Source organism: Ferrimonas pelagia, assembly GCF_039543565.1.
GTDB classification, from domain to species: domain Bacteria; phylum Pseudomonadota; class Gammaproteobacteria; order Enterobacterales; family Shewanellaceae; genus Ferrimonas; species Ferrimonas pelagia.
This window is the reverse complement of sequence record NZ_BAABJZ010000100.1, coordinates 55,758-105,062: the sequence shown is the minus strand read 5'-3', so window position 1 is coordinate 105,062 and position 49,305 is coordinate 55,758. Positions and strand designations below refer to the sequence as shown.

Annotated in this window: 42 protein-coding genes; 23 read left to right on the top strand and 19 right to left on the bottom strand. The window is 58.8% G+C overall.

Features of this window, described 5'->3' with window-relative positions; translation table 11 throughout:
- Positions 1 to 198: 198 nt before the first annotated feature.
- Complete coding sequence (gene metH / locus ABEA08_RS18225) at positions 199 to 3,894, bottom strand: methionine synthase (RefSeq protein ID WP_345336820.1); 3,696 nt, start codon at positions 3,892 to 3,894, stop codon at positions 199 to 201.
- A 258-nt stretch (positions 3,895 to 4,152) separates the two neighbouring features.
- Here metH and ABEA08_RS18220 point away from each other — a divergent pair, with 258 nt between their 5' ends.
- The 7 genes from ABEA08_RS18220 (at position 4,153) to ABEA08_RS18190 (ending at position 10,810) form a co-directional block, all read left to right on the top strand.
- Entirely contained in the window at positions 4,153 to 5,139 is a 987-nt protein-coding gene (locus tag ABEA08_RS18220) for a hypothetical protein (protein ID WP_345336819.1), read from the top strand.
- Positions 5,129 to 5,674, top strand: coding sequence for a DUF6942 family protein (locus ABEA08_RS18215; protein ID WP_345336817.1), 546 nt, complete (start codon positions 5,129 to 5,131; stop codon positions 5,672 to 5,674). Before ABEA08_RS18220 ends, ABEA08_RS18215 begins: the two co-directional genes overlap by 11 nt.
- Positions 5,675 to 5,779: 105 nt before the next feature.
- Positions 5,780 to 6,061 carry a hypothetical protein gene (locus tag ABEA08_RS18210; RefSeq protein WP_345336816.1) on the top strand — a complete coding sequence of 94 codons (282 nt, stop codon included), beginning with the start codon at positions 5,780 to 5,782 and terminating at the stop codon, positions 6,059 to 6,061.
- Positions 6,062 to 6,735: 674 nt separating this feature from the next.
- Complete coding sequence (locus ABEA08_RS18205) at positions 6,736 to 8,094, top strand: S41 family peptidase (protein WP_345336815.1); 1,359 nt, start codon at positions 6,736 to 6,738, stop codon at positions 8,092 to 8,094.
- A 12-nt stretch (positions 8,095 to 8,106) separates the two neighbouring features.
- Positions 8,107 to 8,523 (top strand): hypothetical protein, encoded by a 417-nt coding sequence (locus tag ABEA08_RS18200; protein WP_345336814.1) that lies wholly within the window; start codon positions 8,107 to 8,109, stop codon positions 8,521 to 8,523.
- Between the two features lie 366 nt (positions 8,524 to 8,889).
- Positions 8,890 to 9,549, top strand: a complete 660-nt coding sequence (locus ABEA08_RS18195) for an HAD family hydrolase (protein ID WP_345336813.1) — start codon at positions 8,890 to 8,892, stop codon at positions 9,547 to 9,549.
- Between the two features lie 271 nt (positions 9,550 to 9,820).
- Positions 9,821 to 10,810, top strand: coding sequence for a hypothetical protein (locus ABEA08_RS18190; protein ID WP_345336812.1), 990 nt, complete (start codon positions 9,821 to 9,823; stop codon positions 10,808 to 10,810).
- A gap of 248 nt (positions 10,811 to 11,058) precedes the next feature.
- Here ABEA08_RS18190 and ABEA08_RS18185 read toward each other — a convergent pair whose 3' ends face one another.
- The gene (locus tag ABEA08_RS18185; RefSeq protein WP_345336810.1) at positions 11,059 to 11,949 is read right to left on the bottom strand and encodes a LysR family transcriptional regulator; all 891 of its coding nucleotides are present in this window, start codon (positions 11,947 to 11,949) and stop codon (positions 11,059 to 11,061) included.
- Between the two features lie 106 nt (positions 11,950 to 12,055).
- On the opposite strand from ABEA08_RS18185, the gene ABEA08_RS18180 reads away from it, so the two are divergent.
- Complete coding sequence (locus tag ABEA08_RS18180; protein ID WP_345336809.1) at positions 12,056 to 13,351, top strand: serine hydrolase domain-containing protein; 1,296 nt, start codon at positions 12,056 to 12,058, stop codon at positions 13,349 to 13,351.
- Between the two features lie 167 nt (positions 13,352 to 13,518).
- On the top strand, positions 13,519 to 16,161 hold the full coding sequence (locus ABEA08_RS18175) for a glycoside hydrolase family 3 C-terminal domain-containing protein (protein WP_345336808.1): 2,643 nt from the start codon (positions 13,519 to 13,521) through the stop codon (positions 16,159 to 16,161).
- A 205-nt stretch (positions 16,162 to 16,366) separates the two neighbouring features.
- Here the strand turns inward: ABEA08_RS18175 and ABEA08_RS18170 are convergent, their stop codons facing one another.
- The gene (locus ABEA08_RS18170; RefSeq protein ID WP_345336807.1) at positions 16,367 to 17,161 is read right to left on the bottom strand and encodes an ABC transporter permease; all 795 of its coding nucleotides are present in this window, start codon (positions 17,159 to 17,161) and stop codon (positions 16,367 to 16,369) included.
- Between the two features lie 129 nt (positions 17,162 to 17,290).
- Between ABEA08_RS18170 and cobO the strand changes: the two genes are divergently transcribed.
- The 4 genes from cobO to ABEA08_RS18150 all read left to right on the top strand — a co-directional run bounded on the left by cobO (position 17,291) and on the right by ABEA08_RS18150 (position 20,515).
- The gene (gene cobO / locus ABEA08_RS18165; protein ID WP_345336806.1) at positions 17,291 to 17,890 is read left to right on the top strand and encodes a cob(I)yrinic acid a,c-diamide adenosyltransferase; all 600 of its coding nucleotides are present in this window, start codon (positions 17,291 to 17,293) and stop codon (positions 17,888 to 17,890) included.
- 106 nt (positions 17,891 to 17,996) lie between these two features.
- Positions 17,997 to 18,383, top strand: coding sequence for a MarR family winged helix-turn-helix transcriptional regulator (locus tag ABEA08_RS18160; RefSeq protein ID WP_345336805.1), 387 nt, complete (start codon positions 17,997 to 17,999; stop codon positions 18,381 to 18,383).
- A 271-nt stretch (positions 18,384 to 18,654) separates the two neighbouring features.
- Positions 18,655 to 19,077, top strand: coding sequence for a MarR family winged helix-turn-helix transcriptional regulator (locus ABEA08_RS18155; RefSeq protein WP_345336804.1), 423 nt, complete (start codon positions 18,655 to 18,657; stop codon positions 19,075 to 19,077).
- 76 nt (positions 19,078 to 19,153) lie between these two features.
- Positions 19,154 to 20,515, top strand: a complete 1,362-nt coding sequence (locus tag ABEA08_RS18150) for an MATE family efflux transporter (protein ID WP_345336803.1) — start codon at positions 19,154 to 19,156, stop codon at positions 20,513 to 20,515.
- A 55-nt stretch (positions 20,516 to 20,570) separates the two neighbouring features.
- Here ABEA08_RS18150 and ABEA08_RS18145 read toward each other — a convergent pair whose 3' ends face one another.
- Together ABEA08_RS18145 and ABEA08_RS18140 are read right to left on the bottom strand one after the other, a co-directional pair.
- On the bottom strand, positions 20,571 to 21,200 hold the full coding sequence (locus tag ABEA08_RS18145) for a YceH family protein (protein WP_345336802.1): 630 nt from the start codon (positions 21,198 to 21,200) through the stop codon (positions 20,571 to 20,573).
- A 108-nt stretch (positions 21,201 to 21,308) separates the two neighbouring features.
- Positions 21,309 to 21,650, bottom strand: coding sequence for a 5-carboxymethyl-2-hydroxymuconate Delta-isomerase (locus tag ABEA08_RS18140; protein WP_345336801.1), 342 nt, complete (start codon positions 21,648 to 21,650; stop codon positions 21,309 to 21,311).
- A 179-nt stretch (positions 21,651 to 21,829) separates the two neighbouring features.
- Between ABEA08_RS18140 and ABEA08_RS18135 the strand changes: the two genes are divergently transcribed.
- From ABEA08_RS18135 to ABEA08_RS18120, 4 genes are all read left to right on the top strand, one after another.
- Positions 21,830 to 22,336, top strand: coding sequence for a DUF6580 family putative transport protein (locus tag ABEA08_RS18135; protein WP_345336800.1), 507 nt, complete (start codon positions 21,830 to 21,832; stop codon positions 22,334 to 22,336).
- A gap of 9 nt (positions 22,337 to 22,345) precedes the next feature.
- Positions 22,346 to 22,885: an ATP--cob(I)alamin adenosyltransferase gene (locus ABEA08_RS18130; protein ID WP_345336799.1), complete on the top strand. Its 540-nt coding sequence runs from the start codon at positions 22,346 to 22,348 to the stop codon at positions 22,883 to 22,885.
- Between the two features lie 195 nt (positions 22,886 to 23,080).
- Positions 23,081 to 24,982: a TonB-dependent receptor domain-containing protein gene (locus ABEA08_RS18125; RefSeq protein WP_345336798.1), complete on the top strand. Its 1,902-nt coding sequence runs from the start codon at positions 23,081 to 23,083 to the stop codon at positions 24,980 to 24,982.
- A gap of 183 nt (positions 24,983 to 25,165) precedes the next feature.
- On the top strand, positions 25,166 to 26,698 hold the full coding sequence (locus ABEA08_RS18120; protein WP_345336797.1) for a GGDEF domain-containing protein: 1,533 nt from the start codon (positions 25,166 to 25,168) through the stop codon (positions 26,696 to 26,698).
- Here ABEA08_RS18120 and ABEA08_RS18115 read toward each other — a convergent pair whose 3' ends face one another.
- On the bottom strand, positions 26,699 to 27,628 hold the full coding sequence (locus ABEA08_RS18115; protein WP_345336796.1) for an adenosylmethionine decarboxylase: 930 nt from the start codon (positions 27,626 to 27,628) through the stop codon (positions 26,699 to 26,701). It lies immediately after the preceding gene.
- A gap of 291 nt (positions 27,629 to 27,919) precedes the next feature.
- Between ABEA08_RS18115 and ABEA08_RS18110 the strand changes: the two genes are divergently transcribed.
- Positions 27,920 to 28,207 carry a hypothetical protein gene (locus tag ABEA08_RS18110; RefSeq protein WP_345336795.1) on the top strand — a complete coding sequence of 96 codons (288 nt, stop codon included), beginning with the start codon at positions 27,920 to 27,922 and terminating at the stop codon, positions 28,205 to 28,207.
- Here ABEA08_RS18110 and ABEA08_RS18105 read toward each other — a convergent pair.
- A complete protein-coding gene (locus ABEA08_RS18105; RefSeq protein ID WP_345336794.1) occupies positions 28,174 to 29,436 on the bottom strand; it encodes a DUF4056 domain-containing protein in 1,263 nt (420 codons plus the stop codon). The two genes, ABEA08_RS18110 and ABEA08_RS18105, sit on opposite strands and share 34 nt — an antisense overlap.
- A 307-nt stretch (positions 29,437 to 29,743) precedes the next feature.
- Between ABEA08_RS18105 and ABEA08_RS18100 the strand changes: the two genes are divergently transcribed.
- A complete protein-coding gene (locus ABEA08_RS18100; RefSeq protein WP_345336793.1) occupies positions 29,744 to 30,676 on the top strand; it encodes a hypothetical protein in 933 nt (310 codons plus the stop codon).
- 10 nt (positions 30,677 to 30,686) lie between these two features.
- Complete coding sequence (locus tag ABEA08_RS18095) at positions 30,687 to 31,862, top strand: BamA/TamA family outer membrane protein (RefSeq protein ID WP_345336792.1); 1,176 nt, start codon at positions 30,687 to 30,689, stop codon at positions 31,860 to 31,862.
- A gap of 155 nt (positions 31,863 to 32,017) precedes the next feature.
- Here ABEA08_RS18095 and ABEA08_RS18090 read toward each other — a convergent pair whose 3' ends face one another.
- Complete coding sequence (locus ABEA08_RS18090; protein WP_345336791.1) at positions 32,018 to 32,992, bottom strand: LysR family transcriptional regulator; 975 nt, start codon at positions 32,990 to 32,992, stop codon at positions 32,018 to 32,020.
- Positions 32,993 to 33,105: 113 nt separating this feature from the next.
- Between ABEA08_RS18090 and ABEA08_RS18085 the strand changes: the two genes are divergently transcribed.
- Entirely contained in the window at positions 33,106 to 34,293 is a 1,188-nt protein-coding gene (locus tag ABEA08_RS18085; RefSeq protein ID WP_345336790.1) for a multidrug effflux MFS transporter, read from the top strand.
- Here the strand turns inward: ABEA08_RS18085 and ABEA08_RS18080 are convergent, their stop codons facing one another.
- Positions 34,294 to 34,692 (bottom strand): hypothetical protein, encoded by a 399-nt coding sequence (locus tag ABEA08_RS18080; RefSeq protein WP_345336789.1) that lies wholly within the window; start codon positions 34,690 to 34,692, stop codon positions 34,294 to 34,296. It lies immediately after the preceding gene.
- A gap of 226 nt (positions 34,693 to 34,918) precedes the next feature.
- On the opposite strand from ABEA08_RS18080, the gene ABEA08_RS18075 reads away from it, so the two are divergent.
- Positions 34,919 to 35,653, top strand: coding sequence for a thiol:disulfide interchange protein DsbA/DsbL (locus tag ABEA08_RS18075; RefSeq protein WP_345336788.1), 735 nt, complete (start codon positions 34,919 to 34,921; stop codon positions 35,651 to 35,653).
- Between the two features lie 52 nt (positions 35,654 to 35,705).
- Here ABEA08_RS18075 and ABEA08_RS18070 read toward each other — a convergent pair whose 3' ends face one another.
- From ABEA08_RS18070 to fkpA, 4 genes are all read right to left on the bottom strand, one after another.
- Positions 35,706 to 36,386 (bottom strand): ChrR family anti-sigma-E factor, encoded by a 681-nt coding sequence (locus tag ABEA08_RS18070; protein ID WP_345336787.1) that lies wholly within the window; start codon positions 36,384 to 36,386, stop codon positions 35,706 to 35,708.
- Positions 36,373 to 36,948, bottom strand: coding sequence for a sigma-70 family RNA polymerase sigma factor (locus ABEA08_RS18065; protein ID WP_345336786.1), 576 nt, complete (start codon positions 36,946 to 36,948; stop codon positions 36,373 to 36,375). The genes ABEA08_RS18070 and ABEA08_RS18065 overlap by 14 nt, the downstream gene beginning before the upstream one ends.
- A 94-nt stretch (positions 36,949 to 37,042) precedes the next feature.
- A complete protein-coding gene (locus ABEA08_RS18060; protein ID WP_345336785.1) occupies positions 37,043 to 37,624 on the bottom strand; it encodes an LON peptidase substrate-binding domain-containing protein in 582 nt (193 codons plus the stop codon).
- A gap of 174 nt (positions 37,625 to 37,798) precedes the next feature.
- Positions 37,799 to 38,569 (bottom strand): FKBP-type peptidyl-prolyl cis-trans isomerase, encoded by a 771-nt coding sequence (gene fkpA / locus ABEA08_RS18055; RefSeq protein WP_345336784.1) that lies wholly within the window; start codon positions 38,567 to 38,569, stop codon positions 37,799 to 37,801.
- A 233-nt stretch (positions 38,570 to 38,802) separates the two neighbouring features.
- Between fkpA and ABEA08_RS18050 the strand changes: the two genes are divergently transcribed.
- Positions 38,803 to 39,348: a YaeQ family protein gene (locus ABEA08_RS18050; protein WP_345336783.1), complete on the top strand. Its 546-nt coding sequence runs from the start codon at positions 38,803 to 38,805 to the stop codon at positions 39,346 to 39,348.
- A 74-nt stretch (positions 39,349 to 39,422) separates the two neighbouring features.
- On the opposite strand, the gene ABEA08_RS18045 is transcribed toward ABEA08_RS18050, so the two are convergent.
- The 6 genes from ABEA08_RS18045 to ABEA08_RS18020 all read right to left on the bottom strand — a co-directional run bounded on the left by ABEA08_RS18045 (position 39,423) and on the right by ABEA08_RS18020 (position 49,163).
- Positions 39,423 to 39,854 carry an HIT domain-containing protein gene (locus ABEA08_RS18045; RefSeq protein WP_345336782.1) on the bottom strand — a complete coding sequence of 144 codons (432 nt, stop codon included), beginning with the start codon at positions 39,852 to 39,854 and terminating at the stop codon, positions 39,423 to 39,425.
- 52 nt (positions 39,855 to 39,906) lie between these two features.
- Positions 39,907 to 40,953 (bottom strand): HD-GYP domain-containing protein, encoded by a 1,047-nt coding sequence (locus ABEA08_RS18040; protein ID WP_425557384.1) that lies wholly within the window; start codon positions 40,951 to 40,953, stop codon positions 39,907 to 39,909.
- Positions 40,940 to 45,793: a PAS domain S-box protein gene (locus ABEA08_RS18035; RefSeq protein WP_345336781.1), complete on the bottom strand. Its 4,854-nt coding sequence runs from the start codon at positions 45,791 to 45,793 to the stop codon at positions 40,940 to 40,942. Before ABEA08_RS18035 ends, ABEA08_RS18040 begins: the two co-directional genes overlap by 14 nt.
- Positions 45,794 to 45,920: 127 nt before the next feature.
- A complete protein-coding gene (locus tag ABEA08_RS18030) occupies positions 45,921 to 46,448 on the bottom strand; it encodes a phosphatase PAP2 family protein (RefSeq protein ID WP_345336780.1) in 528 nt (175 codons plus the stop codon).
- 99 nt (positions 46,449 to 46,547) lie between these two features.
- The gene (locus tag ABEA08_RS18025) at positions 46,548 to 47,054 is read right to left on the bottom strand and encodes a hypothetical protein (protein WP_345336779.1); all 507 of its coding nucleotides are present in this window, start codon (positions 47,052 to 47,054) and stop codon (positions 46,548 to 46,550) included.
- Between the two features lie 231 nt (positions 47,055 to 47,285).
- Positions 47,286 to 49,163, bottom strand: a complete 1,878-nt coding sequence (locus tag ABEA08_RS18020; protein ID WP_345336778.1) for a DEAD/DEAH box helicase — start codon at positions 49,161 to 49,163, stop codon at positions 47,286 to 47,288.
- Positions 49,164 to 49,305 lie beyond the last annotated feature (142 nt).

Sequence of the window (49,305 nt, the reverse complement as noted above, 5' to 3'; positions counted from 1 at the left end):
TTGTTTGTTTTCATGCCATCAGATTGACGGTATTGCGAGATCGTTCAAGCCTAAATTGAGCAAAATTTGTCGATCATCAATCGATCGCTGATCTCGCTGTCAACAGCGCGCGGGTGAACGGTTACGAATGTGGCTAGGCGCAAGAAGCCCGCCGAGGAGGCGGGCTTTGTTGTGTTGGTTACAAGGGGCCGGGGAAGCTTACCCCAGCAGCGGCGCCAGCCACTTCTGGGTTTCTTCCACGCTCATGCTGGTGCGCGCTGCGTAATCTTCCACCTGATCCTGCTCGATGTCGGTGACACCAAAGTAGCGGGACTCGGGGTGGGCGAAATACCAGCCGGAGACCGCCGCCGTGGGGTACATGGCGAAGTTTTCGGTGATGTTCAAACCGATGTTCTCGGTCGGTTTGAGCAGATCCCACAACAGGCCCTTCTCGGTGTGATCCGGACAGGCGGGGTAGCCCGGCGCTGGACGAATGCCCTTGTATTTCTCTCGGATCATCGCCTCATTATCCAATTGCTCATCGGCCGCGTAGCCCCAGAACTCCTTGCGCACCCGCTCGTGCATCCGCTCGGCAAAGGCCTCCGCTAAGCGGTCGGCCAGGGCCTTGAGCATGATGGCGCTGTAATCATCGCCATCGGCCTCGAAACGCTCGACGTGCTCGTCGATGCCAATGCCGGCGGTGACGGCGAAGGCGCCCATGTAGTCGGCCTTGCCGGACGATTTGGGGGCGACAAAGTCGGACAGGGCGAAGTTGTCGTTGTCTATCCGCTCCACCTGCTGGCGCAGCATGTGCAGTTGAGTCAACTCTTCGCTACGAGACTCATCCTGGTAAATGGCGATGTCGTCATGGTTGTCCAGAGTATTGGCGGGAAATAAGCCGATCACCGCTCGGGCGGTGAGCCACTTCTCCTCAATGATGGATTTAAGCATCCGTTGGGCGTTGTCATACAGCTCTTGGGCTTCTTCGCCGACCGTGGTGTTTTTAAAGATCTGCGGGTATTTGCCCATTAGGCCCCAGCTGCGGAAAAACGGGGTCCAGTCGATGCGCTCCAGCAGATCGGTCAGCGGGTAATCATCAAACACCTGCACACCCAATTGGTTGGGGACTGCCGGGGTGTAATTGGCCCAGTCGATCTCGTTGCGGTTGGCGCGGGCTTTTTCCAACGGAATAAGGGTCTTGCGACGTCCCTGCTTTTCCCGCTTCTCTTTGAGGGCGGCGTACTCGTCGTAGTGTTGCTGGATAAAGGCATCACGCTCATCACTGAGCAGCTTGGCGACGACGGGCACGGTACGGGAGGCATCGGCCACATACAGGGCGCCGTGCTCGTAGTGCTCGAAGATCTTCACCGCGGTGTGGATCTTAGACGTTGTCGCACCACCGATGATGCAAGGGATCTCTAGCCCCGCTTTCTTGAACGCTTTGACGTTGTGGATCATCTCATCCAGTGATGGGGTAATGAGGCCGGACATGCCGATCACATCCACCTTCTCGGCCTTGGCGACTTCGATGATCTGTTCCACCGTGACCATGACGCCTAAATCGATCACCTCATAGCCGTTGCACTGCAGCACTACGCCGACGATGTTCTTGCCGATGTCGTGCACGTCGCCTTTGACCGTGGCCATCAGCACCTTGCCGTTGGAGCTGCCGACCACCTTTTCCGCTTCGATGTAGGGGTTGAGATAGGCCACTGCCTTCTTCATCACCCGGGCGGATTTCACCACCTGGGGCAGGAACATCTTACCGGCACCAAAGAGATCGCCGACGATGTTCATGCCGTCCATCAGTGGCCCTTCAATCACATTGAGGGGGCGATCGGCGGCCTGGCGGGCTTCCTCGGTGTCTTCCTCGATAAAGTCGGTAATGCCCTTGACCAGGGCGTGGGCCAGACGCTCGTTGACCGGCAGGCTGCGCCACTGGGCGTCTTTGGGATCCGCCTGAACCTTGCCACCACCGCGGTGATCTTCGGCAATTTCCAGCAAACGTTCGGTGCCATCGGATCGGCGATTGAGTACCACATCCTCGACCCGTTCCAGCAAGTCCTTGGGAATATCGTCGTAGATCGCCATCTGGCCAGCGTTGACGATCCCCATGGTCAGGCCGTTTTTAATGGCGTGATAGAGGAATACGGTGTGAATGGCTTCACGCACCGGGTTGTTGCCGCGGAAGGAAAACGAGACGTTGGAGACGCCGCCGGAGAGGCGGGCGTGGGGCAGGGTATCGCGGATGGTGCGACAGGCTTCGATAAAGTCCACCGCGTAGTTGTCGTGTTCTTCAATGCCGGTGGCGATGGCGAAGATATTGGGATCGAAGATGATGTCTTCCGGCGGGAAGCCACACTTCTCGGTCAGCACCTGGTAGGCACGGGTACAGATCTCCACCTTACGGGCGTAGGTGTCGGCTTGGCCCACTTCGTCGAAGGCCATCACCACGGCGGCGGCACCGTAACGGCGAATGAGTTTGCCCTGCTCGATGAAGATCTCTTCCCCTTCCTTCATCGAGATGGAGTTGACCACGCCCTTGCCCTGGATGCATTTCAGGCCCGCTTCGATCGCCTCCCACTTGGAGGAGTCGATCATGATCGGCACCTTGGAGATCTCCGGCTCCGACGCACACAGGTTGAGGAACTTCACCATGGAGGCCTTGGCATCCAGCATCCCCTCATCCATGTTGATGTCGATGATCTGGGCGCCGTTCTCCACCTGTTGGCGGGCCACTTCCAAGGCGGTATCGAAGTCCCCCTCTTTAATGAGGCGCAGGAATCGGGCGGAGCCGGTGACGTTGGTGCGCTCACCGACATTCAAAAATAGGCTGTCGGCGTCAAAGTTGCACGGCTCCAGGCCGGATAAGCGGGTCGCCACCGGAATGTCCGGGGTGGCGCGGGGCGGGTGGATCTCCACCGCGGCTTTGATCGCGGTGATGTGCTTGGGCGTGGTACCGCAGCAGCCACCGACCACGTTGAGCCAGCCATCTTTGGCCCACGTGCCTATGATCTCGGCCATCTCTTCGGGGGTCTCATCGTAGCCACCAAATTCGTTGGGCAGGCCGGCGTTGGGGTGGGCGGAGACGCCGCACTCACAGATCCGGTTAAGCTCGGCCATGTAGGGCACCAGCTCTTTAGGCCCCAGGGCACAGTTGAGGCCGATGGACACCGGCTGGATATGGCGCAGCGAGTTGTAGAAGGCCTCAGTGGTCTGGCCGGTCAGGGTGCGGCCGGAGGCATCGGTGATGGTGCCGGAGATCATCACCGGCCACTGTTGCCCGCGCTGATCAAACACCTGCATGATGGCAAACAGCGCCGCCTTGGCGTTGAGCGTATCAAACACCGTCTCCACCAGGATGATGTCTGAGCCGCCATCGAGCAGAGCCTCGACCGACTCGACATAGGCATCCTTGAGCTCATCAAAATAGATATTACGGAAGCCGGGATCGTTCACATCCGGTGAGATGGAGCAGGTGCGGTTGGTGGGCCCAAGAACACCGGCGACATAACGGGGAATGCCAGTTTTGGCGGCCACCTCATCACAGGCGGCACGGGCCAGTTTGGCGGACTCGAAGTTGATCTCTTTGGACAGAGATTGCATGTCGTAGTCGGCCATCGCCACCGTGGTGCTGTTGAAGGTGTTGGTTTCGACGATGTCGGCACCCGCTTCAAGATACTGGGTGTGGATGGTCTTGATGATCTCGGGCTGGGTCAAGGAGAGCAGATCGTTGTTGCCCTTGAGTGGCGACGGCCAATCGGCAAAGCGCTCGCCCCGGTAGTCTTCCTCTTCCAGCTTATAGGCCTGGATCATGGTGCCCATGGCGCCGTCGAGGATCAGAATGCGCTGTGCCAGCGCGTCGATCACGGCTTGCTTGACGGGGTGTGCTTGGGGGATCGAGGGGGTCGACATACTGCCACTTCCTTTCTTCTTGTGCTTACTTTGATGCTTCTGACGCCGGTGATTGCGGCGGAGTATCAAATGGCCTTTTATCCGTATAGACGGCCATACTACCTAAGCCAAACTGTGCTGCCAACCGCAAAAATGGCATAGATGGATAACGGGTACGGGGAGCCACAGTTTCGATGTGGTGAGGCTTCTTGCTAGTCTGCCAAACTTGAGCGCGCAATGATGCGGCGCCGCGACTGATGGAAAAATAAAGAAAACACTATGGAACGCCTTCTCTTTTCCACTCTGCTGCTGAGCGTGGCAGCGGCCCCGACGCTGGCCGTTGATGCCAGCCCCTACCCCCAAGTGAGGTTGCAGAATGAGCAGCTTCGATTGCAGGTGCATCTACCGGATCCCGAGCGCGGCGCCTACCGGGCGACCCGATTTGATCATGCCGGCTTGATCCACTCCCTGCGGTATCAGGGCGTCGAATATTTTGGTCCCTGGCAAGACGGGCCGCATGATCCCTACGCCCACGGCGCGGTGAACGGTCCGGTGGAATCGTTTTCTCCCTTGGGGCTGGAGGAGGGAGCAAGTTATGTGAAGATCGGGATCGGCGTGATCGCCCACCCAGAGGGGCCCTATCGATTCCGGGATACCCATGAGATCCTCGATGCCGGCGACTGGCAGGTGCGTCAGGGCGAGGATTGGATCACCATGGAGCAGTCGGTGCAGCAGCCCAGGTTTGCCAGCAAGGAAGGCAGCTACAGCGGCGGTTTTGGCTATCGCTATCGTAAGACGGTCCGCCTGACCGAACAGGGGTTTGTGTTAGAGCGGCAGTTGGAAAACACCGGCCTGCGCGGCATGGATACCGAGATGTTTAACCACAATTTCTTTGCCTTGGCCTCCACTGAGTTGGGGACGGCTTGGGTGGATGCACAATATCAACTGCAACTGGCGTTTGAGCCGCAAGTGGAAAAGGCCGAGCCGCGCTTGGCGCTGGAGGGCAAACAGGTGCAACTGCTCCAAGCCATCAGCAACGAACAGCGTCTGTTTGTGCCACTGGCGGGCCATGCTGGGGTGGCCGATCATCAGTTTACCGTCCACCACACGGGTTTGAACCGGGGGATCTCGGTGCAAGGCTCATTGCCTTTGTCCAAGTTGGTACTCTGGGCCAACGACAAAGCCATTTCGCCGGAGAATTTCGTGCGCATTCAATTGGCGGCGGGGGAGTCGCTAAGCTGGCACAATGAGTACCGTGTCTATTGATCCTGCGCTGCACTGTGATGTGCCGCTGGGGCTGGGCGATCCCCAGGCTCGATTGCGGGTGCACATCGGCAACCAGCCAGCGCTGCCGCCATTTGATCTGCCTGATGGCGTCATGCCACTGCTGCCCGGTGACATCGATGCGATAAACCGGGCCTGTGGTAACGGTTGGCGCAAGGTGTTTTCTGTCTACGCCAAGTTGCTCTATCAGCTGGAGCCGCAGCAATTTCCTCATCAAGCCAGTGCGCCCACCTGGCAGCAGTATCGGGATCAACACTTGTTGCAGCCCGGCAGCGACACCGCCTTGCTCTACTCCTTGCCAGATCTCAACGTAGAAGCGTCCCAATGGCAGATCGTCATGGGCCGCACCTATGGCAAGCACTGCGCCGAACGACTGGGCATTGCGCTGGATTGGCTCGATCCGGATTTTGCTGTGAATACGCGCCATCGGATCCTGGTTTGCCCCTATTTCGATTACCGCCAGCTGTCCAACATCAAGATCGAGCGACTGGCTCAATGGATGATGGATCTCGATTGAGCGTGGTGCTCGCCTCGTTGATGTGGATGACTAAGCCTGCTAGCGTGCACTCTCTGTGTACGACGCTTTCTGCATTGTGAGAGCGCGCCTTGTTTGTGGGATCATATGAATATCGATAAAGCGAAAAAACGGATTGCTAAGCAGGTTAAGAGGGGGTTCAAAGGCTACCCTCAGCTCACTTTGTCGTACTTTGGCAAAACCCCTGAGTGCGCCACCGAAGTGGTGGTTGAGTTGGTCCTCAGTGAGGGGGGGGACGCATTTGAGGAGCGCTTTGCGAGCGAAACGGACGCCAGAGAAAGCGAGGTGATTCAATCGACGCTGGTGAAGATCATCGAGCGAACCAATGCGAGTTCTGTTATCGAGGTGGCAGGCGTCGCGACGCGTTGAACGACCTCCTAAGGGGGGCTTGTGTTCAACCAACACGGCATGCCACCGCCCCTGCCTAGGGAGAGAGCGTAACCTCCTAGCCGGACATTGAAGGTGCAGTGAACGACGACTTCTCTGCACGGAGCCTGACGGTGGGTGCATTGCTCGATCCCTTTGTCTCCTTATTCACCGACCATCCACGTGGCACCTTCGTTCGCTGCCCTCTTCCTCCGAGGGTGCGTTGCTGTCGTTATGTGGTGGTCTAATGAAACCCGAAGAAAGAAGTATTGGCCCGCTTGATGGCCGAGACAGGGGGAGGTAATCGGGCGTGAAGTAGCGCGATGAGGGCGCTGTGGGCTTTTATTGCCGCGGTGTTTGATCTGGATAAGCCTGCGTGGTTGATTTTATAAATCCCCTTTAACATGCTGTAACGAATGAGTTTTGTAGCTGTAGCTGTAGCTGTAGCTGTAGCGGCGCATGAGGCGGCGCAGGTAAATAAGGGAATATTTATGCTCTCCACTCCGACAAAGACAATCTTTCCTCTGTTGCTTTTCGCCAGTGTGGGCCTGACGGCGTGCGGTGGCTCAGACTCGAGCGGACCGAGTTGGGTGAAAGGTGAGTTTACCGATCACGCCGAACTGGCAGATCAATGCGCGAGCGACGGTTCGGGCTCGGCCTTAACGGAAAAGCTATGGATGCGCTCCTACAGTGATGATACCTACCTTTGGTACAGCGAGATCTTCGACCGCGATCCGGGGCCTTACGAGGTTATCGAGTATTTTGAATTGTTGAAAACGACCGCTTTGACACCAAGCGGCGCCCCGAAAGACCAGTTCCATTTCTCCATGTCAACTGAAGAATGGGACCAGCTGAGCCAGTCCGGCGCTTCCTATGGTTATGGTATGAACATCACCATCGCGCAGGGGCAGGGCATAACCCGCACAGTCACCATCACTTTCAGCGAGCCGGACTCGCCGGCCGCCGATGCTGATATTGCACGAGGCGCGCGTCTTATCAGCATTGACGGCGTTAATATCGCCAATGCCAACGATCAGGGCAGCATTGATATCCTCAATGCCGGGCTGTTCCCCTCTAAGGCGGGCAAGCAGACCGAGTTCGTCGTGCGGGATCTGGGCGCAGTGGCAGACCGAACCGTCACCTTGACGGCAACGACAGTGGTGGCTACGCCGGTCCAAAACACCCAGGTGCTGGACACTGACAGCGGTCGGGTCGGTTACCTGCAGTTTAACTCGTTCAACTCTCCGGCTGAGCGGGGTCTGTTTGATGCCTTCACCGAGTTGAGCGACGCACAGGTGGACGATCTGGTGATCGATCTGCGTTACAACGGCGGCGGGCTGGTCTGGCTGTCGAGTCAGTTGGCGTACATGATCGCCGGGCCGGAAGCGACCGAGGACAAAACCTACGAGCGAATGAGTTTTAACGACAAGTACCCCACTACCAACCCACTGACCGGTAAGATGCTGTCGCCAACGCCATTCTGGCCGACCACTATCGGGTTCGCACCTGAGATGCTGGTCAAAGGGCTGGATCTGCCAACCCTGTCACTGGAACGGGTCTTTATCCTGACCACGGCGGGCACCTGTTCTGCCAGCGAGGCGTTGATCAACGGGTTACGCGGTATCGATGTGGAAGTGATCCTGATCGGCGGCACGACGTGTGGCAAGCCCTATGGCTACAATCCGACCCCCAACTGTGACACCACCTACTTCACCATCCAGTTTGAAGGGATGAACCACAAAGGCTTTGGTGCCTACTCTGACGGCTTTGCCCCCAGTCCTAACCCGATGCTGCCTACCGATGTTCAAGGCTGCCGTGCCGGCGATGATCTGGGCCACGCACTGGGTGATGTGAATGAGGGAATGTTCAGCGCGGCACTGGCCTATCGTCAAACCGGAACCTGCCCGTTGGCGGTATCGGGCAAGGTGGCATCGCCAGCGGCTGCGGCTGTGCCCTTTGTTGACGAGGGCTTTATGCTGGAGGACACACGTCCGCAAAGCCAGGCTCGTGGCAACCGGATCCTCACCCGACCATAAAGGGGAAATGACATGCTAAAGCGCTGGTTATGTACCGCGACTCTCTGGGTGTGTTTGGCCGGGTGTGGCATTGGTAACGTGCCCGCTGATCCCGCGTCACCGGGAAACGGCCGGAGTGTCAGTGCTCAAGGGCAGCCGGCGCTCTTGTTGACCCCGGATGCGACGGCCTACGCCGAGCTTTCTGAAGCGATCGCTAGGCTTATGGAGATGAACCAGGTGATGCTGGCGGAAGACGCCTTTACCGAGACCAGTGTCCTGACGCTTGAGCGTAAGGCCCATACCGATCCTCAGGGGCGTCCGCTGATGGGACGCAGCCTGGAGAAGCCGGTGACGGTTGAGCTGCAGCGGCTGGCGGGGGAGTGCGTGATTGTCCATCTGGCGACCGGGCAACGGATCGCACTGCCGTCGGTTCGCTGCCAGGCACGGTGAGTTGTTGCACATAAAGCGGTTTAGAAGCCGGAGTCGGTCACGGTGCTGGCTCCTGTTTTTGCTCCTGTTTTGGCCGCTGTCATGACGAGGGCAATCATCGGCTCAGCGCCCTATATGGCGATCTAGATCTGTCCTACCTCGATGAAGGCACTTTGCCTTTTGTGGAAGGGGATGGTCATGGCTGCTTCGCTTATGCAACATGAGTGAGTGCTGCGTCTGGTGCATCATGACGATCCCACAATCGATTTTATGGCACCGTGTGAGTCGACACTCTGCAACACCCTTCAAATCGTGTGACACTGGCGACTCGATGAAAGAGAAAGTCCGGTACGGCCTGTCGACCGGGCTTTGTTGTGCTGGAGTGTTATGAGCTTTTCTGCTGCGATCTTTGATATGGATGGCCTGCTGCTGGATACCGAGCGGGTGTGCATGGGCATTTTTAAACAAGCCTGTGCGGCACAAGGGGTGCCTTTTTTGGAGTCGGTGTATTTGTCCATCATCGGTCGAAACGCGCAGGGGATAGAGCAGACCCTTCGTGCCGGTTATGGGCCCGAGTTGGATTATCCTGCCCTACATGAAGAGTGGCGCCAGCGCTATCATGCGGTCGTTGCGCATCAGGCCATTCCGGTTAAGGCAGGGGTGATCGAGTTGTTGTCATGGCTAAAGCAAAACGGCATTCCGACCGCCGTGGCGACCTCGACCGGCCGTGAGCTGGCGCTGCGTAAGCTGGCGCTGGCGGGGTTGGATGGCTATTTCGATCACGTCACCACGGGCTGCGAGGTGCGACAGGGCAAGCCGCACCCGGAGATCTACCTGCTGGCGGCCCAGCGTTTAGGGGTCGAGCCCAGTCGCTGTCTGGCGTTTGAAGATTCCAATAATGGCACCAAGGCGGCGGTGGCGGCGGGGATGATCACCTATCAGATCCCGGACTTGGTTGCGCCGTGCGCCGACACCCGGGCGCTGGGGCATTCGATCCTGCCCTCCATGCATCAGGTCAAAAGCCAGCTGGAGGCCTTGTCCGCTTAGTCTGTACAGGCCCACCTTCAATGCCCGATCAGCGTAGCGCTGGCCGGGCGTTTTTTTAACGTGGATAAACGGTTGATTGGAGTCAATGGTGAGCGGGCGTCGTTACTGCCTGATATTCTCAGCTATGACTTGCCTGTCCTAACGCTGCTCGGGCGCACGCGACTGTGGGTTTGCGAGTCGTCTTGCGCGATGGATCCCCCCTTTGCATATGGGTCTTTGTTACTCTTGCCAAAATAGCATCCGTTTCCCTATAAAAATTAGAGATTAAGACATGAAACTTGGCACTATTATGGCCGCTTCGGCGCTGCTCACGCTGCCTGCGTTGGCGGACGATTATCCCGGGGTGATCTTGAGCAATGACAGCGTCACCTTAGGCGTTCACCTGCCGGATCGGGAGCGGGGCGCCTACCGGGCAACACGTTTTGACCACGCCGGTTTGATCCACTCTGTCCGCTATCAAGGCCTGGAGTACTTCGGCCCCTGGCGCAATGCCGAGGACGATCCCAACAGCCATGAGTTTGTGAATGGCCCAGCCGATACCTTCAATGTGATGGGCTATGGCGAGAGCGATTCTTTTGTCCGTTTGGGCGTCGGTGTGCTGAACAAGCCGGCGGGTGAGACGGAATTTCGCTGGGATCACACCTATGAGATCGCCGACTTTGGCCAATGGCATCACCTGCAAAGCGAGGATGCGATCAGCTTCGAGCAGGTGCTGAATGGGCCTGATGGTTGGGCCTGGACCTATCGCAAGACGGTGCGTTTGCTCGAAGACGGTTTCCGCCTGGAGTACGAGCTGAACAACCGGGGCCAGCAGGCTATCGATCTGAGTCCGGAGTCCTACAATCACAACTTCTATGTGTTTGGCGATCACAGTGTCGATGACCAATACCGGGTGGAGATCCCGTACCCCATCCAACTGTCTGCCGAGCGCTGGGGCCAGCCTCAGGAACTGGATCCCCGGGTTCACCTAAGCAACGGCCCGGATGGCGGTCGGGTGACGCTCAGTGGGGCGATCGACGGCGATACTGCGATCTACCAGATCTTTGAAGGCAGCGAGTCGGTGTCCGATCATCAGATCACCGTGCGTCATATCAGCAAGGAAACCGGCGAGGAGCGTGGCATTCATCTGAGCATGGATCTGCCGATGAAGCAGTTGGTGGTGTGGACCAATGGCACGGCGCTGTCACCGGAGAATTTCATTAGCCTGGTGGTGCCGGCGGGCGAGCGTCGCCAATGGCAGGCGCAGTACCGCTTGTTTTAGCTCGGAGGCCCGGAGGATCGCCTCCGGGCATTTAGCTAATACATGGGCAACCGGGGAGCGCGGTGGTTGGCTAAAGCGCTTGACGGAACCAAGCGACGCCCCGCGCGGGCAGGGTGATGCCCAGGCTCATCTGCGGGTATACATCGCCAGCGGGCCAGTACTGCCGCCATATGAGCAGCCACACCGCATTGCTTGCCTCCTTGCCGACTCTTTCTCGGAGGAGGGGGCCCCCGGTAAAGCCCCAAGGGCTACTTCAGCAGTCGACGCCCTAACTGAGCCGCGATCTTCAATAACTGCTGGATCTGCGGGTTGTCCGACAAACTGAGATCATAAAACAGCGCCACATTGGCATGGTAGGAGCGGGCCATCTGCTCCAACTGCAGCTCCTGAAGTCGCCCCTGCTCCACGTAGACAGCGGCGTCCTGGCTGTTGAGCAAGGCCCAGCCGCGATGCGCAAGCATCCCCACCAAAAGATCGATATTGCTGATCACCTGTTGCTTACTCGAGATGTTCAGCAACTGCAGTGCCGTTTGCATCGAGTTCTCCACCACCCACTGCAATTCACTGCTTAAGGTGTTCAGCGACAGAAATTCTTGCTGGCACAGGGCCGAGTTTGGGTGAGCGTAGGCGCGAAAGTCGACCCCGCCTAGGTTGAGCATGCCCACGTGTTCCGAGGTGTAGCTGCCGCCTTTGGTGATCACCAGGGCCATCTGCGCCTGGTGCTGCTCCAGCGCCGCTGTGCTCTCATCCCGGTTGCGATGCAGATAGTGCACATTGAGGTAGGGCGCCTCATGGGCGATGGCTTGATCGAAGGCGAGCAGCAGCGCTTGCGGGGCCTGTGTGTCGTAGCAGAGGGTCAGCTCCGTTAGCTGGTGCTGCTGCGCCGAAATGGCGGCGCGCATGAATTCATGCGCCTGTTTGTACATCAGGTTGGCGCGCGGGTACAGATAGTGCGCCAACTCGGTGGCGACGGCTTTTTTGCCCTCGACAACAAACACCGGCGCGTTGAGCAGATCCTCCAGCGCCAGAATATGTTCTCTGACCGTGGTTCTGTCTTTGTTTAACTGGCGACCGGCACTGCTGTAGCTACCGCATTGGTATACCGCTTGGAAACAGGTGATTTGGTCCAGGGTGATCATAAGGGCAACGACTAATGAACGTGATACCCCATCATAATGCATGTGAATGAAAGTCGGGGTGGCGATAGTCTCAGCTTGAACCTTTTTTAATCGATGAGAGATCCCCATGAAACGTACTTTGATTGCCGTACTGCTTGGTTTTAGCTCAGGATCCGCACTGGCGGCCATGGACACTATTCCGGCGGCCGCTGAGGCGCAGGCCACCAAAGCCAACTGGACCTTACAACCCTACAATTACTGGACTTTTCGCAACGTCGGTATGCATCCGAGCGTGATGGTGCCCCGTGGTGGTGACATTGTGGCCATCCCAGAAGCGCTGGATCCGAAGATCGCCGAGCTGAAGTTTGACTACCAGGGCCAAAGCTACAGCGTTCGTGATGCCATGATCGGCGACGATACTGACGGCTACATCGTGATCCACAACGGTAAGATCCTGCACGAAGAGTACTTCGGTGACTTCACCGAAAAAGATCACCACCTGTGGGCCTCCAGCACTAAGTCCTTGGTCGGTCAGGCCTTGGGGATCCTGGTGGAGAAGGGCAAGGTGGATTTGAACGCCAAGGTGGAGACCTACATCGACGAGCTGAAAGATACCCATTTTGGTCAGCGTACCGTGCGCGAGGTGCTGAATATGGTCACCGCGCTGAACTACTCCGAAGACTACGTCAATATGACGCCGGGTGAGGTCAGCACCGAGTACTTCCGTCGTCTGGGCTTTATCCCGGCCTGGGATCTCAACGCCATCGATCCCACCAAGGACGATACCCCCCGCGGCTTGCTGGAGTTTGCCGGCAAGTTCACCCAGAACCCGGATCTGCAACCGTCGTACCAGTACGAGTATCACTCCCCCAATGTGGACGTGATCGGTTGGCTTATCAGCCGCGTCTCCGGCCAGCCACTACAGACCTTCATCGCGGACAACATTTGGAACAAGCTGGGTGTGGAACACGACGCCTTTATGATGGCGGACATGACCTATGTTGCTATCGCGACCGGTGGCATGAACACCACCTTGCGTGACTTTGCCCGTGTCGGCATGGCGATGGCCAACAACGGCAAGTACAACGGCGAGCAGGTTTTCTCCGAGGCTTGGGTGAAAGACACCTTTGCTCTGACCGATGAGGAAAAACTGCACACCGCTCGCAGCATCTACCGCAGTGATGAAAACAGCCCGGTGTTTGATGAGTGGCTGGAAGGTTACAAGAACTACCTTTGGGTGCACGACAGCGAAAAAGGCATCGGCACCTTCCGTGGTGTGTTCGGCCAGAACCTCTACATCAACCAGGACAAGAACCTGGTGATCGCCACCTTCTCCTCGGCCGCCAGCGCGTCCAACGCCGCACGGGTCACCAACCGTCCCCGCATGGCCTCCTATGAAGCCATCGCCGATAGCCTGAAGTAAGTCGACAGCGATCTGCCCACGCCGGAAGTGAATAACCTCCGGCTGTTCTTTGACCTAACAACAAGACACTTATCATGAAGCAACTGTGTATTCCGGTCTTGGCGGCCGTTTTTGCTGTGCCTGAGCCGCCGCAATGCGCTTCAATACTTCGAGGATATCTGCGTCCAATGACTGCACGACGATGGAACCACATCGGCAAGGCGATCTCCCTGTGCATCTTCAGTCCGATGGCCTTGGCGGCCATGAGTGGCGAGGCGATCGCACGTTATCCGATCCCGTTTTACGACCACTCTCTGTCCATTGAGGAACGCCTCGACGACATCAGCGCCCGTCTGAGTCCGGCGGAAAAGGGCCAGATGATCTCGATGAACAGCCGTGGGGTGCCACGGTTAGGATTGAAAAGCTTGGAGCCAGGCGTGGCCCAGCATGGCCTGAGCACCCCGCGCAGCAATGCAACGACTGTATTTCCTACCTCCATCGCCTGGGCGGCGACCTGGGAACCGAGGCTGATCCGCCAGGCTGGCGATGCCGTGTCCGATGAGATCCGTGCCCAGTATCACAACGGGCCGATGCAACGCAGTGGCCATCGTGGTCCGCTGCTGATGTACTCGCCCACCATCAATATGGCCCGGGATCCCCGCTGGGGGCGGACCCAGGAGGCCTACGGTGAGGATCCTGTGCTGGCGGGGGAGATCGTCACCGCCTATGTCCAGGGCCTGCAGGGGGAGCACCCCACTTATCTGAAATCCGCCACCGGGCCGAAACACTTCGTCGCCAACAACGAGGAGCACAACCGCTTTCATGGCGATGCGGTGATCTCTGAAAAACAGCTGCGTGAGTACTACTTCCCGGCCTATAAGCAGGCCGTGGAAGAGGGCAACGCCAAGATCGTCATGACCGCCTACAACGCCCTTAACGGCGAGCCGGCGGTGACCAACACGTGGCTGGTGCGCGATGTGCTGCGCGGCGAATGGGGCTTTGATGGCTTTGTGATCGGCGACTATGGCTCGGTAAGAATGCTGACCCATGGCTGGCAAGAGCGGGGCTTTAGCGGTCATGGGATCTACCCGGATGACGTGGCCTCCACCGCTGCGGTAATGAACGCCGACACCCTGGATTACGACAATACCCGGCTGTTTCGTAGCGAACTGATGACCGCCATCGAGCAGGAACAGGTGGCACAGGACAAGCTGGACCGGGCGTTTCGTAATGTAATGCGGGTGGCGCTGCAACTGGGGATCTACGATCCCGAGACGCTCTCGCCCTGGAAGGATCTGCCCTTCGAGACGCTGACCAGCTTCAAACCCCTGGCGTTGGAACTGGCGGAAAAGTCGATGGTGCTGCTGCAAAACGAGCCGGTGGAGGAGGCTCTGCTGTTGCCGCTGGATAAGAGCAAGCTCAAGAGCGTGGCGGTGATCGGCCCCAATGCCGATGTGCTCAACTACGGCACCTATTCAGGCACGGCCACCGAGCCGGTGACCGCTTTGCAGGGGATCCGTGACTATTTGGGGGAGGACGTTGAGGTGCTGTACGTGCCCTGGAGCCAAAATACGCAGACCCTGTCCTCCATCCCCATGGACAACATCATCCAGCTGGATGAGCAGGGGTTAGGGATCTGGCAAGCAAGCTACCATGACAACCGCTTTGCCATAGGCGAGCCGGTAGCCGAAAGCACGGTTGTCGATATTGATTTCCATTGGCGGCGCAATACGCCGGATCCGGTGCTGGACTCGCTGCGCTACTCGGTGACCTACCGCACCACCATCGTGCCGCCACAAAGCGGCACCTATACCCTGGGCGTCGATAACCTGGGGGCCGACGTCTCGCTGCTGGTGAATGGCGGCCCGGTACTGCGGGATCACGGCAGTCGTACCGAGCTGCGCAGCAGCCGCACCGAGGTCTACCTGGATGCGACGAAAAGCTACGAGATCAGCCTGGTGGCGATGCGCAGGGACAACACCCGGGAGCACACCCTGCGGTTCGGTTGGCAGTTGCCGCAACATGCGGACCAGTACGAGGGCAGCGAAGTGGCGGCCGCCAAGCAGGCCGATGCAGTGATCGCCCTGATGGGTCTGTCGGTGCACTATGAGCGCGAGTCCATTGACCGTAGCTTTGAGGGGCTGCCGGCGGAGCAGACCGAGATGCTGCAAGGCGTGCTTAAGGCCAATCCCAATACTGTGGTGGTTCTGCAGTCCGGCTCCTCCATTGAAAGCCCCTGGCTCAAGGACAACGCCCCGGCGATCCTGCAGTCTTGGTATCCTGGCGAGCAGGGGGGCAATGCCATCGCCCGTACCCTGTTTGGCGACAATAACCCGGGCGGCAAGCTGCCGCTGACCTATGTGCGTAGCTGGGACGATCTGCCGCCCTTTGGGGATTATGACCTCAGTAAAGGCCGCACCTACATGTATTTGGACAAAACACCCCTATGGGCATTCGGTCACGGTTTAAGTTACACCCAGTTCGACTTCGATAACCTGAAGCTTGGGAAATCGATTGTCAGTGCCGATGGCACCATTGAGCTGTCAGTGCGCGTCAGCAACAGCGGTGATCTCGATGGGGATGAGGTAGTGCAGGTGTATGTGGCGGACCGCTTTGAACGCAGCGAGCGACCCAAACAGCGACTCAAGGCGTTCGAGCGCATCAGTCTGGCTGCTGGAGCCAGCAAGACCTTGCGCTTTGCCATCGATGTTCAGGATCTTGCGTATTGGGATGAGGAAGCGGAGGGCTGGGCCTTAGGGGATCGCTATGAGATCCGGGTGGGCAATGCCTCGGATAAGATTCTGCTGACCGACACCCTTGAGATCGATTGATGCTTTCGGCCACCGGCGTAAGTCGGCGGCGGTGATCTGGCGGGAACACAGGCGATCGTCGCAATGGGTTCTGCCAGCGAGCTTAAGGGCGGCGCTTAGTGCGTTCGCCCTTTGCTGCTTATTGAGCCGAATCCGCTCCTGGCATTGTATACGAGGAAATCGGTGGTGATATCGAGCCCAGTGACAACGCAGAGCGGGCCCGGCGTTAGGGTGTTTGTGACAGCGATAGTCTGATCCGCCCATCGGCTGCCAGCACCATGCGCACGGTGAGTAGCAGACATGCGGTGACTGACAGGCTGAGCATGGCAAAGATCGCCAGCATGATCACCAACTGGTATTTAACGGCGATCATGGGATCGCTGCCGCTGAGGATCTGGCCGGTCATCATGCCGGGCAGGGTCACCAAGCCGGTGGCGGTCATGGTCGCGAGTATGGGGGCCTGCGCTTGCTGCATCGCGTGTTGTACGAAGGGACGGGCGGCGTAGCTTGGGGTGGCGCCGAGGGCGAGCGCGCCCTGATAGAGCTCAAACCGGTCTGTGAGTCCGCCAAACAATCGCTGCAAGGCGATGATGTTGCCGCTGAGGCTGTTGCCCAGCAGCATACCGGCCAGTGGGATCAGGTATTGGGCGTTGTATAGTGGGACCGGGCGCAGCAGGCCGAGCAGCAGGAGGGCTAGGATCGGCAACAGTCCGATCAGCAAGCCACCCAAGACTGCGGGATAGAGGTGACGCTGCGGGATCTTGGCGCTGGATAAGATGGAGCTGGCGCCGACGAAGATCATCACGATCAGCCAAAGGGTGTTGAGCAGGGCGCTGTCTCGCTCAAACACAAACTGCAGATAGAGGCCCACCAGCAGCAATTGCACCGTCATGCGCGCGACAGCGATCAGCATGTCTCGGCCCAACGCTAGGCGAAAGTGGGCATTGATCGCCAGCGGGATCAAGATCACCGTCATAAAGGCGGCCAATTGCCATCCACTTATCTCGATAATCGATTGCATTGCTCGGCTCAAATTTCCTCAAGTGGTGTGATTATACCTTTGATACTTCAGTAACAAAGCGATTATCCGGCTGGTAACGGGTCGAGACTTATAGCACTGTAGGAGGCGAATGGTATGGGGAGGCGGAGCATGGCCCAACGAGACGCAGAGAAACATAAGGCTCGGCAGCAGACACTCAAGACCGCGGTGAATGCCAAGGTATCGGCGGCGACGGCGCAGCGGGGCATTGTGATGGTGCTTACCGGCAACGGCAAGGGCAAGTCCACGGCGGGATTTGGCACGGTATTGCGGGCGGTGGGGCATGGACTCAACTGCCAAGTGGCGCAGTTTATTAAGGGGGAGTGGGCGTGTGGCGAGCGCAATGTGCTGGAGTCGCTTGGCGTGCCCTTTTATGTCATGAAAACCGGCTTTACCTGGGATACCCAAGATCGCGAGGCCGACACTCGGGCGGCACAAGCAGTGTGGGCGCAGATCAAGCCGGCGCTGGCGGATCCCACGGTGGATCTGGTGTTGTTGGATGAATTGACCTACATGCTCAGCTTTCATTATCTGGAGATCGATGAAGTGGTCGAGGCAATAGCCAAACGTCCCGTAGATCAGCACGTTATCGTGACCGGGCGGGCCTGCCACCGTAAGCTCACAGAGTTGGCGGATACCGTGTCGGAGATCGCCGCCGTCAAGCACGCCTTTGAGGCGGGTATCAAAGCGCAGGCTGGATTTGATTGGTAGTTCACGCGCGCGGGCTGGGTCACATTTATGGGGTTAGTTTGCGCTGGGGCTTTTTTTGTCCGAGCCAGTGTGACAAAGAGCGAAGTGGAGTCGTATCCTTTCCGGCATGAATGTAGAGAATTATCTGTACGAGCTGGATTACGCCATCTGGGAATACTGGTCACATCTGACTGGCGTCAGTCAGACCAACCCTCTGAATATTCTTCAGTATAAGTTGGTCAGGGTGTTAGAGCATCAGGGCGCGATAAGCTTGCAGGATCTGGGGCGGCAGTTTGATCTGACCAATGAGGCCGTGGTGGATTGGCTCGATGCGCTGACCCGTGATGGTTTTATCGATATTCAGCATGGCGTCGCATCCATTACCCCGGCGGGAGCACGTGCAGTCCGTCAGGATCGGGTAGTCTATCGCCAGATCGTACGGGAAATGTCCGGCCGCTTAGCCCCAAATGAACAACGGCAATTGACCGGTTTGCTGAAGAAGATGCTGGGCTAACGAACGATCCGAGAGCTCTCAGCCGCTGGGTTGATGAAGCATAAACGGCGCTCTGTAGGGGCTTCTGTGATGGCCTGTCTCAGCGTTTCGGCGCTGACGCCAAGCGCTTTGTTACGCTATCTTTTTTCTCGCCCATCAAGGGTGCAAGTCGTGCTAGAGCCATTGGCTCTCCCTCCATTTTTTGCCGAAACCCTCCGCCTGAAATACCCAATGAAGCAGCGGCCCCGTTGGTACTTGTTCTTTAGTTAGCCTTTCTAATAAAATGGCTGGCATGAAGATCGATCAATCCCTGATGGCGCTAGAGCGCTATATCAGCCGCCGCTGGCGAGAAGTGCCTGAAACCGCTTGTACCTCATTGAGCTATACCGAATACGATTATTTGGAAACGCTGGAGGAGGCGGGCTCGGTGCGTTTGTCTGATCTGGCGAAACGTATGCTGGTCAGCAAGCCAACGGCCAGCAATATGGTGGCACGGCTGCAGCGCAAGGGGTTGGTGGAACGCCAGCCGTGTCAGGAAGACGGTCGCGCCTTTTTGCTCTCCATCAGCGTTCAGGCCAAGGCGTTGTTGGCTCAGGATCGGACCATTTACGGGGATCTTATCTCCGAGTTGGTCGACGAAATGTCGCCGCAGGATCGCCAGCACTTGGCGCAGTTGCTGACTCGGATGGTGGCCAAGGCCAATCGCAGTCGCTAGGCTGGATCTTATAGGGCACGGGGTCGTGCCCTTTGCTTTAATTATGTAGTTAGCCCTGCTAACCAATGAGGTGTGTATGTCGGTTGAGCAAACCGAAAGGGTCGGTGATCGTAGCGTGAGCCGTCAATTTTGGCGCTATGTGTTGCCCACGGTGGCAGCCATGTTGGTCAGTGGGTTGTATCAGGTGATCGATGGGATCTTCATTGGTCGCTACGTCGGTGCAGACGGACTGGCGGGGATCAACCTGGCCTGGCCTATGATCGGAACCTTCTACGGCCTGGGCATGATGATCGGCGTGGGCAGCGGGGCCATCGCGTCCCTGTCCCGTGGCGAGGGCAAGCTGCGGTTGGCACGCCAGGCGCTGGGCAACGGCCTCAGCCTGCTGTTTGTGGTCGGGATCCCGGCGGGGATCTTGCTGATCTGGGGTGGCGAGCAGGCGCTGGCGTGGCAGGACGCCAGCGGTGAAGCCCTGCGTCATGCCAGCGACTATCTGCAGGTGTTTATCTATGTGGTGCCCATTGCGATGGGCAGCCTGGCACTGCCGTTTATGGTGCGCAACGATGAAGCGCCCAATCGAGCGACTTGGCTGATCGCCCTGGGAGCGCTATTGAATGTCGCCCTCGATGCGCTGTTTGTGGCGTATCTTGGCTGGGCCCTGGTGGGCGCGGCGGTGGCCACGGCGCTGGCGCAGAGCCTGGTGATGGCTCTGGGGATCGCCTATTTCTTCTCGACCAAGGTGCAGACGCGACTGCTCTGGCGGGATCTGCGCCCGCAATGGTCGCTGAGTCTGCGCACCTGCGGGATCGGCCTGTCCAGTCTGCTGATGTACGCCTATTTCAGCTTCATTATTGCTGTCCATAACTACCTGTTTATGCAATATGGCGATGCGGTCTTTGTGGGGGCATTTGCCATCGTTGGCTACACCGCGATGTTGTATTACCTGTTTGCCGAAGGGGTGGCGGCGGGGACACAGCCGTTGATCAGCTACCATTACGGCGCAGGTGAGATCGCGCGGATGAAGCGCTTTGTCAAACTGATGCTGTGGGTTGCTATGGGCTCAGGGGTGTTGGCTATGGCGGTGATTAACCTGTTTATTGAGCCGATCATCCTGATCTACAACAGCGAAGATCCGGCTTTGTTTGAAGCGACGAAACTGGGGATGCGACTGCATCTGGCCCTGCTGTGTCTCGATGGCTTGATCTTTTCCGTCGGGGTGGTGTTCCAGAGTCTGGGGATGGGCCGCAAGGCGACGTTTGTCACTATGGCCAATATGCTGATCCAACTGCCGTTTTTGTGGGTGCTGCCGAAATTGATGGGGATCAGCGGGATCTGGCTGTCGGTGCCCCTGTCCAATATGGCGCTGTCTCTGGTGGTGGCTTGGATGCTGTGGCGTGAGTGGAAAAAATTGGCAGCGCGGCAGGTAATTCCCTCGACCTAACCAGCCGACGTGGCTCCCAGTGGGGCCACGTCATGACTTTGGGGCTTGGCGCGGCTTAGCCGTTTTGTAGGCTGGCCAGTTGTTGTTGCAAACGGGCCACCTCGGCTTTGAGTACTCGGTTTTCCTGCTCGAGCTCCAGCAGCTTTAATTTGTCGTCTGCTACCACATCGGCGGTGGTGACCATCTCAACTTCGCCACTGAACAGGTGGGCATATCGGCTTTCCCGCTTGCCGGCTTCCCGCGGCAGTTGTACCACAAAGCCCTTTTCCGCCATCTGCTTGAGGACGGCTTCGGTTTCACTGACGTCGCGAAACTGGCATAGGCGGTTGGTACGCGAGCGCAGCTCGCCTGGGGTTTGTGGCCCCCGCAGCAACAGAACACAGACGATGCCACGCTCCTGCTCGGTCAATTGCAAACCACCAAAGGGGGTGTTGCAGAAGCGATGCTTATATTTGCTGGTGCGGCTACCGCCCTCTTCGCTGAGGAGACGTTTGTCGCGCAACTGATTGAGGGTGTGCTGCACCTCGCCTTCCGACAGAGAGAGGACGGGATCGCGGTTACTCTTTTGGTTACAAGCGCCTTTTAAAGCGTTTAAGGTCAGTGGGTACAGATCCGGTGTGGTGGTTTCTTTCTCCAACAGGCAACCGATCACGCGGGCTTCGTGTAGGTTGAGCTCTAGTTCCATTATGCAACTCCTTCAAGCGGGGGATGGATGCAGTATTTACCGCCGCCTGCGTCCCGGCAAGTCCCAGTCGAAGCGTTTGGCTAACCTTTGCCCAAGGAGGGAGTGGGACTATTGGCTGATCTTGCGATAGCCGGGATCGGCCAAGTCGGCGACATTGGTTGAGATGCTGGCCAGGGGGGGCAGGTGCTTGACCAGACAGTCGAGCAGCTGTTGGCTGATCTCCGCCTTGAGCGTACCGCTGCGGCCGGGCAGCAGTCGGACCTCCAGATGACAAAACAACTGGGCCGAGCCTGCCACCAGATAATGTCGGGTCGGATAGGCACGGATCTTGATATCGTCCGCGTGGAAATGCCCGGTATTGACCGAGGCGTGGTGCAAGGCTTCCAGCACCTCTGCGACATCAACGAACACCTCGAGCTCTTGGGCGTATTCAAAATTAAGGTGCGGCATGCTGGTTTCTCCGGCTCCGTTGCGCAAAGAGCGTATTATTTTTTTGATCTGCAGGCCATGATACCAGCGTTATTGGACGTTAAGATTTCTAGCCGTCCAAACTGGAAGTTGCTGCCATGACGCAGTATGCTTGTCCGGCTCGGAGTGTATCCTAACCCGGGTGTATATCGGAGAACCTCATGAAAAATAAGCTGATCGCTGTCACGGTGATGATCGCGCTGTGTGCACTTTATCGCATTTTACCGCATCCATTTAACTTCACCCCGGTGGCGGCAATGGGACTGTTTGCTGGCGCCATGTTCGACAGCAAGCGTTTGGCGTTGGTTGTGCCACTGATCGCCATGCTGTTGGGTGATCTGTTTATCGGCTTCCACCAGACCATGTTGTTTGTTTATCTGTCCACGGCGATCACCGCCGGGATCGGTATGTTACTGCGCAGCAAGCGCTCGGTGGGCACCATCGCCCTGGCGGGCTTGGCCAGCAGCGTCCAGTTCTTCTTTGTCACCAATACTGGCATGTGGGCCGTGACCAACTTCTACCCACACACCTGGGAAGGCTTGGTGCAATGCTGGATCATGGGTCTGCCGTTCATGCAGAACGATCTGGCCGGTACCTGGCTGTTCAGTGCCGTGCTGTTTGGTGGCTTTGCCCTAGCAACGCGCCACTTCCCGCAGCTGCAACGTTAAGGTCACGCGATGCCACGCAGAGTCAGTAAGGATAAACGGGAGTGGTGTTATCCCTTTATCTTTGAAACCGGCCCTAGCTGTGATTTTGAGATCCAGACCGACGAGTTGTGCTCGCTGGTGGGCAATGCGGTGGCGCATCTGGAGCGGGAGCTGGCGGGAGATCCCCTGCTGGTAGAGCTCAAGGGCGAACTGCAGCGCACGCAGGAGTTGGTGTTTCATCTCAACGGTTCAGTGCGCGGCCGGCTGGCGGTGTTTGAACCCGATCTGGACTGGATGAAGCAGCGCTACGATCACCATAATGCGTATGGTGAGGTGGCTGGATTCGTGTTGCCGACCGGTACGCCGGCGGTGATGGCATTGCACCTGTGTCGCAGCGGTGCCAAGAAGAGCATTCGACAGTTGGTGCGTTGTGAGCAGGCGGGACTCGAGATCGATCCCATCTTGCTGCGACTGGCCAACCTGTTAACTAACTATTTCTTCTGTCTGACGGTGCGGGTCAAAGCGCACTTGGGGTTGGAAGAGGTGCCCTTTGTCAGTAAGAGTTACTGACGTTTTTGCCCTTCGGGGTTGACTGGCCATCTGGCCATACATGGAAAGTACTCCAGGTATTATCGATGAATCCGGTGCAATTCCGGAACTGGCGCGCAACGGTATTTGGCCTTAGGCCATCAGTCCGATCTCGATAACACCCTCGGTGGCATGAAGATGCTGCCGTCACTTTCCCTACGCGAACTAGGAAAAATAATGAAATTAAGCAAGATCTGCCTAGCCTGTACTTCGGTACTGGCGCTCGCCCCTGCCTGGGCAAATACCTCCAATGACCCAGCCGTCGAGACCATCGTGGTTACCGGCGACCGTTTCGCTCAAAACGCCGACTCCGTGCTTGCGCCCATCACCATCTTGGATCGCACGGCACTGGATCAGATCCAGGCGCAAAGCCTGACCGATGCGCTGCGCACCCTGCCCAATGTCGATATCAACCAATATGGTGGTCGCGGTCAGAACGCCAGTGTCAGCGTGCGTGGTGCCACCAGCACACAGACGCTGGTGTTGGTCGACGGTGTACGTTTGGCCCGCTCGGTGATCGGCTCGGTTGACATCAATGCCATTCCACTGGCCCAGATCGAGCGGATCGAATTTATTCGGGGTGCCCGCGCTGCCCTGTATGGCTCGGAAGCGATCAGTGGGGTGATCAACATCATCACCCGGGGCGGTGAGTCTGGCACTGTGGTGAAAGCCGGTGCGGGCAGCCTAGGTCATGTCGAAGCCAGCGTCCGTTCGGTGTTGGATGTGGCCGGTGGCCAGCTTAAAGCGGTGGCCGCGTGGGAAGAGCAGGATGGCTATAACGTCCATCCTGTCCCCGGCGTCAACGACGGCGATAAGCACGGTTTTGCCGGCAAAAGCGCGTTACTGGCGTACGATCGCAACCTGACCGAGCAGTTTTCGGTTTATGGCGGTGTGCGCTGGAATCAAAACACCAGCCAATACGACAACTCCTCCGTGGGGAACCCGGATTGGGGCACGGCAGATACTCATGAGCGTAAAGAGAACTGGCAGGAAAGCTTCGACTATCAGCTGCAAGCTCAATACCAGAGCGAGCGCTGGTTGAGCCAGGTGCAGGCGCAAACCAGCAACACCAGATCTTACGACTACGTGGATACCTTGAGTCATAAGGATGCGCCCGCCTACAGCCATTTGCGTCAACACAATCTGGCTTGGCTCAATCAACTGCAGTTTAATGACAGCGTCAGTTTTGGTGCCGGTGTCGATTGGCGCCGAGAGGAGCTCCGTGGCGACTCCACTCAGGAAGACTGGATGACCGGGCAAGGGAGCCCGTTTGCCCCAGAAACCTTGAGCCGGGACAACACCGGGGTGTTTGCCCTGAGCCGGTTTGAGCAGGGTGGGCATCAGTTGGAAGCCTCACTGCGCAGCGACGACAACCAACAGTTTGGTCGCCACAATACGTGGCAGGTGGGCGGTGCGCTCGCCTTGGCACCGCAGTGGCGTTTGGTGGCCAGTGTCGGCACGGCGTTTCGGGCGCCGACCTTCTTCGATCTCTACTATCCCGGCTCACAAAACCCGGAGTTGAAGCCGGAGAGCTCGGATAACTATGAGCTCGCGCTGGAGGGGAAGGCGTTGGGTGCCGAGTTGCGCCTAGGCTGGTTCCGCCAGGATGCGACCGATCTGTTGCAGTGGGACAATAGCACCTACCGGATGGAAAATATCGGTGAGGCCTTGATCGATGGCATCGAGCTGGAAGCGCAGTTTGAGACAGGATGGGTTGCCCATCAGCTAAGCTATGGCTGGCGTGACAGTGAGGACAAGATCAGCGGCAATCAGTTGACCGCCAGCGCGCGTCACAATGCCAAATGGAACCTGAGTGCCGACATCGATAGCTTGAACCTGACCGCTAATCTGGTGTATCGCGGCAGCCGTTACGGTGACGCTGCCAACACGGTTGAGCTGGACAGCTATTTCCTGGTTAATTTGGCGGCGAGTTATAGTGTGACCGAGTCGTTGATTTTGCGGGCCAGATTGGAGAACGCGCTGGACGAGGATTACCTCACCATCGCCGATACCTTCTCCGGCGGCAGCTACCCAGGCCAGGGTCGTACCGGCTTTGCTGCGGTGGAATACCGCTTCTAACTGGTCAACAAGCAAAACACGTATCGCGGCGCCTTCGGGCGCCGTTTTTGTTGCTGCACGCATGGCAAACCAGCTCTGCCTCTGCCGTGGTTGCGGCAATTTTATCATCGCGTGCCACACTGATGAGGGGCGATCGAAGGGCAGGGGAGATGGCATGGCGCCGTGGTATTGGGAGTGTCACCGATGACACTGAAACAGCTTTCGATGATGGTATCGGCGTTGATCATCGCCCTGTTACTGCTGAGCTACGGCATGATCCGCAGTTTGCTGGTGGTGCCTTATGTGGAGCGGCAAGTGTTGGCGGCGCAGCGGCATGAGGTTAAGCAGGTGCTGTTTCAGCTGGAGAGCCGGCTGGCGCAGATGAGTCGACTGACCCAGGAGTTGGCCTTGTCCGACCAGCTTAGTGACGCACTGAGTCGTGGTCAGGCGCCGCCGTTGCTGCTGACCGAACTGCCGCTGGTGGATGGGGTTTACTTGTTTAACAGTGCATTGGAGCTGGTCTCTGTCCAACAGCGTAGTGAGGTGGTGGATAGCCTGCTCGAGAGCCAAGAGGCCTATCGACGGGCACGTCTGATGCCGCTGCTGCACCCGCAGCAGATCCGTGGTAAGCACGGGGTCTTGCGCCAAGGGGATGCGTTGTTCCTCTACAGCGCGGTGACCGTGTGCCGGCAGCAGGGGGACGATTGTGGGTTTGGTTATCTGCTGTTAGCCAAGCGGCTGGAAACCAGTCTACAGGCGTTTTTGAGTCAAGGCAGCGGACTGGATATCTCGCTGAGATTAGCGACCTTGGCCGACGGCGATCTGCCGCGCTTGTCTGAGCCTGAGCAGCTGCAACATCCAAGGCAGCAGCGTGCGTTGTTGCTCATGGATGCACTGGATCAGCCAGCTGCGGTGCTCACTTTGTCCCATCTGGCTAAGCCTCCCGGCGCCATTGGCCAATATGAGTGGTTGGCATTGCTGGTTATTGGTGTGTTGGGTGGCTTGATCTACTTGCTGTTATGGAAGGTCTTGGTGGTGCCGATGACGCGGGGGGTGGCGACCATCCGGGCGATGGAGCGACATCAACAGTTCCGCTCGGTCAACAGTCGGGCTCACCTGGTCGAGTTCCATCAGTTGGCGAAGGTGTTTAATGGTTTGATGCGGATGTTGACGCTGCAGCGGGATAGGATGGCTAACTTAGTGCGAACCGATCCGCTCACGGGGCTGGCCAATCGCCGTGCTCTGGAGTCGTTTATGGAGCAGGAGTGGCGACGATTGTGCCGCTATCGACGGGGCATGGCCCTGTTGGTGTTGGATATTGAACAGTTTCATCGATTTAACGAAACCTATGGTTATGGGCAGGGGGATCAATTGCTGATCAAACTGTCGCGTATGTTGCGTGCGGTGAGCCGGCGAGGTGGTGAGTTAGCGGCGCGTTATGGCAGCGATGAGTTTGCCTTGGTGATCACAGAGGTGGATCAGCAGCAATTGGAGCGTCTGTTGCGCCATATCCAGGATAAGCTGGCCGCGATCCCGCTATTGGACGGCAAGGAGCAGGGACTGCGGGTCAATATGGGGGCGGCTTTGGTGCCACCTGGAACCGCACCGGATGCGTTGGAGTTGCAACTGACGGATGTGATGGAGCGTGCTGAGGGGATGTTGTACCAGACCAAACAAACGCCGAGCGATCACTGGCAATTGTGGCAGCCCGAAGGCCGCCACGATCCGGTGATCTAGTTAGAGCGGATCTGCGCTGCGCACCTGACTGCTGGGCAGCAGGAAGTGTTGGAACGCCATCTGGTAGCCGATCGGCAACGCCTGTTCGGCGTGATCGATCGCCTGAACGCCAGTGGCGTGGCTCAGAGCGCAGGCCATATTGAAGCTGATCAGATCATAGCTTTGTGGCTGGAGCACCTTGAGCAGGTGGTTAAGCACGGGCGTCAGCTGTTCGCTGGGCAGGTTGGACTCGAAGCTGACGTAGGAGCTGTCTTCCTGCGGGGTGATGTGCATGGTGACGTAGCGATCGCCGCAGATCCCGTTCATGGAGTAGCCAAAGGGCTGGAACAGGAAGTCATCAAACTGGAATTGAGGCAGCAGTTGTTGCCAGGCCATCATCTGGCGGATCTGCTCGATGTTTTGTCCTTCGCTGCGCAGGTAGTCGGCGTCTTCCCCTTTGATGTGATACATCAGCAGCTCGCCGGTCGCGTCGTTTGGCTCAGGGCAGTATGGGCGATCAAGGTGGAAGATATAGTTATGATGACCATCTAGGTGTCCCAGGCGCCAGGCATTGCCCGACAGGTGTGGGGCCAATGAGGCCAGATCGTCCGCAAAGCTGCTCTTTTGCAGTTGGGCTTGGTATTCGTTCTTGCGCTGGTAGGTCAGCATGGCCAGAGCGTCTTGACTTACGTGTTGCAAGAATTCGGTCACCGCGTGCACCAATGTGGTGGTGCCGCAGGTCAGCATCAGGAAACGATCGTCCCAGACAAACAAGCTGGATTCAGATAGAAGGTAGGCATCACAGTCATCGTTGTGGATCGATGACAGGATCTCGGCATTGGCTTGTGCCACCATCTTCGCCCAGAAAGGACGGCCTAATTGTCGTAGAGAAGCCTGGCCGGGTTTGAGTACCGCCTCGACTTTTTTCTCAGAGCCTTCGAAAAACATCATCTTTGCCTTTCTCCCGTTGAAGGTCAGCGTAGTCGGTTTGGTAAGAGTCTGTTGTTTTGCTTACCGCCCCCCCAACGAGTTTGGTTGCGTATTGGCTAATACCCACGCAACCGCCCTCCCTTGGTACCCCTTGAAATAAAGAGGATAACCAAGGTGTGCTGCAGTGCAGCGGCGGCGATTATACACAATTGTAGGCACTGAGCCAGTTGGCTTTAACTACACTTATCTGCTCGAGGGTAATAGGGGTAATGCATGTCGACGCGTCAGATGTTTCTACTCCCATGGATGGTAATGAGTTTTTCGGCGGAAGCCGACGAGGTTACGGCCTTGGCCAATCTGGATTGGCCACAGCTCGTGCAGAGTCAGCAAAGCTGTCAGGACAATACATGTCAGCTGAGCTGGCATTATCAGGGCAACTCGCCCAGCGCTGAGCAGCTTAAGCGTTTGTTTGCGGCGCTGGCGCCATATCGAGAGGGGCCTTTGGTGATAGAGGACGACCCGATCGCGCGTCAGCTGCACGTGACCTTGCAGTTCGACGCCGATGCTCAGCGGCCTTTGCTCTCCAATGTGGCCAACTGACGGGCGTCTTCTTTCTCCGCCCAGAGGGCTATCTGATGAAACTCGCGGTGGCTAAAGCCCTGCTTCCACAGCTCGACCGGAAAGGTACCAAAGCTGTCTCGATACTTGTCCGCCACTCGCATCTCTAACGTGGCCAGTTCATCCAATTCAAAGCCATACATCTGTTGGCGCAACGCCAATGGGTGGGGCGCGTTCTCTGCTGGGAACAGCGACTCTAGGCGTGACCACTGGCCGCTGGCGCGGGCGAGCGCCTCGGGCACCAGATAGGGAACTTGCTGATCGCCAAGCTGATAGTGACGCTTGATCACCATAAACTTGTCGGGGATGGGCCGGCTTGAGTCCCACCAGTGTCCGTCGATGGCATCAAACAGCGCATTGGTATTCTTCTTATCGACGGCGCCGAGCCAGTGCAGCGTTTCCTCCAGCCAGACGGTCAGGCTTTGATTGTAGAGCTCGCTGTTGAGCACCAGGTTGGCGCTCAACAGGGCACGGGTTAACTTTGCGCCGAGCATGTTGGAGTAGAGATCTTCGGGCGAGTAGGCCGAGACGGTTTCCGGCCAGCCGGCAAAGCTGGCATAGCCGTGCCACTGGGCGATCTCATGGGACTCGGCCTTAAAGTAGGCCAACCGAGCGGCCAATTCGGCCGCGAGGTGCCAGCGCTCCTGTGGATGGAGGCTGTCGGTCTCGAAGGCATGCAGCTGGATATAGCGGTGGCCGATCTCGTCGATCAGCTCGATGGTGTGCTCATTGCCCAGATGGCGGACGATCTCGAAAAACAGAGCGACGGTATCGTCGGCGGTGTCGCGGACATGGGCCAGATCGATAAAGCCGCCCCGCTGGGTGTAGATCATGCCGTTGTTTTCACTGCCTCCCCGACCGCTGGTGCTGGCGCCTGAGCTGGTGTAATTGAAGGTCCCCCCATCAAACTTGTGCGGGCCCAACTTGTCGGCATCGACGGTATTGCCTAAGCGGAACAGCGGGATCGGCATTTTGCCGAGCCGCACCTTTTGCAGATTGCCAAAGGCGCAGCAGGGGCGGACATTCTGCGGCACAGGAAAACTGGGCAGGGTATCGACGGGCAGATCCCACAGATCGATCTGACTGTCGTCGGCCCCTAGGGCGAGAGCGATGGTGTCACTGGAGGGTTTGGGGTGGCCTTGCCACTGAGTGCCGCTGCACCCCATAAGGCTCAGCAGCAGGGCGGTGATAAGAAGGGGTTGTCGCTTCATACTGGCCGGTTTCCTGTGCAAAGTTAGATACAGTTGGTCATGGCTCTCGCAGAGCCGGGCTCGGTCACGCGGTGTCACGCAGTTTGGTGGGCGGTGAGCAAAGAGTGTAATCCACCGGCGTATTTAGCCAAGCGCGATCGACGCTTGATTCAGCTTAGGTGCAGTTAGCCGGATCGACGCTTGATTCAGCTTAGGTGCAGCTAGTCTGATCGATAATCGGTAGTGTTAATTCGACCTCATCGCGTTTTTAGTCCTACTTTTGAAGTGGGACTTTTTTATTGCTTAAATCAGGCTAAGGGTAGTAGGTATGCATCTGTTGCGAAACACATTCACCGGCTCTGCGCTGCTTTGCAGCTTGGCGGTCATGCCATCCGTTGCCCAGGAGTCGATGTTCCCTATCTGGGGCGATGAGGCGCGCGCGCGGGGCTATACCCTACCGAAACCCTACGGTTTATCGCTGTCCTATATGGACATGAGCAATCCGATCCAGGTGCACAGTATCGGTTTGTTTGGGCATCCGGTATTAGAGGCGCTGGAGATCGATGCGCCCGATGCGGATTTTGAAGGGGACAATATCACCCTGCGCGGCGATCTATGGCTGTTTCCGTTTCTCAATGTCTATGGGATCCTGGGCTACACCACGGGCGACAGTACTGCCACGATCCGCGACCTTTCCTGCGACGTAAACAATGTCGCCAGCACTGGTAATCCGTTCCAAGATGCCGTTAACCAGGGCATTTGTTTGGGCTTGAATGCAGGAGCAGACGCTGCCATTGGCGCCCCATTTGCGCTGGAGCTGAAAGGGGGAACCTATGGGGCTGGCTTCACTTTAGCCGGCGGCGTCGGTAACTGGTTTGCCTTGGTGGACACCAACTACACCTATACGGATCTGTCCATCATCGATGGTGAGATCGAGACCTTTGTTTCTGCGCCGCGGGTGGGTTACCGCTGGGAGTTTGAAGGCGGCAAGGAGTTGCGTTTGTTTGCGGGCGCAATGTACCAGAAGGTGGATCAAAGCCTGTCCGGCAATCTGGTGGATCTGGGATTGCCTTCGGCGATCAATGATCTGATCAATAGCCTGGCGCCGGATGGTAAGTTCGAGGTTGAGCAGAGCGGCACTTCACGCTGGAATACGGTAATCGGAGCGCAGTATGCCCTGAGCCGTGACTGGGAGGTGCTGTTTGAGTCCGGATTCGGTGCGCGTCGCACTACCTTTATCTCGCTCGGTCGCCGTTTCTAAGGAGAGCTGCTTGGATCGAACCGCATTGTGGGCACTGATCTTGAGTCTGTGTCCCGCCGTTGTGCTTGCGCAGCAACCCCCGCCGCCAGCGGAGGTTGATGGTCAGGGGATGTTTGGACGGCTATCGGCCAAAATGGATGATCTGCTGGAGAGCCTAGGCGCCGACGGCGGTTTTGACCCCGATAAAACCATGGACTGGAGTGTCCTGCCGGGGCCGTTTTATACCCCGGAGATGGAGTTAGGGCTAGGCGTGTCAGCGGTGGGGCTGTATCAGGTGGACCGACAAGATACTGTCTCGCAGATCTCCTCGTTTACCGTCAACGGCTTTGCCTCGGTGAATGGCGCGCTCGGCGCCGAGATCATCAGTCAAACCTTCTTCCAGCAAGACCGTTATCGCTTGTTTATCAATGCCGAAGTGGTGGATGCGCCTGAGGTGTTTTATGGCGTGGGGCTTGACGCGGGCCGGGTGAAGGCCAATAAGATCGACTTTGACCGCCGTGGCTACCGTTTTAAACCACAGCTGTTGACCCAGATCTGGCCGGCAACTTTTGTTGGGTTGGGATTTGACTTCAGCCAGAATGAGGGACGGAAGGTTGAGCCCTTTGCCCCCCGTCCGTTCGAGCAAGCGCTCCAGTTTCCTGACAGCAGCACCACAGCGGCGCTGACGTTGCACCTGATGCACGACTCCCGTGATTTTATTCTCAATGCCCGTGAGGGCCGATTGTTGCAGGCCGATTTGGCGCTGTATCGCGATGGCTTAGGCAGTGATAGCGTATTTGAGAAGTACAATCTGGAATACAGCGATTACTGGGGCGTCGGCCCGGGGATCTTAGCCTGGCAGTTTGCCGCCGAATTTAACCATGGCGAGGTGCCGTGGGATCAGCTCGCGCAATTGGGCGGCGGAACCCGCCTGCGGGGTTACAACTCTGGCCGTTACCGAGACAAGCAGATGGGCCTGGCTCAGCTGGAATATCGGCATGATCTGCCGCGCCGACATGGCATGGTGTATTGGCTCGGAGCGGGCACGCTGGCGGAGTCGGTGTCGGAGCTGGGCAGCGATAAGTGGCTGCACAGTGTGGGGCTGGGCTACCGCTTTGAGGTGAAGCAGCGGGTCAACCTGCGGCTGGATATGGCTTGGGGCAATGGTGAAAGTGGCTTCTACTTTGCCGTCAATGAGGTGTTCTAGCGGCGCTTTGAGGGGCCGATGCGCCCCTCGCTAGTGTCTTAGCGGCGCTGACGCTGCCGGTTTGCTTCCCGTTTTTCCCTCACTCGCTTCGTACTCGCTTCGTACTCGCTTAGCGCTCAGTAAGCGCAGCTCCCTTTTCTTCAGCTCCTCTCTTCTCATTGATTTCCACTGTCCCCCGGCTCATCGCGCAAGGCTTCGCACTGGCGCAGGAGAAATTGGCGCAGCCATTGATGGGCGGGATCGGCATCGCGCAGTTTGGGCCACAGCATGCGGTAGCTGATGGCCGCCAGTTCAAACGGCAAAGGCAGGCTGGCGAGCTGGAAGCGGGTCTGCAATTGAGCACCAAAGTTGCCATCACAGACAAACATCATGTCGGAGTGGCGTGCCATGACGGCGGCGCTGTGAAAATCCGGTACCCGCGCGCCGGGATCGCGCTTATGGCCCATGGTGGCCAGCACTTGATCCATCAGCCAAAACTCTGAGCCTTCGACCCAGATATGGATCTGTTTGAGTGCCAGCATAGCTGCCAGATCCCAGGGGCGTTGTAAGGCGGGGTGATCATGGCGCAATAGGCAGCTATGGCGCGAACGATACAGCTCTTGACCGGATAACTCTGACGGCAGGTGATCCACGTGCCAGGGGTAGTGCACCCGGGGATCGGTATCTCGCGGTAGGATCAACAGATCCAACTGACCGTGTTTGAGCTGCTCAAATTGGTTGGCCGGCTGAGGCACCATGTTCAGGTGCAGCCCGGGGGCCTGTTGCGCCAGCGGGGGCAGCAGGGGGACGATGGGGTGGAAGGCGGTTTCTGCCAAGGCCACCCGGAAGCTTTGTTGGTCGCGAAGCGGATCAAAGCCCTGCGGTTGCAGCAAGCGGCTGGCCGCCAGCAACCAAGCGCGCAGATCGCCCTCCATCGCCTGGGCCTTTGGCGTGGGCATTAGGCCCTGAGCATTGCGTACAAACAGGGGGTCGTCCAATGCCTTGCCCAGCTGTTGGCGCAGTTTGCCCAATTGCTTGCTGACTGCCGATTGGCTCAGATGCAAGCGTGCGGCGGCCCCGGTCACACTGCGTTCCTCAAGCAAGATCAGCATCAGTTGCAGTAGGTTGAGATCGATGCGGGTCAGATCCACCCTGCCTCCTAGTTATTCCATAATGGAATGTCGTCGATTCTGTTATTTCATTTTTAATCATAATCATCGGTCACTACAATTGCGCCTGTTTTTTTCTGCAACCAAGGATCGCTATGAACCGCTCGGCGCCGTTTTACCTGTTTATGCTGATGGTGGTTTTCAGCCCCTTAGCCATTGATATCTTTCTGCCGGCGATCCCGGCGATGGCCGATGCATTCGATGCCGAGATGGCGTCGATCCAGGCGCTGGTGGGGATCTTCATCCTCAGCCTGGGGGCCGGTCAGTTGCTGGCCGGGCCATTGGCGGACCGGTATGGTCGCCGTCCGGTCGCACTCACTGGGGTGGTGATCTACGTGTTGTCCGCCGCCTTAGGGGCGATCGCCAACAGCATTGAGCTGTTGTGGTTGTCGCGTCTGCTGCAGGGGCTAGGCACCTGTGCCATCGTCGTGGCGGCGTTCTCCGGGGTGCGAGACACCTTTCCTAAGGAGCGCTTGACGGCACTGTACAGCTACCTCAATGGGGTGATCTGCATCATTCCGGCGTTGGCGCCTCTGCTGGGCGGTGTGCTCACTGAGTTCTGGGATTGGCGTGCCAACTTTGTCTTTATGGCTGGCTATGGTCTGTTGGCCGGTGTGCTGATCCTGCGGGGGCTGCCGGAAACCCGACCGGAAGGCACTCGGGCCGACGGGGCTTTGATCAGCTGGGAGCGCTACGCGCCAGTGCTGGGCCACCCGGTGTTTCAGTTCTACAGTGTGATGAACATGCTGGGCATGGCGGTGATCTTGGCTTATGTGTCGTTTGCACCGGCGGTGTTAATGGTGGATCTGGCGTTGTCGCCCATGGCGTTTGCCGCCTGGTTCGGCGTCAACGCCGCCATCAATATTGCCGCGGCGTTTGCGGCTCCGAGCGTGATCGCTCGAGTGGGTAAGCGCAATGGCTTGGTGCTCGGTGTCAGCTTATGTCTATTGGCCTGCTTGGGGCTGATCGCATTGCAGGGCTGGGCCGATCCGCTGGCCTTCATGGCACCGGTCTTTGTCGCTAGCATCGGTTTTTGCTTCTTGCTGGCGATCAGTGGCGGGGCGGCGTTGATCCCCTTCGGTGAGCGGGCCGGAACGGCATCGGCACTGCTGGTGTGCATTCAGATGAGCGGGGCCGCCTTGGTGCTGGCGCTGATCAGCCTCGTGCCGCTGTCTGCGGCGCTGCGCCTGGCTGTCTTGACCCTGTTGCCGTTGAGCTGGTGGCTGCTGTCTCGCCTGCGCGCTCAGCAGTATGGCCAGATCAAAGCGGCGATGGAGTCGTGATCAGCCGGCGTCTGGCGCTTCTGATGGCGCGGTGAGCGGTGGACGACAGTGCCCTTCCAGCGTGACACCGCGCCGAGTCGGGCGGCGCTGGGTGATCCGGTAGCCATGGAGACAAAGCTGGCGTTGATCCAGCTGCTGTTCGAGCAATAAGAACAGCTGATGCTCGTTGATCAGGGCGCCCTGGCCCGGCACGGTGTCGCCGTCGCGCGCGGGCTGGATGGCCCCGTTCGGTGCCATGCGGTTCGGCTCCCCCCCGGGCTGGCCGAAATAGGTCAGGCGGAAATGGGACGATGTTTCATCGGGTTGTACGGAAAATGCGTAGTCCTGCTCAGTTATCGGATCCGCCGTTTGAGCACATCCCGCAATCATGACCAGGCTCGCAGCAAGTGCACCTCGCATCAGGCAATATCCTTCCATCATTGAATGGCTTGCTACTATATCTCAATCGGTCTAGTTTTCCGCAACGGAAAAGTTCCGTGACCACTGCCGTGTTTTTCGCCTTTGTGGGTATGACCCCAGTTTACGGTGTAGGATCGCGGGATCGATTGACCTTGGTGCAGTGCCAAGGTTTACCCTTCAATGGGTTAGGTTGAGCCCTGCTTTATTATTGATATTTGAGGTTAAAGTGAAAAAAACGATTGCTTTGTGTTCCGTACTGGTCGCCGCATTGTTGGGCGGTTGTTCCGATAAGCCTGAAGAGGTGGTTGCGCCAGCTCCTGCGGCAGCGACTGTTGTTGAGCAGACTAACCCGACCGAAATCAGTGATGGCTTATTCGTAGAGGGTCATCACTACTTCTTGGTGAACCCGCAGGGGACCAGTGACGGTCCTGTCGTAACCGAGTTTTTCTCTTTGTATTGTGGTGGTTGCTACAACATGGAGGCCCGCTTCCTGCCGATGATCGTGCCAGTGCTGGACAGCCAAGGTATTCAGTTTGAACAGAAGCATGTGAACTTTGCTGGCGATCAGACCGGTGAAGATGTGGTGCGCGGTTTCGCTATCTTGCAAAACATTGGCGATGAAGCTCAGCAAAAAGCGCTGAAAGAGACCCTGTTCGAAGAGCTGGGCGGTAAAGATCACGATCATAGCGCTCATGGCCATGATCATGAGGAAGGCATTCAATCCTTGGCCGATCTGCGTCCATTCTTTGTGGCTGCCGGGATCGACGGTGCGGCATTTGACGCCGCTGCACAAAGCAATGCGGTCAATGCGGACGTGTCGGCGTGGGCTGAAGAGCAGCAGATGTATCAGGTTGCGAGCGTCCCGTCTTTCATCGTGAACAATCGCTATCAGATCAATATGCGAGAGATTGCGACCTTGGAAGAACTGACGGATCTGATGAGCTACTTGTCCAGCAAGTGATCGCTTGCCGGAAAGAAAAGCGCCGTGGCCATGTGCCACGGCGTTTTTGTTTTTAGCGAAAGAACAGTTGAGACAGCGGGTTGAACAGCCGTGCCAAGCCGGAGGTGAAGTGCAGCGGGCCTTCCAGTGCGCTGATCACCAAACAGTCCTCGTGGCTGTCGGTTTGTGGTTGATGCTGGTGACGCTGATCGAGACAGACAAAATCACCGAGTCGATAGTCGCCATTGGCATCGCTAAAGCCACCGTGCAGTACCAGGGTGTATTCGCGGCCCTTGTGGGTGTGTGTGGGCACACCGCTGTTCTTGTCCATATGGATAAAGTTCAGATGGCTGTTTTCGACTGCCAGGCGAGCCTGATGCAGCCGTCCGGGCAATGCGGACCAACGTGTGGGTTGATGCAGCTGGCGTGCCAACACCTGAGGCAGTTCGAAGGTGCGATGATGGAGGGTCAATGGCTGGATCGCCGTCGGCAGGGCCTCGGGCTCACGGACGGTGTGCTCCGGTAAATGGGCCAACAGGGTCTCAAGCATGCCATCGAGTGCCGGCTGATCGTCTCCGCCGTCAGCCTCCAGTGCGGTTTGCGCCAGGAGCGCCTCGTGGTTGGCGATCTGCTGCTGGCAGTGGCTGCAGTACTCCCGGTGCGCCGCGATCAGCAGTGCCGTGCTGGGCGCGAGGGTCCCGGCCGCAAAGTCACGCAGCAGATCCGGAGCGGGATGGTGATTAATGTGTGTCATCGATGAGCTCCCTGATCTTGGCCAGCGCAAGGCGGAGCCGTGACTTGACCGTACCGAGGGGGATCCCCAAGGCATCCGCCACCTCTTGCTGTGAGCGGTCGTCGAAATAGATAAGTTGCACCACCTGACGCTGACCGGGCGGCAGTTGGGCGCAGTAGTGTTTGAGCTGTTGCTCGATAATGGGTCGATCGAGCCGCTCGTTGTCGCTGTGTGCGTCGGCCTCGCTTTCTAAGTCGAGGTAGATCTCGTCGGCGCACAGCTGCTCCGGTCGGGCGCGCTGGCGCCTGAGCATATCGAAACGGACGTTGCGGGCAATGGTGAACAGCCAAGTTGAAACCTGACCTTTGTCGCGATGATACAGGTGGGCTTTAAGCCACACCTTGGTCAGGGTCTCCTGCACCATCTCTTCGGCTAAGGCATCGCTACTGAAGTGCTGGCGGGCATGGTTGAGCAGACGCGGGGCGTAGTGGCGAAACAGCTCAGCAAACGCCAGCTTGTCGCGGTGCTGAGCGATCTGAACAAGCCACTGCTGCTGCGGATCGAGCGGAACCGGTTTTGCCATTGTGTGATCCATCACTTGGGTCGCGATCGTCATATGGCCAGTATCCTGTGTGCTGCGCAATATTACTAGGGTACGCAAGAGGACAGCGTACGGATCATTGCGCCATCATTGCCGCTATGCGTGTCAGTGTCGGGTTGGGGCCGGACTTTTGGGTCAAACGTTGTTTTTCCTCATTGGTCAACGGCAGCAGCTCTAGCCAGCGCTGTGCGACCCAACTGGCGTCGGCCCATTGGGGGGATGGATAGAGCGTTGCGAGTTCTGGGTAGTCGTCGAACGCGGCGCTAAGTTGCTGCGCCACCCGTTGCTGCTGCTCGTCTAAGGGCTGGGGCGGCCAGTGGGTCAATGCGCGTGCCGTGCCGAGCCGTAAGCCATCGGACTCGGTCGCTGTTTGGTGCACTTCGAGCCGCTCAAGGCCTTCGACGGTGATCCCCAGCAAGCCATCCTCCAGTGCAGTAAAGTCCACGATCCGCACCCGGGTCGCCAGGGGATAGATGGCCGCTGGCTGGCGCGCTGTGACTGCGTCATCGAGCAGGCAGATGGCGAAGCCGGTGTCCGCGTTGAAGCTTTCGCGCACCATGCGGAGGTAGCGGGCTTCGAAGATCCGTAAGCGGAGCTTGCCGCCCGGGAGCACCAGGCTGGGGAGGGGGAACAGTGGAATGTTGGGATAGTCTGCCATGGTCAGTGCTCTGTTTTTCGACGTGTTCTTGGTACGGACGATGAGTGCAAACGGTTCAGTCGGTTGGCGCAATGGCGGCGATGGGGCCGGGCGCAAGCGCCGGTTGCTGGGGGAGGCAAAACAAAACGGGCGCCCGAAGGCGCCCGTTACGAGGATAGGAGGTGCGATCAGTGGTTACTGATCGGACGCTTCTTCCAATGCTGGCTCGCCGTTGATGGCGAACAGTTCAACTTCGAACTTCAGAGGGGTGTTTGGCGCGATCATCTGACCGGCACCGCGCTCGCCGTAGGCCAGCTCAGATGGGATGTACAGCTCGTACTTAGAGCCAACGGTCATCAGCTGCAGACCTTCGGTCCAGCCGGCGATCACGCCGTTCAGTGGGAAGCTGATGGTTTCGTTGCGAGAGTATGAGGAGTCAAACTCTTCACCGGTTGGCAGGGTGCCGCGGTAGTGAACGGTCACGGTGTCTTCTGCTGATGGCTTGGCGCCGTCACCTTCGGTGATGGCTTTGTACATCAGGCCGGAGTCGGTGGTGATCACCCCTTCCTGTGCCGCCATTTCGCTCAGCCAGCCGGCGGAAGCGGCTTGGGCTTCGGCCATTTCAGCATCATGCTTCTCTTGGGCCAACTCGTTTACGCGCTGGTCGAACGCCATCAGAGTTTCCTGCAGCTGCTCATCGTTCAGTTGTGCGGTTTCGTTGATGCCGTCGGTCAGGCCTGCCAGGATCACAGACTTGTCCAGCTCCACGCCGATGGTGGCTTGTTGCTCAAGGCTACCACTGATGTACTGGGCCATAGAAACACCGATAGCGTACGCAGCTTTTTGATCTTCGTTGTCCAGCTGAACCTGGGCTGCGGTTACTTGCTCGGTTTTGCCAGCGTCGTCTTGACAACCTGCCAGTGCAATTGCTGCGCCGACCAAGCCGACTTTAAACAAGGTTTTCATTGAGTATCTCCCTAATTAATGTCCGATTACTATTGGGGCTCGCATGCGAAAGTGCAACCCCTAGTTGTGCAGATTGCACTATATGACCGAAGCACAAGGCAAAGGTTCCGACCGGATCGCAGAGTTTGAGGCGTAGGCGACGGTAAAATATGCATTATCGCTTGTCCGCTGGCCGGTCTGCGATTACCCTGCCAGCCAATTGTTGCCACCGTATCTGATCAAGAGAGAGTTTCATGGCGCTGAAAGCCACCGTATTTAAAGCTCGTATCCAGCTGTCCGACATGGATCGTCATGTTTACACTGAAAAAAACATGACCATCGCGCGTCACCCGTCGGAGACCGATATGCGCATGATGTTGCGGGTGCTGGCTTGGGGGTTGTACGCCGATGACCGGCTGGAATTTACCCGTGGCTTGTGTGAAGACGATGAGCCGGAGCTGTGGCAGAAGAGCTTCAGTGACGAGATCGAGCTGTGGATCGATCTGGGCATGCCGGATGAAACCCGACTGAAGAAAGCCTGTGGTCGCGCTAAGCAAGTGGTGGTGCTGGCCTATGGCGATCGTTCCGTGCCGATCTGGTGGGAGAAGAATCAGGGCAAATTCAGCCGCTTCGATAACCTTAGCGTGGTGTTTGTCGGCGAGGAGGGCGCGGAGGCGCTGGCGGCGATGGCTGCTCGCACCATGGACTTGTCCATCAACATCAGCGACGGCGAAGTGGCGATCAGCAGCAATGAAGGTTATGTGCAGCTGGAGCCGGAATACTTACGTCGCGCCCAGTGATGGCCGTGCATCAGATCTAACAAGGGGAGCCGATCGGCTCCCCTTCTTGTTTGCGGCGATGTCGCAGCGTGGCGCTAGGCGTCGGCCGCCTCAAACTCTGGCAGGGCGTTGAGACGCTGCTGCCAGCTGATCCGGGCAGCCGCCAGTTGGGCCGGCTCGTAGAGCTTGGCGGGGTGGGCGCCCCAGATGGGCGCAGGCCAGGCGTCGTCGTGTTTAAAGCGAGCGACATGATGGATATGCAGCTGGGGCACCATGTTGCCCAGTGCCGCGACATTCATCTTGTCGGCGTGCAGGCTGCGTTGCATCAGTTCCGCGAGCTGGCAAGAGGCCTCAAATGCGGCTTGGCGCGGGGCCGTTGGCAGCGAGTGGAGCTCACGGATGTTGGCGTATTCGGGGATCAGGATCAGCCAAGGATAGCGGCTGTCGTGGCTGAGGCGGATCTGACAGCCGTTGAGGCGGCCGATCAGGCTGGAGTCAGCTTGCAGTTGGGGATGAAGTTCAAACATGGGGATACTTGGTTTTGGGCTCAGTGGCGTTACGCTACCGGAACGGGCCGATTCAGGCAACGCCGTCGAGGTACTGCTGGCGTATGGCCACCAACTCGGGCTCCAGCGTAAGAAAGTGATCCACCAAGCTGGGATCGAACTGACGCCCTCGCTCCGCGCGGATCTGCTCTAGGGTGTCGGCAATGGTCCAGGCGGGTTTGTAGGGGCGCACCGACGTGAGGGCATCGAAGACATCGGCGATGGCGACGATCCGACCTTCGATCGGGATAGCGTCGCCCTTAAGGCCCACCGGGTAACCCGTGCCGTCCCAGCGTTCGTGGTGGGTTAATGCGATGCGGGACGCCATCTGCATCAGATCGGAGCCGAGTTGGCCGAGGATCTCGGCCCCCAGTTGCGGGTGCTGACGCATCACCAGCCACTCCTCTTCATCCAGCCGGGCGCGCTTCTTTAAGATGTGATCGGGGATCCCGATCTTGCCGATATCGTGCATCGGAGCGGCGTTGAGGATCAAACTGCAGTGGGGCTCGCTCAAGCCAGCAGCTTGGGCCAGGCGGTGGGCAAAGTGGCTCATGCGGATCACGTGAAGGCCGGTTTCATTGTCCTTGTACTCGGCGGCGCGGCCCAGACACTGAATGATATGCAGCCGGGTTTGCTCCAGCTCGGCGGTGCGCTGCTGCACCAGCGACTCGAGATGGCGCGCCTGGTTGTACAGTGCCAGCTGGGTGGCCACTCGGGCTTTGACCACGGCGGCATTGACCGGTTTGCTGATGTAATCCACTGCGCCGAGGGCCAGTCCCGTCGCTTCATCCTCGACTTCGCCTAAGGCGGTGACAAAGATAACCGGGATGGCCTTGCTGGCGGGATCGGCTTTGAGTCGTCGGCACACTTCCAGGCCATCGATGTCCGGCATCATGATGTCGAGCAGGATCAGATCCGGCGGGTTCTTTTGCACGATCTTCAGTGCGGTGGCGCCATCCAAGGCGACCTGCAGTTGGTAATCCTGACGTAGGATCCCCACCAGGACATCGATGTTGGCCGCGGTGTCGTCGACCAGCAACAGGGTGGCCTGTGGCTGTGCTTGGCGATCAGTCATGCTCATCGTTGCCCTTCAGTTGCTTATCCAGCCACGCCTGGGCGCGGTCAAATTGATAGCCTTTTATCAGTGTAGCCAGTGTCTGCAGCTCGCCGGCTTGCGGGTGCTGCTGTTGCGCGAGCTGCTCGGCCAGCTCGGCGGCTTTGGGATCGTACTGCGCCAGCAGGGGTTTGAGTTGCTGTAGTGCTTGCTGAAGTTGCGACTCGGTCCTGACTTGCTTGGGCGGGGCGGGCTGCCACTGCCCCAGGGCATCGAGCAGTGACCGCATCTGGGAATCCAGCTGGCTGAATCGGTCTTTGTCATAGTGCTGTACGCGACTTTGGCTCTCCAGCGCGGCGAAGCCCTCTACCAGCGACGGGCTCGCCAAGCTGCCGCTCAGCCCCTTAAGGGTATGGGCGATCCGCTCTGCCTGCGGCCATTGCTGCCGGCGCAGATGCCGCTGCAATTGGGTCATGCTGTCTTGTTGGGTTTCATAGAAGCGTTGCAGTAGCCGGCGATAGAGCTTGCTGCTGCCCTGCACCAGTTGCAGGCCGCGATCGACATCCAGCAAGGGATGGTGGGGCCAGTGATCGGCGTGAGGCTCGGCCACCGGCTCGCTGGCGCTGAGCGGCGTGTCGTCCCCCAAGTAGTGCCACAGCACGCGATGCAGTTGGGTCAGATCGATCGGTTTGGCGATATGGTCATCCATGCCGGCCGCCAGACATTTCTCGCGATCCCCCTGCATGGCGTTGGCGGTCATGGCGACGATGGGCAGTTGGCTGAGGTTGAGCTGCTGGCGGATCGCCGCGGTCGCTTCAAAGCCATCCATCACTGGCATTTGACAATCCATCAGCACCAGATCGTACGGGCTCTGCTCTAACTTATGCAGTGCCCGTTTGCCGTGCTCGGCGACGTGCACGGTCAGGCCGAGCTGTTCGAGGAATTCACAGGCCACCTCTTGGTTGATCGGATTGTCCTCGACCAGCAGCACGGTTTTGCCACGGAGGATCGCCAGTTGGTCGGCGTTGAGGGTTTGGTCGCTGCGCTTGCGCACGGGGCGGGCGCGACCCTGTTGGCCAAGCAGGCCCAACAGCGCGTCGAGCAGGCGACTGGGGTTGATGGGTTTGGTCAGGGTGCCCGCCAGGCCGAGCCGGTCGCTGCCCTGCTGCAGGGCGTCGTCGCTGAAGGCGGTGAGGATCAGGATCCGAGCGGCCGGGATCCCCCGCTCGATCAGCTTGCCGGCCAGCGCCAGGCCGTCCATCTGGGGCATGCGGTAATCACACAGCACCAGCTCGGGTTGCGCGCGTTGAGGGAGCTGCTCCAGTGCCTGCGCGCCACTGCGAGCCCGTTGCACCGCGAAGCCAAAACCGGCCAGGGTGCGCTCGAGCACCTCCAGCGCGGTGTCGTTGTCGTCGACCAACAGCAGGGGCGTGTTTTCCAGCTCCAGCAGGGGAGGCGGGCTGTCATTGGGCGCGGGGGCGAGTGGGATGGTGAAGTGGAAGGTGCTGCCGGCACCGGGCGCGGAATCGACCCGGATCTCGCCGTCCATCAGGCTGATCAGATGCTGACTGATCGCCAGCCCGAGTCCGGTACCGCCGTATTTGCGGGTGGTGGAGCTGTCGGCCTGGCTGAACGACTGAAACAGTCGTTGCTGCTGGGACTCGCTCATGCCGATCCCGGAGTCTTGCACCGCAAAGCGCAGCGGCGGAGGCTCGCTATCGGTCCCTGAGCTGCTGATGGACAGCACCACCTCGCCCTGCTCGGTAAACTTAAGCGCGTTGCTGATCAGGTTGGTCAGCACCTGGCCGAGCCGGAGCGGATCGCCGATCAGCCGTTTGGGTACGTCCGCTGCGATGGCAAACAGCAGCTCGATCCCCTTGTCGCTGGCCTTGACCGCAAACAGATCCGACAGCCGCTCGAGCAGCTGCTCCAAGCTGAATTCGGTCTGCTCCAGCTCCAGCTTGCCCGCTTCTATCTTGGAGTAATCCAGCACGTCATTGATCAGCCCAAGCAGCGACTGGCTGGCGGAGTCGATCTTGTGCAGGTAGTCGGCCTGACGCGGCGCCAGCTCGGTTTGTAGGCACAACTGGGTCATGCCGATGATGGCGTTCATCGGCGTGCGGATCTCATGGCTCATATTGGCCAGAAAATCGCTTTTGGCGCGGTTGGCGGCGTCGGCGGCGTTCTTGGCTTGGGTCAGGGCGTCGTTGATCTGGCGTCGCTCGGTGATGTCGGACATGGTCAGCACCAGCGCGCTGTCCGGTCGTCGATCTTGATCGAGCCGCACTGCGCGCAGATCGGCCCAGCGCAGTTCACCGCCGGGCTTGCGATAGCGCAGTTCACAGGCTAGGTGGGCGCTCGTGCCCTCTTGCAGTGGGGCTAAGCGGGCATTGAAGGGATCGCGATCGGCGGCGGGCAGCAGTTGGCTGATGTGCTGACCGAGCAGCTGCTCGGTGGGCAGCTCGGCGAACTGGAGAAAGCGCTCGTTGATCTCCTTGATCACTCCGTTTGGCGTGAGCGTGGCGATGGCGATCCCGGCGTTATCGAACAGGGCACGGAAGTGGGATTCGGAGTCGGCCAATTGCTGCGCCATCTCCCGCCGCTCGGCGATGTCGAGCAAAAAGCCGTTCCAGCGTGGCAGACCCGCGGGATCGTGATCCAGTCTGGCGCCGATACTGAACCAGCGTGGCTCGCCGCCGTGGGGGGTCATGCGCAACTCCATATGCCAGTCTTCCTGGCGCCGAAGGGAGCGGCGCATGGCGTGCTCCAAGCTGCGCCGATCGGCATCGACCACGCAGTTCAGAACGGTGGTGGGATCGGCCAAGACCTGTTGGGGAGTCAGCCCGAATGCGGTGGTGATCCCACCACTGATAAAGGTAAAGCGGACCTTATGTGGTTCATCCTCGGCCACCAGCTGAAACACCACGCCCGGCACCGATTCGGTGATGGTCTCCAGCTGTTGTTTGGCTTGCTGCAGTGCCTGCTGATCTTGTTGTCGCTCGGTGATATCTCGGATGATGGCGGCGATCTTGACGCCTTGGCCCGAGCTGTCGGGCAGCTGACTGAGGCTGATCTCAACCCCCAGCTCGGAGCCATTCTTGCGCCGCAGGGTCAGATCCTGATCCCGCCCCATCGGCCGTGGACGGGGATCGCGGATGAACCTCTCCCGCAGCTGTGGGTGACGGGCGCGCATCGATTGCGGCAGCAGGACTTCCACCGGCTGGTTGATCAGCTCATTGCTGCGATAGCCGGTCAGTTGCTCGACCTGTTGATTGAGGTAGACGATGCGGCCATCGGGCTCGACCAGCAAGATGGCGTCCGGCGCGGCTTCGATAATGGATTGATACCAGCGGCCCGCCTCCACCTCGTCGCTGATATCGGTCAGCAGCGCTTCGGCGCCCAGCACCTGATCCTGTTCATCGCGGATCGGCTGCAGGTAGACATTGAACTGACGGGCTCGTCCGTCCCGATGGCGCAGCTCCAGCGGGTGGGGCGGGACCGCCTCGCCCTGCAGCGCTTGTTGCTGGTAGCGCCAGTTGGCCTCATTGGCCGGGTTGTCGGTCAGCAGGCGCGGAAACTTATCCCGCAGCTGGGCCGCGTCGTAGCCCAGCACGGCCGAGACGCTGTCACTCACCTGCAGTATTCGGCCGCCTTGGTCCATCGACAGGTAGAAGGCCTGATCGCCCATGCCCTCCAGCAGTCCGGCGAGGCGATTGCCGTGGGCGTCGCGCAGCCGTTTCTCCCGCTCTTGCAGGCTGGCGGCCATGGACAGTAGGCCCTGATCCAGCGCCTGGATCTCCTCGGTGCCCGGGTGGCTGAGCGGCGCCAGTGTGCGGCTGCCGTGCTGCAGGGCGATCACTCGGCTGCGAAGCTGCTCCAGCGGTTGCAGCAGGCGACGGCTGAGCAGCCAGCTGATCAGGCCAAACAGCAGGCCGTAGATCAGCAGCTGCAACAGGTTACGACGGTACTTCTCTCGGATCGGGGCGTCGACCTGCTCGGCCGGGCGGTGCAGGATCATCAGCCAATCGTTTTGCGGCAGGCGGCGAAAGGCGACCACACTGGCGGTGCCGTCGGCTGTCTGCAGCCGCCGCACGCCGTGGCCCAGCTGGCGCGCGTCGGCTTGCAGTTGGCGATTCGATTCGGTATCGGCGAGCAGATCGGACAGTTGGGTATTGAGGATCAACGCTGGGTTCGGGTGCGCCAGCAGACGGCCGTCGGCGTCGGCCAACAGCAGCTCCTCATTGCTGAGATCCAGTCGTCGAGCCAGATCCTGCAACGCCAGATCGGCGGTGATCACCCCATGGAATTGACCGTCGATAAACAGCGGGGCGCTGTAGCTGGTCATCAGGATGTTGCCCGCCGACTCATCGAAGTAGGCAGGGGTCCAGATCGCGCTGTTGCTGCTTTTCGGTCGACTCCACCAATCCCAGTTCCCATCGCTGTAGTCGTAGGCATTGGCGGCGATGTCGATGCTGTGAAGACCGGTACGGTCGCGCCAGCTGTAGGGGGCAAAGCGGCGTTGATAGAGGGCGGGATCGAGTGCAATGGCGCTGCCGTAGAGGGCGGGGTTGTCGTTGAGGTGGCGTTGGGTGAGTTGGTATAAACGGGGATCGGGCGGCAGGGGGCCGTGCTCGAGGTGAGACACCGAGCCATTGACGGTCTGGCTGACGCGCGCGAGCAGACCTTCGAGCCGCTCGGCCAGCAGGGCCAGCTCATCTTCCATATGCTGGTGCACCTCATTGCGCCAGCGGGTTTGCTCGACATAGAGGTTGAGGGCCTGTCCCAGCGCCAGCAGCAGGAGCATGGGCAACAGCAGTTGCCAAAGTACCTGACGCCGAAGCGGGGGCGGCTTGCGCTTGCGATCCAAGATCTACCCTTCCACCAAAACCATGAAGGTTTCAGTGTAGTAGGCATTCTTTATCTGGGCTGAGGGCGCGAAATGACCTGGATGTGGCGGGCGTCGCCGGGCTGCCGCGCGCGGCCATGGGGCCGGATCAGAAGCGGATCGATCCGGTCAGCATCACGCTGTCTTTGCCGATCAGCGGGGTCAGTTGAACCGGGCTATAGGGATCCACCAGCCAATAGCTGAAGGCCATGCCCAGCGCGGCGCCCGCCAGCACATCGCCCCAGCGATGGTGATCGGTGTTGACCCGGCTCACCGCGGTCCAAGACGCCAATGCATAGGCGGGCACGCCGTACTCCCAGCCATAGCGCTGCTGCAGGTAGCTGGCGGCGGCAAAGGTATTGGTGGCGTGGCCGCTGGGAAAGCTGTCGTTGCTACTGCCATCGGGCCGCTCGGCATCGACGCTCGACTTGAGCGCCAATGCCGTAGCGGAGCTGGCGGCAAAGCTTATGCCGAATTGCCACAGGCCCTCGCTATCGTCCTTGGCCCAGCTGGTGGCGGCTGCAGCGGCCGGCAGACCAAATCGTAAGATCTGCGCCAGATCTTCGCTGGTGGACGCATGAGCGGAGAGGCTCAGAGTGCCGATCACGCAGCTGGTAATTAAGGCTAAAGGTTTCATTTGCTAGCGCTTTTACTCCAAAGGGAGCGCCAGCATAGCAACCCTGAAGAGGCTGTCCAAGCTCTGGTTGAACGAGCGATCCGCTGGACATGGTGCGTGTCAGAGCTGAGGCGCGACCACCACAAACTGGTGAGTGCCGGCGATTGGGGCGTACCAGACGCTGCCATCGACGTAGTAGCTGGCGCCATTGACGGTCACCGCGGTGGTTTCTACCGGTAAGCCGTCAACGACGGTGCCGGCTGCTGGGCCTGAGGCAGCAACCGGCGCTACGGTTGTCGGCGATGGGCTGGTCACGGCCGTGACGGTGGCGACCGGCGGTTGTTCGACGTAGACATAGGTGTCACCGCTGCGTCGGTAGTAGGCGTTGTCGATCACGGCATAGCTGATCCCGGCGATCACCGCGAAGCTGGCGGCGCGGGGCAGGGCGCTGTGGCGATAGCGGCGCACCTTGGGGGCTTTATAGACCGGCTTATGTTGCGGCTTGATCACGATAACGCTTTTCTTGTGCTTCTGGCCCTTTGGACCTGATTGGGCCGCCGCCTGTGCGGGCAGCGCAATGGCCAGCAGGGTCAGGATGGCAATGGTCGGTTTGGTTAGACGTTGCATGGAGCCTCCAAAGGGGCAGTGGGAACAGGCAACCATTCTAAAGTAGCAGGAGCACAGAGTTGTCGCCGCGCTGTCGGCAAGACGTATCAAAGTGTATTCGTCGGTGATTAGGGTTCAAGCGGGGAGAGGAAGCCGGTGGTGGGGAGGGACGCGCTGCGGGCCTTGGTGGCAATAAAAACGCCGCATCCTGGCGGATGCGGCGTTCTCTATCGACTCAACAAGCGCTAAGGCTTACTGGTTGCCGAAGTTCTCACGACGTGGGCGACGCTCGGTACGCTCACCGCGTGGGGCGCTGTCACGGCTACCACGGTGGCCACTGCGCTCGTTACGGTCGCCACGTGGGGCGCCGTCACGGTTACCACGGTAGCCGCCTTCACGACGACCGCCATCACGGTTGCCACCGTCACGACCACGGAAACCGCCGTCACGACGTGGTGGACGATCACCGCGTGGTTCGATCACTTCGTTGGTCTTCTCTGCTGCCAGCGCACGGTTACGTACGTGGATGGCCTTCAGCTTAGACAGGGTTTCACCTGGCATGGCTTTTGGCAGTTGCACCAGAGAGTGGGCGTCGTGCAGACGGATCTGACCGATGTTGCCGGAATCCAGTTGCAGCTCGTTGGCGATGGCGCCGACGATGTCTTTCACCTGGGTGCCGTGCTCACGGCCCACTTCCAGACGGTAGGTCTCGAAGTCAGTCGCAGGGCGACGCTCACGACGGGCACCGCGCTCAGGACGGTCACCACGATCACCGCGCTCACGACGGTCTTCGCGATCGAAGCGTGGCTTTGGATCTGGGTTTGGCTTCAGCGGCTTGGTGCGCTGACGCTGGAACAGCAGGGCTGCGGCCAGTTGCTCAACGCTCAGCTCGTTCTCTTCAGCCATTTTGCTGATCAGCTCTTGCATTTCGGTCAGTTCAGTACCGGAAACACATTCAGCCAGCTCAACGCTCAGCTTGGCAATACGGTGCTTGCCCAGTTCATCTGCGGTTGGCAGTTCCATCATTTCGATGGTGCCGGCAGTCTGACGCTCGTAGAAGCGCAGCTGACGCAGTTCACGTGGACGGGCGAACAGGATCGCAGTACCACTGCGGCCAGCACGGCCGGTACGACCGATACGGTGTACGTAGGACTCGGAGTCCATTGGCAGATCGTAGTTCAGTACGTGAGTGATACGCGGTACGTCCAGACCACGGGCAACGACGTCGGTGGCGATCAGGATGTCGATCTTACCTTTGTGCAGTTGGGCAACGGTGTGCTCACGCTGCTGCTGGCTCATGTCACCGTTCAACGCTGAGGCTTTGAAGCCCAGGTTGGTCAGGTGGTTGGCCAGTTCCATGGTGTCGTTACGGGTACGTACGAACACGATCATGGCATCGTATTCCAGGGTCTCAGCCAGACGCTCCAGAGCGGTCATCTTGTTCAGACCGGACACCTTCCAAGCTTTCTGGACGATGTTGGCTTTCTGGGCTTTATCCGCGGCGATCTTAACGTGCTTAGGATCCTTCAGGAAACGCTCAGCAATGCGGCGGATCTGGTTTGGCATGGTGGCCGAGAACAGCGCCATTTGGGCTTGCTCTGGCAGGTGCTCCAGGATCCACTCGATGTCTTCGAGGAAGCCCATGTTGAGCATCTCATCGGCTTCATCCAGTACACAGCACTGAATGCTGTCCAGAACCAGGGTACCTTTGCGGATGTGATCCATCAGACGACCCGGGGTCGCAACGATCACTTGGGCGCCACGCTCGATCTCGCGGATCTGTGGGCCGTAAGGCTGTCCGCCGTAGATAGTCGCTACGCGCAGGCCTTTCATGTTTACAGCAAACTCTTCCAGGGCGGTTGCCACTTGGATCGCCAGTTCACGGGTCGGAGCCAGAACCAGCATTTGAGAAGCACGCTGACGCGGATCAATGCCTGCCAGAGCCGGCAGACCAAAGGCAGCGGTTTTACCGGTACCGGTCTGGGCTTCACCCAGGATATCGTTGCCATCCAGCATATACGGGATGGACTGAGCCTGGATTGGGGTCGGGGAAGTAAAACCCATGGCAGAAATGGCGTTCAGCAGCGCTTCGGGCAAACCGAGGCTGGAAAAATCACAGCTATTAGACATTAAGATGCTCTGTATAAAGGCAGGAGGAGGGCCCTGCTAAAAATTTGAGGAGGCGATAGCCCAGCGACGGTCCCATAAAAACACGCGGTCGCATGGCGCTTCTCGCCCCGGAATTCAAACACTGAAAAGAGGTAGCAATGTT

Excerpts from the sequence above, each read along its gene's own strand:
- ABEA08_RS18085 (WP_345336790.1), top strand. The coding sequence starts at position 33,106 with ATGAACCGCTCGGCGCCGTTTTACCTGTTTATGCTGATGGTGGTTTTC.
- ABEA08_RS18155 (WP_345336804.1), top strand. The coding sequence starts at position 18,655 with ATGAAGATCGATCAATCCCTGATGGCGCTAGAGCGCTATATCAGCCGC.
- ABEA08_RS18030 (WP_345336780.1), bottom strand. The coding sequence starts at position 46,448 with ATGAAACCTTTAGCCTTAATTACCAGCTGCGTGATCGGCACTCTGAGC.
- ABEA08_RS18205 (WP_345336815.1), top strand. The coding sequence starts at position 6,736 with ATGCGCTCCTACAGTGATGATACCTACCTTTGGTACAGCGAGATCTTC.
- ABEA08_RS18025 (WP_345336779.1), bottom strand. The coding sequence starts at position 47,054 with ATGCAACGTCTAACCAAACCGACCATTGCCATCCTGACCCTGCTGGCC.
- ABEA08_RS18045 (WP_345336782.1), bottom strand. The coding sequence starts at position 39,854 with ATGTTTGAACTTCATCCCCAACTGCAAGCTGACTCCAGCCTGATCGGC.
- ABEA08_RS18050 (WP_345336783.1), top strand. The coding sequence starts at position 38,803 with ATGGCGCTGAAAGCCACCGTATTTAAAGCTCGTATCCAGCTGTCCGAC.
- ABEA08_RS18100 (WP_345336793.1), top strand. The coding sequence starts at position 29,744 with ATGCATCTGTTGCGAAACACATTCACCGGCTCTGCGCTGCTTTGCAGC.
- ABEA08_RS18135 (WP_345336800.1), top strand. The coding sequence starts at position 21,830 with ATGAAAAATAAGCTGATCGCTGTCACGGTGATGATCGCGCTGTGTGCA.
- ABEA08_RS18180 (WP_345336809.1), top strand. The coding sequence starts at position 12,056 with ATGAAACGTACTTTGATTGCCGTACTGCTTGGTTTTAGCTCAGGATCC.
- ABEA08_RS18160 (WP_345336805.1), top strand. The coding sequence starts at position 17,997 with ATGAATGTAGAGAATTATCTGTACGAGCTGGATTACGCCATCTGGGAA.
- ABEA08_RS18125 (WP_345336798.1), top strand. The coding sequence starts at position 23,081 with ATGAAATTAAGCAAGATCTGCCTAGCCTGTACTTCGGTACTGGCGCTC.
- ABEA08_RS18060 (WP_345336785.1), bottom strand. The coding sequence starts at position 37,624 with ATGGCAGACTATCCCAACATTCCACTGTTCCCCCTCCCCAGCCTGGTG.
- ABEA08_RS18145 (WP_345336802.1), bottom strand. The coding sequence starts at position 21,200 with ATGGAACTAGAGCTCAACCTACACGAAGCCCGCGTGATCGGTTGCCTG.
- ABEA08_RS18130 (WP_345336799.1), top strand. The coding sequence starts at position 22,346 with ATGCCACGCAGAGTCAGTAAGGATAAACGGGAGTGGTGTTATCCCTTT.
- ABEA08_RS18190 (WP_345336812.1), top strand. The coding sequence starts at position 9,821 with ATGAAACTTGGCACTATTATGGCCGCTTCGGCGCTGCTCACGCTGCCT.
- ABEA08_RS18115 (WP_345336796.1), bottom strand. The coding sequence starts at position 27,628 with ATGATGTTTTTCGAAGGCTCTGAGAAAAAAGTCGAGGCGGTACTCAAA.
- ABEA08_RS18170 (WP_345336807.1), bottom strand. The coding sequence starts at position 17,161 with ATGCAATCGATTATCGAGATAAGTGGATGGCAATTGGCCGCCTTTATG.
- ABEA08_RS18070 (WP_345336787.1), bottom strand. The coding sequence starts at position 36,386 with ATGACACACATTAATCACCATCCCGCTCCGGATCTGCTGCGTGACTTT.
- ABEA08_RS18020 (WP_345336778.1), bottom strand. The coding sequence starts at position 49,163 with ATGTCTAATAGCTGTGATTTTTCCAGCCTCGGTTTGCCCGAAGCGCTG.
- ABEA08_RS18210 (WP_345336816.1), top strand. The coding sequence starts at position 5,780 with ATGAATATCGATAAAGCGAAAAAACGGATTGCTAAGCAGGTTAAGAGG.
- ABEA08_RS18200 (WP_345336814.1), top strand. The coding sequence starts at position 8,107 with ATGCTAAAGCGCTGGTTATGTACCGCGACTCTCTGGGTGTGTTTGGCC.
- cobO (WP_345336806.1), top strand. The coding sequence starts at position 17,291 with ATGGCCCAACGAGACGCAGAGAAACATAAGGCTCGGCAGCAGACACTC.
- ABEA08_RS18220 (WP_345336819.1), top strand. The coding sequence starts at position 4,153 with ATGGAACGCCTTCTCTTTTCCACTCTGCTGCTGAGCGTGGCAGCGGCC.
- ABEA08_RS18110 (WP_345336795.1), top strand. The coding sequence starts at position 27,920 with ATGAGTTTTTCGGCGGAAGCCGACGAGGTTACGGCCTTGGCCAATCTG.
- ABEA08_RS18105 (WP_345336794.1), bottom strand. The coding sequence starts at position 29,436 with ATGAAGCGACAACCCCTTCTTATCACCGCCCTGCTGCTGAGCCTTATG.
- ABEA08_RS18195 (WP_345336813.1), top strand. The coding sequence starts at position 8,890 with ATGAGCTTTTCTGCTGCGATCTTTGATATGGATGGCCTGCTGCTGGAT.
- metH (WP_345336820.1), bottom strand. The coding sequence starts at position 3,894 with ATGTCGACCCCCTCGATCCCCCAAGCACACCCCGTCAAGCAAGCCGTG.
- ABEA08_RS18120 (WP_345336797.1), top strand. The coding sequence starts at position 25,166 with ATGACACTGAAACAGCTTTCGATGATGGTATCGGCGTTGATCATCGCC.
- ABEA08_RS18065 (WP_345336786.1), bottom strand. The coding sequence starts at position 36,948 with ATGGCAAAACCGGTTCCGCTCGATCCGCAGCAGCAGTGGCTTGTTCAG.
- ABEA08_RS18080 (WP_345336789.1), bottom strand. The coding sequence starts at position 34,692 with ATGCGAGGTGCACTTGCTGCGAGCCTGGTCATGATTGCGGGATGTGCT.
- ABEA08_RS18175 (WP_345336808.1), top strand. The coding sequence starts at position 13,519 with ATGACTGCACGACGATGGAACCACATCGGCAAGGCGATCTCCCTGTGC.
- fkpA (WP_345336784.1), bottom strand. The coding sequence starts at position 38,569 with ATGAAAACCTTGTTTAAAGTCGGCTTGGTCGGCGCAGCAATTGCACTG.
- ABEA08_RS18140 (WP_345336801.1), bottom strand. The coding sequence starts at position 21,650 with ATGCCGCACCTTAATTTTGAATACGCCCAAGAGCTCGAGGTGTTCGTT.
- ABEA08_RS18040 (WP_425557384.1), bottom strand. The coding sequence starts at position 40,953 with ATGAGCATGACTGATCGCCAAGCACAGCCACAGGCCACCCTGTTGCTG.
- ABEA08_RS18185 (WP_345336810.1), bottom strand. The coding sequence starts at position 11,949 with ATGATCACCCTGGACCAAATCACCTGTTTCCAAGCGGTATACCAATGC.
- ABEA08_RS18150 (WP_345336803.1), top strand. The coding sequence starts at position 19,154 with ATGTCGGTTGAGCAAACCGAAAGGGTCGGTGATCGTAGCGTGAGCCGT.